The 56,778-nt window shown below is 64.8% G+C and carries 49 protein-coding genes and 2 tRNA genes (1 of these 51 only partly in view); 33 read left to right on the top strand and 18 right to left on the bottom strand.

What is annotated here, in order from left to right; genetic code table 11:
- Window positions 1–24, bottom strand: the start of a protein-coding gene (locus GJ700_RS22570; protein WP_229507180.1) for a LysR family transcriptional regulator. The gene continues 858 nt to the left of window position 1, outside the view; 24 of the gene's 882 nt are visible here — the first part of the coding sequence; it begins with the start codon at window positions 22–24; the stop codon falls past the left edge of the window.
- A gap of 49 nt (window positions 25–73) precedes the next feature.
- Between GJ700_RS22570 and GJ700_RS22565 the strand changes: the two genes are divergently transcribed.
- From GJ700_RS22565 to urtE, 7 genes are all read left to right on the top strand, one after another.
- Complete coding sequence (locus GJ700_RS22565; protein ID WP_154378145.1) at window positions 74–1,489, top strand: MFS transporter; 1,416 nt, start codon at window positions 74–76, stop codon at window positions 1,487–1,489.
- Window positions 1,490–1,618: 129 nt separating this feature from the next.
- Window positions 1,619–2,740: a porin gene (locus tag GJ700_RS22560; RefSeq protein ID WP_229507179.1), complete on the top strand. Its 1,122-nt coding sequence runs from the start codon at window positions 1,619–1,621 to the stop codon at window positions 2,738–2,740.
- 31 nt (window positions 2,741–2,771) lie between these two features.
- Window positions 2,772–4,019 carry an urea ABC transporter substrate-binding protein gene (urtA, locus tag GJ700_RS22555; protein ID WP_154378143.1) on the top strand — a complete coding sequence of 416 codons (1,248 nt, stop codon included), beginning with the start codon at window positions 2,772–2,774 and terminating at the stop codon, window positions 4,017–4,019.
- A gap of 16 nt (window positions 4,020–4,035) precedes the next feature.
- A complete protein-coding gene (gene urtB / locus GJ700_RS22550) occupies window positions 4,036–5,646 on the top strand; it encodes an urea ABC transporter permease subunit UrtB (RefSeq protein ID WP_154378141.1) in 1,611 nt (536 codons plus the stop codon).
- On the top strand, window positions 5,643–6,773 hold the full coding sequence (gene urtC, locus GJ700_RS22545) for an urea ABC transporter permease subunit UrtC (RefSeq protein WP_154378139.1): 1,131 nt from the start codon (window positions 5,643–5,645) through the stop codon (window positions 6,771–6,773). The genes urtB and urtC overlap by 4 nt, the downstream gene beginning before the upstream one ends.
- The gene (urtD, locus tag GJ700_RS22540) at window positions 6,770–7,552 is read left to right on the top strand and encodes an urea ABC transporter ATP-binding protein UrtD (RefSeq protein WP_154378137.1); all 783 of its coding nucleotides are present in this window, start codon (window positions 6,770–6,772) and stop codon (window positions 7,550–7,552) included. Before urtC ends, urtD begins: the two co-directional genes overlap by 4 nt.
- Window positions 7,553–7,561: 9 nt before the next feature.
- Window positions 7,562–8,260 carry an urea ABC transporter ATP-binding subunit UrtE gene (gene urtE, locus GJ700_RS22535; protein ID WP_154378135.1) on the top strand — a complete coding sequence of 233 codons (699 nt, stop codon included), beginning with the start codon at window positions 7,562–7,564 and terminating at the stop codon, window positions 8,258–8,260.
- Window positions 8,261–8,272: 12 nt separating this feature from the next.
- Here the strand turns inward: urtE and GJ700_RS22530 are convergent, their stop codons facing one another.
- Window positions 8,273–9,235, bottom strand: coding sequence for a response regulator transcription factor (locus tag GJ700_RS22530; protein ID WP_154378133.1), 963 nt, complete (start codon window positions 9,233–9,235; stop codon window positions 8,273–8,275).
- Window positions 9,232–12,666 (bottom strand): hybrid sensor histidine kinase/response regulator, encoded by a 3,435-nt coding sequence (locus GJ700_RS22525; RefSeq protein WP_229507178.1) that lies wholly within the window; start codon window positions 12,664–12,666, stop codon window positions 9,232–9,234. The genes GJ700_RS22530 and GJ700_RS22525 overlap by 4 nt, the downstream gene beginning before the upstream one ends.
- 161 nt (window positions 12,667–12,827) lie before the next feature.
- Here GJ700_RS22525 and GJ700_RS22520 point away from each other — a divergent pair, with 161 nt between their 5' ends.
- Genes GJ700_RS22520 through GJ700_RS22495 form a run of 6 tightly spaced genes read left to right on the top strand, consistent with a single transcriptional unit; the run spans window position 12,828 to window position 21,081 of the window.
- Entirely contained in the window at window positions 12,828–15,662 is a 2,835-nt protein-coding gene (locus GJ700_RS22520; protein WP_229507177.1) for a TonB-dependent receptor, read from the top strand.
- A 7-nt stretch (window positions 15,663–15,669) separates the two neighbouring features.
- Window positions 15,670–17,103, top strand: coding sequence for a YfcC family protein (locus tag GJ700_RS22515; protein ID WP_154378129.1), 1,434 nt, complete (start codon window positions 15,670–15,672; stop codon window positions 17,101–17,103).
- Window positions 17,104–17,116: 13 nt separating this feature from the next.
- Window positions 17,117–18,955, top strand: a complete 1,839-nt coding sequence (locus tag GJ700_RS22510) for a CocE/NonD family hydrolase (protein WP_154378127.1) — start codon at window positions 17,117–17,119, stop codon at window positions 18,953–18,955.
- 12 nt (window positions 18,956–18,967) lie between these two features.
- A complete protein-coding gene (locus GJ700_RS22505) occupies window positions 18,968–19,888 on the top strand; it encodes a LysR family transcriptional regulator (protein ID WP_154378125.1) in 921 nt (306 codons plus the stop codon).
- 36 nt (window positions 19,889–19,924) lie between these two features.
- Entirely contained in the window at window positions 19,925–20,737 is an 813-nt protein-coding gene (locus GJ700_RS22500) for a ChaN family lipoprotein (RefSeq protein WP_308700704.1), read from the top strand.
- A gap of 26 nt (window positions 20,738–20,763) precedes the next feature.
- Entirely contained in the window at window positions 20,764–21,081 is a 318-nt protein-coding gene (locus GJ700_RS22495) for a thioredoxin family protein (protein WP_154378422.1), read from the top strand.
- A 77-nt stretch (window positions 21,082–21,158) separates the two neighbouring features.
- Here the strand turns inward: GJ700_RS22495 and GJ700_RS22490 are convergent, their stop codons facing one another.
- The 3 genes from GJ700_RS22490 to GJ700_RS22480 all read right to left on the bottom strand — a co-directional run bounded on the left by GJ700_RS22490 (window position 21,159) and on the right by GJ700_RS22480 (window position 22,505).
- Window positions 21,159–22,121 (bottom strand): response regulator, encoded by a 963-nt coding sequence (locus GJ700_RS22490; RefSeq protein ID WP_154378121.1) that lies wholly within the window; start codon window positions 22,119–22,121, stop codon window positions 21,159–21,161.
- Window positions 22,122–22,292: 171 nt separating this feature from the next.
- Window positions 22,293–22,369 (bottom strand) — tRNA-Met (locus tag GJ700_RS22485).
- Window positions 22,370–22,428: 59 nt separating this feature from the next.
- Window positions 22,429–22,505, bottom strand: a tRNA-Met gene (locus GJ700_RS22480).
- A 132-nt stretch (window positions 22,506–22,637) separates the two neighbouring features.
- Here GJ700_RS22480 and GJ700_RS22475 point away from each other — a divergent pair.
- On the top strand, window positions 22,638–23,036 hold the full coding sequence (locus GJ700_RS22475; protein WP_154378119.1) for a VOC family protein: 399 nt from the start codon (window positions 22,638–22,640) through the stop codon (window positions 23,034–23,036).
- Between the two features lie 29 nt (window positions 23,037–23,065).
- On the opposite strand, the gene miaA is transcribed toward GJ700_RS22475, so the two are convergent.
- The 3 genes from miaA to GJ700_RS22460 are packed head-to-tail and all read right to left on the bottom strand — an operon-like array spanning window position 23,066 to window position 27,007.
- Complete coding sequence (miaA, locus tag GJ700_RS22470) at window positions 23,066–24,028, bottom strand: tRNA (adenosine(37)-N6)-dimethylallyltransferase MiaA (RefSeq protein ID WP_154378118.1); 963 nt, start codon at window positions 24,026–24,028, stop codon at window positions 23,066–23,068.
- A gap of 25 nt (window positions 24,029–24,053) precedes the next feature.
- Entirely contained in the window at window positions 24,054–26,060 is a 2,007-nt protein-coding gene (mutL, locus tag GJ700_RS22465) for a DNA mismatch repair endonuclease MutL (RefSeq protein ID WP_154378116.1), read from the bottom strand.
- 44 nt (window positions 26,061–26,104) lie between these two features.
- Complete coding sequence (locus tag GJ700_RS22460; RefSeq protein WP_154378113.1) at window positions 26,105–27,007, bottom strand: peptidylprolyl isomerase; 903 nt, start codon at window positions 27,005–27,007, stop codon at window positions 26,105–26,107.
- Window positions 27,008–27,094: 87 nt separating this feature from the next.
- Here GJ700_RS22460 and GJ700_RS22455 point away from each other — a divergent pair, with 87 nt between their 5' ends.
- Both GJ700_RS22455 and GJ700_RS22450 read left to right on the top strand, forming a co-directional pair.
- Entirely contained in the window at window positions 27,095–27,754 is a 660-nt protein-coding gene (locus GJ700_RS22455) for a VTT domain-containing protein (protein WP_154378111.1), read from the top strand.
- A 128-nt stretch (window positions 27,755–27,882) separates the two neighbouring features.
- Entirely contained in the window at window positions 27,883–28,965 is a 1,083-nt protein-coding gene (locus tag GJ700_RS22450; RefSeq protein WP_154378109.1) for a carbonic anhydrase, read from the top strand.
- A gap of 112 nt (window positions 28,966–29,077) precedes the next feature.
- Here GJ700_RS22450 and GJ700_RS22445 read toward each other — a convergent pair whose 3' ends face one another.
- The 3 genes from GJ700_RS22445 to tsaE are packed head-to-tail and all read right to left on the bottom strand — an operon-like array spanning window position 29,078 to window position 31,820.
- Window positions 29,078–29,875: a D-hexose-6-phosphate mutarotase gene (locus GJ700_RS22445; RefSeq protein WP_154378107.1), complete on the bottom strand. Its 798-nt coding sequence runs from the start codon at window positions 29,873–29,875 to the stop codon at window positions 29,078–29,080.
- An 8-nt stretch (window positions 29,876–29,883) separates the two neighbouring features.
- A complete protein-coding gene (locus GJ700_RS22440) occupies window positions 29,884–31,371 on the bottom strand; it encodes an N-acetylmuramoyl-L-alanine amidase (RefSeq protein WP_154378105.1) in 1,488 nt (495 codons plus the stop codon).
- Window positions 31,335–31,820: a tRNA (adenosine(37)-N6)-threonylcarbamoyltransferase complex ATPase subunit type 1 TsaE gene (gene tsaE / locus GJ700_RS22435; protein ID WP_154378103.1), complete on the bottom strand. Its 486-nt coding sequence runs from the start codon at window positions 31,818–31,820 to the stop codon at window positions 31,335–31,337. Before tsaE ends, GJ700_RS22440 begins: the two co-directional genes overlap by 37 nt.
- A 56-nt stretch (window positions 31,821–31,876) precedes the next feature.
- On the opposite strand from tsaE, the gene queG reads away from it, so the two are divergent.
- Complete coding sequence (gene queG, locus GJ700_RS22430; RefSeq protein ID WP_154378101.1) at window positions 31,877–32,974, top strand: tRNA epoxyqueuosine(34) reductase QueG; 1,098 nt, start codon at window positions 31,877–31,879, stop codon at window positions 32,972–32,974.
- 88 nt (window positions 32,975–33,062) lie between these two features.
- Here queG and GJ700_RS22425 read toward each other — a convergent pair whose 3' ends face one another.
- Window positions 33,063–33,650 (bottom strand): response regulator transcription factor, encoded by a 588-nt coding sequence (locus GJ700_RS22425; protein ID WP_154378099.1) that lies wholly within the window; start codon window positions 33,648–33,650, stop codon window positions 33,063–33,065.
- Window positions 33,651–33,661: 11 nt separating this feature from the next.
- Entirely contained in the window at window positions 33,662–35,653 is a 1,992-nt protein-coding gene (locus tag GJ700_RS22420; protein WP_154378097.1) for a PAS domain S-box protein, read from the bottom strand.
- A gap of 125 nt (window positions 35,654–35,778) precedes the next feature.
- Between GJ700_RS22420 and GJ700_RS22415 the strand changes: the two genes are divergently transcribed.
- The 4 genes from GJ700_RS22415 to GJ700_RS22400 all read left to right on the top strand — a co-directional run bounded on the left by GJ700_RS22415 (window position 35,779) and on the right by GJ700_RS22400 (window position 38,859).
- Window positions 35,779–36,765 (top strand): TRAP transporter substrate-binding protein, encoded by a 987-nt coding sequence (locus tag GJ700_RS22415; RefSeq protein WP_154378095.1) that lies wholly within the window; start codon window positions 35,779–35,781, stop codon window positions 36,763–36,765.
- A gap of 443 nt (window positions 36,766–37,208) precedes the next feature.
- Window positions 37,209–37,730: a methylated-DNA--[protein]-cysteine S-methyltransferase gene (locus tag GJ700_RS22410; protein ID WP_154378093.1), complete on the top strand. Its 522-nt coding sequence runs from the start codon at window positions 37,209–37,211 to the stop codon at window positions 37,728–37,730.
- Window positions 37,706–38,608, top strand: a complete 903-nt coding sequence (gene xerD / locus GJ700_RS22405; RefSeq protein ID WP_154378091.1) for a site-specific tyrosine recombinase XerD — start codon at window positions 37,706–37,708, stop codon at window positions 38,606–38,608. The genes GJ700_RS22410 and xerD overlap by 25 nt, the downstream gene beginning before the upstream one ends.
- Before the next feature lie 65 nt (window positions 38,609–38,673).
- Window positions 38,674–38,859 (top strand): hypothetical protein, encoded by a 186-nt coding sequence (locus tag GJ700_RS22400; RefSeq protein ID WP_154378089.1) that lies wholly within the window; start codon window positions 38,674–38,676, stop codon window positions 38,857–38,859.
- 16 nt (window positions 38,860–38,875) lie between these two features.
- On the opposite strand, the gene GJ700_RS22395 is transcribed toward GJ700_RS22400, so the two are convergent.
- Both GJ700_RS22395 and GJ700_RS22390 read right to left on the bottom strand, forming a co-directional pair.
- On the bottom strand, window positions 38,876–41,992 hold the full coding sequence (locus GJ700_RS22395) for an efflux RND transporter permease subunit (RefSeq protein ID WP_154378087.1): 3,117 nt from the start codon (window positions 41,990–41,992) through the stop codon (window positions 38,876–38,878).
- Between the two features lie 3 nt (window positions 41,993–41,995).
- Complete coding sequence (locus tag GJ700_RS22390; protein ID WP_154378085.1) at window positions 41,996–43,240, bottom strand: efflux RND transporter periplasmic adaptor subunit; 1,245 nt, start codon at window positions 43,238–43,240, stop codon at window positions 41,996–41,998.
- 232 nt (window positions 43,241–43,472) lie between these two features.
- On the opposite strand from GJ700_RS22390, the gene GJ700_RS22385 reads away from it, so the two are divergent.
- A complete protein-coding gene (locus GJ700_RS22385; protein WP_154378083.1) occupies window positions 43,473–45,554 on the top strand; it encodes a putative bifunctional diguanylate cyclase/phosphodiesterase in 2,082 nt (693 codons plus the stop codon).
- Between the two features lie 104 nt (window positions 45,555–45,658).
- Here the strand turns inward: GJ700_RS22385 and GJ700_RS22380 are convergent, their stop codons facing one another.
- Both GJ700_RS22380 and GJ700_RS22375 read right to left on the bottom strand, forming a co-directional pair.
- Window positions 45,659–46,645 carry an endonuclease/exonuclease/phosphatase family protein gene (locus GJ700_RS22380; protein WP_154378081.1) on the bottom strand — a complete coding sequence of 329 codons (987 nt, stop codon included), beginning with the start codon at window positions 46,643–46,645 and terminating at the stop codon, window positions 45,659–45,661.
- A gap of 28 nt (window positions 46,646–46,673) precedes the next feature.
- Complete coding sequence (locus tag GJ700_RS22375; RefSeq protein ID WP_154378079.1) at window positions 46,674–47,348, bottom strand: Crp/Fnr family transcriptional regulator; 675 nt, start codon at window positions 47,346–47,348, stop codon at window positions 46,674–46,676.
- A gap of 93 nt (window positions 47,349–47,441) precedes the next feature.
- On the opposite strand from GJ700_RS22375, the gene GJ700_RS22370 reads away from it, so the two are divergent.
- From GJ700_RS22370 to GJ700_RS22320, 11 genes are all read left to right on the top strand, one after another.
- Window positions 47,442–48,497, top strand: coding sequence for a 2Fe-2S iron-sulfur cluster-binding protein (locus tag GJ700_RS22370; RefSeq protein WP_154378077.1), 1,056 nt, complete (start codon window positions 47,442–47,444; stop codon window positions 48,495–48,497).
- Window positions 48,494–48,964 carry a hypothetical protein gene (locus GJ700_RS22365; protein WP_154378075.1) on the top strand — a complete coding sequence of 157 codons (471 nt, stop codon included), beginning with the start codon at window positions 48,494–48,496 and terminating at the stop codon, window positions 48,962–48,964. Before GJ700_RS22370 ends, GJ700_RS22365 begins: the two co-directional genes overlap by 4 nt.
- Before the next feature lie 2 nt (window positions 48,965–48,966).
- The gene (locus GJ700_RS22360) at window positions 48,967–49,854 is read left to right on the top strand and encodes a sterol desaturase family protein (protein ID WP_154378073.1); all 888 of its coding nucleotides are present in this window, start codon (window positions 48,967–48,969) and stop codon (window positions 49,852–49,854) included.
- Window positions 49,855–49,884: 30 nt separating this feature from the next.
- Window positions 49,885–50,376: a Cys-tRNA(Pro) deacylase gene (gene ybaK, locus GJ700_RS22355; protein ID WP_154378071.1), complete on the top strand. Its 492-nt coding sequence runs from the start codon at window positions 49,885–49,887 to the stop codon at window positions 50,374–50,376.
- 102 nt (window positions 50,377–50,478) lie between these two features.
- Window positions 50,479–51,114: a glycerol-3-phosphate 1-O-acyltransferase PlsY gene (gene plsY / locus GJ700_RS22350; protein ID WP_154378069.1), complete on the top strand. Its 636-nt coding sequence runs from the start codon at window positions 50,479–50,481 to the stop codon at window positions 51,112–51,114.
- Window positions 51,115–51,190: 76 nt separating this feature from the next.
- Window positions 51,191–51,838 (top strand): DsbA family oxidoreductase, encoded by a 648-nt coding sequence (locus GJ700_RS22345; protein ID WP_154378067.1) that lies wholly within the window; start codon window positions 51,191–51,193, stop codon window positions 51,836–51,838.
- A gap of 104 nt (window positions 51,839–51,942) precedes the next feature.
- Window positions 51,943–52,995, top strand: coding sequence for a sensor domain-containing diguanylate cyclase (locus GJ700_RS22340; RefSeq protein ID WP_154378065.1), 1,053 nt, complete (start codon window positions 51,943–51,945; stop codon window positions 52,993–52,995).
- Window positions 52,996–53,034: 39 nt separating this feature from the next.
- On the top strand, window positions 53,035–53,325 hold the full coding sequence (locus GJ700_RS22335; RefSeq protein ID WP_154378063.1) for a DUF427 domain-containing protein: 291 nt from the start codon (window positions 53,035–53,037) through the stop codon (window positions 53,323–53,325).
- A 152-nt stretch (window positions 53,326–53,477) separates the two neighbouring features.
- The gene (locus tag GJ700_RS22330; protein ID WP_195763981.1) at window positions 53,478–54,329 is read left to right on the top strand and encodes a GGDEF domain-containing protein; all 852 of its coding nucleotides are present in this window, start codon (window positions 53,478–53,480) and stop codon (window positions 54,327–54,329) included.
- Window positions 54,330–54,373: 44 nt separating this feature from the next.
- Window positions 54,374–55,609, top strand: a complete 1,236-nt coding sequence (locus GJ700_RS22325) for a metal-dependent hydrolase (protein WP_154378059.1) — start codon at window positions 54,374–54,376, stop codon at window positions 55,607–55,609.
- A 93-nt stretch (window positions 55,610–55,702) separates the two neighbouring features.
- Window positions 55,703–56,620, top strand: a complete 918-nt coding sequence (locus GJ700_RS22320) for an ion transporter (protein ID WP_154378057.1) — start codon at window positions 55,703–55,705, stop codon at window positions 56,618–56,620.
- Window positions 56,621–56,778 lie beyond the last annotated feature (158 nt).

The following is a 56,778-nucleotide window of genomic DNA, read 5'->3' as shown; positions in this document are numbered from 1 at the left end:
GTTCTCGCTTTGAGATGGTTTCATTCAGTATTATTCATTTTATCGGATGCGTAAAGGCGGCTACAGTGAATGCATGAAAACCGCACACACTCCCCCCTCCACTCCGGCGACATCGCCCCTGGTCTTGTTGGCATGCAGCTTTGCCTTCGTCATCGTCCAGCTCGACGTCACCATCGTCAATGTCGCGCTGCCGCGCATTGCCGTTGATCTCGATGCGCATGTGGCGCAACTGCAATGGGTCGTCGATGCCTATACGCTGGGCTTTGCCGTGTTCCTGCTGTCGGCCGGCGTGCTGGGCGACAAATCCGGTTCGCGCCGCGCTTTCCTGGCCGGCTTCGCGCTGTTCACGCTGGCGTCGCTGGCCTGTGCGCTGGCGCCCGGCGCCACCGCGCTGAACCTGGCCCGCGCCGCGCAGGGCGTAGGCGCCGCGCTGCTGGTGCCCAGTTCGCTGGCGATCCTGAATGCCGCCTACGGCCATGACAAGTCATTGCTGGCCAAGGCCGTGGGCTGGTGGACGGCGGCCGGCGGCGTCTCGATTGCCGCCGGCCCTGTGCTGGGCGCCGCGCTGCTGGAACTGGCGGGCTGGCGCAGTATTTTCTGGGTCAACGTGCCGCTGTGCGTGGCGGGCGCCTGGCTGACGTTGCGGTCGGTGCCGGCAGCGGCGGGACGCGACCCGCAGCGCGCGTTCGACTGGCCGGGGCAGCTCCTGGCCATCGTGGCGCTGACCACCTTTGTTGGCGCCGTGATCGAAGTGCATGTGCTGGGATGGACGCATCCGGTGGTCCTGGGGGCGCTGGTGCTGGCAGTGGCGACGGGCGTGCTGTTTGTTGTGGTGGAAACCGGCAGCGCGGCGCCCATGTTGCCGCTGTCGCTGTTTGCCAGCGGCGCCTTCCGCCGCGCCGTGCTGTTCGGCGTGCTGGTCAACTTTGCCTACTATGGCGTGGTGTTCGTGTTCAGCCTGTATCTGCAGCAATTGCGCGGCATGACCGCGATGCAGGCGGGCCTGGTGTTCCTGCCGCTGACGGGCACCTTCATTCTGTCGAACCTGGCCAGCGGCCGCGTGGTGGCGCGCTACGGCACCCGCGTGCCGATGATCGCCGGCGCGCTGATTGCCGCAGCCGGCTATGCGTTGCTGGCGCTGGCCGGCATCGGGGCCGATGCGGCGGTGGCGGCCATGGTGCCGGGGCTGATGCTGATCCCGGCCGGCATGGGACTGGCGGTGCCGCCCATGACGACGTCGATTCTGTCGGCCGTGGAGCCGCGCCTGGCGGGCACCGCGTCCGGTGTCCTGAACGCCGCGCGCCAGGTGGGCGGCGCGCTGGGCGTGGCCGTGTATGGCGCGCTGGCGGCGTCGCCGGTGGCGCTGGACGCCATCGCCGGCACGCGCCATGGCGTGCTGGTGTCGTGTGCGCTGCTGCTGGCCGCGGCCGCGCTGGCGGCCGGCCCGGCGGCGTTCACCGCAGCATTGCGCGCGTCACGTTCCCAATAAGTTCCCTGTCAATCCGCAATCTGCCAGCCATTCCGGGCCGGCGGCATACGTCAGTTGACGTATGTGCAGTGCAGCATACGGTGGTTAATCTCATGTCATCACATCACCACCACATGAGAGAGGCCCGGAATGAACGTCACACCGTTATCCCCAGCGTGCCTGATGCTGCTGGCGGCGCTGGCAGCATCGGCACCGTTGTCCGCACAGGCGGGCGCCACGATCCCGTTCGGCAATGGCCAGTCGGTCAGCGTCGGCTTCGGCATGCGCGCCAGCTATACCAGCATGGAAGACGCGGCGCCGAACGGCACGTCGCGCTCGAACGATTTCAACCTGGACAGCGCCCGCCTGTTCTTCGGCGCGTCGCTGAACAAGCAGATCGGCGGCATGCTCAATACCGAATGGGACGGCAACCAAGTGCGCGTGATGGATGCGGCCGGGCAGTTCGCCATTTCCCCGGAACTGAACATCTGGGCCGGCCGCCTGCTGTCGCCCAGCGACCGCGCCAACATGGCCGGTCCCTATTATTCGCTGGGCGGCGGTTACTGGGCAGGTGTGGCGTCGCGCTATGGCTATAACGGCGGCATCTTCCGTGGCCGCGACGATGGCGTGGTGGCGTGGGGTAACGCGGCCGACGGCAAGCTGGGATACTCGTTCGGCGCATTCGAAGGCCATACCTTCGGTATCGGTTCGCTGACGCAAAACCAGGCCAAGGCGGCCGGCGTCAAGGCCTCGGACAGCCTGATGTACGCGGGCCGCGTGCAATACGACTTCTGGGACGCGGAACCCGGCTATTACGGCACCGGCAATTATCTCGGTTCGAAAGACATCCTCGCGATCGGTTTTGCCGCGCGCCAGCAATCGAAAGGCGTGCTGACCACGGCCGGCGTCGGCGACTACACGTCGTGGAACGTCGACTTCCTGCTGGAAAAACGCGTGCCCGGCGGCGCGTTTTCCGTGGAAGCCGCGTACTACGACTATGACACGGATGGCGTCATCAAGTCCGAGCAGGGCAAGGCGTATTCGGCCGGCGCCGCTTACCTGTTCGCGGCCGGCGCCGGCAAGCTGCAACCGTTCGTGCGCTACCAGAAATTCTCGCCCGATACCAACCTCGATACCCGCCAGGCCGACGCCGGCCTGCATTACATCATCGATGGCTACAACGCCCAGCTGACCGCCCTGTACAGCCGCACCAAGACCACCAGCGCGCCGAGCCTGTCGAAATTCGCCGTTGCGCTGCAACTGCAGTACTGAACCCCCCACTACCGGATCAAGGAGAGACACCATGCAAGCACGCCGTAACTTCGTTACCCGCATTGCCGCCGCTGCCGCCCTGCTGGCCGCCGGCCTGCCGGCTTACGCCACCGACACCATCAAGGTCGGCATCCTGCATTCGCTGTCGGGCACGATGGCGATTTCCGAAACGTCGCTGAAAGACGTGGCGCTGATGACCATCGATGAAATCAATGCCAAGGGCGGCGTCCTGGGCAAGAAGCTGGAACCAGTGGTGGTCGACCCGGCGTCGAACTGGCCGCTGTTCGCGGAAAAAGCGCGCCAGCTGATCGCCAACGACAAGGTGGCGGCCGTGTTCGGCTGCTGGACGTCGGTGTCGCGCAAGTCCGTGCTGCCGGTGTTCAAGGAATTGAATGGCTTGCTGTTCTACCCGGTCCAGTATGAAGGCGAGGAACTGGAAAAGAACGTGTTTTACACGGGCGCCGCGCCCAACCAGCAAGCCATCCCGGCAGTCGAGTACCTGATGAGCAAGGAAGGCGGCGGCGCCAAGCGCTTCGTGCTGCTGGGCACCGATTACGTGTACCCGCGCACCACCAATAAAATCCTGCGCGCCTACCTGAAGAGCAAGGGCGTGAAAGACAGCGACATCGATGAAGCGTACACGCCGTTCGGCCATGCCGATTACCAGACCATCGTCGCCAACATCAAGAAGTTCGCGGCGGGCGGCAAGACGGCCGTGATTTCCACCATCAATGGCGACTCCAACGTGCCGTTCTACAAGGAGCTGGGCAACGCGGGCCTGAAAGCCACCGACGTGCCGGTGGTGGCGTTCTCGGTGGGCGAAGAGGAATTGCGCGGCGTCGACACCAAGCCACTGGTGGGCCACCTGGCCGCATGGAATTACTTCCAGTCCGTGAAGAACCCCGTCAACACGGAATTCATCAAGAAGTGGAAGGCGTACGCCACGGCGAAGAAATTGCCGAACGCGGGCGGCGCCGTCACCAACGACCCGATGGAAGCGACCTACGTCGGCATCCACATGTGGGCGCAAGCCGTGGAAAAAGCCAAGTCCACCGATACCGACAAGGTGATTGCCGCGATGGGCGGCCAGACCTTCCAGTCGCCGTCCGGCTTCACCCTGACCATGGACGCCACCAACCACCACTTGCACAAGCCGGTGATGATCGGCGAGATCAAGGGCGACGGCCAGTTCAGCGTGGTGTGGAAAACCAAGGCGCCGCTGCGCGCCCAGCCATGGAGCCCTTTCATCAAGGGTAACGAAGGCAAGCAAAGCATGTGATCCCGGGAGACCACTGATGAAAACCTGGCGCTACCTGCTGTGCAGTGCCGCGCTGGTCCTGCAAGGCAGCGTAGGGCTGGTGGCGCATGCCGCCGTCGCCCCCGCCGCCTTGCAGGCACTGGCGGGCGACGACCCCGATGCGCGCATGCAAGCCGTATCCGACATCGCGGCGCAAGCCGATGACGATGCGGCCCGCGTGCTGCATGCACTGAAAAACGAAACCCTGTACGCCACGCCGGACGGCAAGGTGTTCATCGTCGATGGCGGCAGCGCTGTCGACGCGGCCAGCGGCAAGGCCGTCACCGCGCCGGCGACGCTGGACGGCATCGTCGTCAACAACCGCTTGCGCGGCGCCGTCGACGCCGCGCTGTCCGGCCTGGCGCTGCTGTCGCCGCAGCGCGCGGAACGGCTGGCCGCGGCGCGTTCGTTGCAGGGCAGCGAACCGGATGCGGCGCAAACGGCGCTGCTGCGCAAGGCCGCCGCGGCGGAAACCGATGCGGAGATTGCCGCCCTGCTGCGCCAGTTGACGGCAACAGCGGACTTGCGCGCGGCCGATACCGCCACCCGCCGCGACGCCGCGCTGGCGCTGGCCGGCAGCACGGACCCCGCCGTGCGGCGCACGCTGCAGGCGATGCTGGCGCCGGCCGGTAGCGGGGGCGAACCCGATGCCGCGGTGCGCGCCGCCGCCAGGGCCGCGCTGGACGCCATCGACAGCCGCGCCGCGCGCACGGAATTCATCGGCAACCTGTTTTACGGCATTTCGCTGGGCAGCGTGCTGTTGCTGGCGGCGCTGGGCCTGGCCATCACGTTCGGCCTGATGGGCATCATCAACATGGCGCACGGCGAATTGCTGATGATTGGCGCCTACACCACGTATGGCTGCCAGGCGCTGTTCCGCCATTACTTGCCGGGCGCCGTGGACTGGTACCTGGCGGCCGCGCTGCCGGCATCGTTCATCGTGGCGGCGCTGGCCGGCATGGCGCTGGAGCGCACGGTGATCCGCTGGCTGTATGGCCGTCCGCTGGAAACGCTGCTGGCCACGTGGGGCATCAGCCTGATGCTGATGCAACTGGTGCGCACGCTGTTCGGCGCGCAAAACGTCGAAGTGGCCAATCCCGCGTGGATGTCGGGCGGCGTCACCGTGCTGGGCACCTTGGTGCTGCCGTATAACCGCATCGCCATCATCGCATTCGCCTTCCTGGTGGTGGGCGCAGTGTGGCTGGTGCTGACCCGTACCCGGCTCGGCCTGTTCGTGCGCGCCGTCATGCAAAACCGCCGCATGGCCGATTGCGTGGGCGTGCCCACCGGCCGCATCGACATGATGACGTTCGGCCTCGGTTCCGGCATTGCCGGGCTGGGCGGCGCCGCGCTGTCGCAGCTGGGCAACGTGGGGCCCGACCTGGGGCAGGCCTACATCATCGATTCCTTCATGGTGGTGGTGCTGGGTGGCGTCGGCCAGCTGGCCGGCACCGTGATTGCCGCGCTGGGGCTGGGCGAAGTCAACAAGCTGCTGGAACCGGTGGCCGGCGCCGTGCTGGCCAAGATCGCGATCCTGGTGTTCATCATCGTGTTTATCCAGCGCCGCCCGCAAGGCTTGTTTGCGCTGAAGGGAAGGAGTGTCGAATGAACGGCAACGTCATGTTTTCCCGGCCCGCGTGGATCGCGCTGGCAGTGGTGGCGGCAGCGGCGGCAGCGCTGCCGGTGCTGCACCTGGCGTTCCCGCCCGGGCACGCGCTGCACGTGTCGGCCTATGCGATGGGACTGTGCGGCAAATTCATGTGCTATGCGCTTGCCGCGCTGGCGCTGGACCTGGTGTGGGGCTATACCGGCATCCTGTCGCTCGGCCACGGCCTGTTCTTCGCGCTGGGCGCCTATGCGCACGGCATGTATCTGATGCGGGCGATCGGCCGCGATGGCGTCTACCAGAGCGACTTGCCGGACTTTATGGTGTTCCTCGACTGGAGCGCCTTCCCGTGGTACTGGGCCGGCACTGGCAGCTTCTGGTATTGCATGGCGCTGGCGATATTGGTGCCCGGCGTGCTCGCGTTCGTGTTCGGCTATTTCGCGTTCCGCTCGCGCATCAAGGGCGTGTATTTTTCCATCATCACGCAAGCGATGACGTATGCCTTCATGTTGCTGTTCTTCCGCAACGACACCGGCTTTGGCGGCAATAACGGCTTCACGGACTTCAAGCGCATCCTGGGCCACAGCGTGACGGCGCCGGAAACGCGCGCCGTGCTGTACCTGGCGACGCTGGCCTGCCTGGTGGGCGCGCTGCTGCTGTGCCGCTGGATCGCCGCCTCGAAGCTGGGCCGCGTGCTGCAGGCGGTGCGCGATGCGGAATCGCGGCTGATGTTCATCGGCTACGACCCGCTGCGTTTCAAATTGTTCGTGTGGACCTTGTCCGCCATGCTGTGCGGCGTGGCCGGCGCGCTGTACGTACCGCAGGTCGGCATCATCAATCCATCGGAAATGTCGCCGGCCAATTCGATTGAAATCGTGATCTGGGCCGCGGTGGGTGGACGCGGCACCCTGATCGGGCCGATCCTGGGCGCGTTCACCGTGAATGGCCTGAAAAGCTGGTTCACGGCGGCCTTCCCGGACCTGTGGCTGTTCGCCCTTGGCCTGCTGTTCATCCTGGTGACCCTGTTCATGCAAAAAGGAATACTGGGCCTGTGGAAGCGCAAGGAAAAAACCGCCGCTGCCGCCGTGCCGGCCGCGCCGGCGCCCACCACGGAAAAGGAGGCGGCATGAACAGCGTGGTCAAACGCGAGGGGCTCGATACCGCGCACGGCGTGATCCTGTACCTGGACGACGTCACCGTGTCGTTCGACGGGTTCCGCGCACTGAACAAGTTGAACCTGGAAATCGAAGTGGGCGAACTGCGCTGCATCATCGGCCCGAATGGCGCGGGCAAGACCACGATGATGGATGTCATCACGGGCAAGACGCGGCCCACGTCGGGCAGCGCGTATTTCGGCCAGACCATGGACCTGGCCCGCATGAGCGAGCACCAGATCGCCGGCGCCGGCATCGGCCGCAAGTTCCAGCGCCCCACGGTGTTCGAGCAGCACACCGTGTTTGAAAACCTGGAACTGGCGATCCGCATGGACAAGGGCGTGCGCCGCACCTTGTTTGCCCGCCTCGATTCCGCGCAGCGCGACCGCATGGCCGACGTGCTGCGCCTGGTGCGCCTGCACGGCCAGGAAAACCGCCCGGCCGGGCTGCTGTCGCACGGGCAAAAGCAATGGCTGGAAATCGGCATGCTGCTGATGCAGGAGCCGCAATTGCTGCTGCTGGACGAACCGGTGGCCGGCATGTCCGATGCGGAAACCGCGCGCACGGCGGAATTGCTCAATGAATTGCGCGGCCGGCACTCGATTGTCGTGGTCGAACACGACATGGGCTTTGTCGCGGAAATCGCGCAGCAGGGCAAAGTGACGGTATTGCACGAAGGGTCGGTGCTGGCACAGGGCCGCATGGACCAGGTGCAGGCCGACGACAAAGTGATCGAAGTGTACCTGGGGCGATAGGAGCTGCCGATGCTGCAAGTGGAACAAATCAACCAGTATTACGGCGCGGCGCACACGTTGCGCGGCGTGTCGCTGGCGGTGGAACAGGGTCAGTGCGTGGCGCTGCTGGGCCGCAATGGCGTGGGCAAGACCACGCTGCTGAAATGCCTGATGGGCGTGTTGCCGGTGGCGCGCGGCGCCGTGTCGTTCAATGGCCGCGACATCACGCACTGGCGGCCGCACCAGCGCGCCGCCGCCGGCATTGCCTACGTGCCGCAGGGGCGGGAAATCTTTGCGCGGCTGACGGTCGAGGAAAACCTGCTGATGGGGATGGCGGTGCTGCCGCGCCGTGAGGCTGCCGCGATCCGCGACGACGTGTTCGAACTGTTCCCTGTGCTGAAAGACATGCTGCAGCGGCGCGGCGGCGACTTGTCGGGCGGCCAGCAACAGCAGTTGGCGATTGCCCGCGCATTGCTGGCCAAACCGCGCCTGATCATTTTCGATGAACCGACCGAAGGCATCCAGCCGTCCATCATCAAGGACATCGGGCGCGTGATCCGCCTGCTGCGCGGGCACGGCGACATCGGCATCCTGCTGTGCGAGCAATACTTCGACTTTGCCCGCGAACTGGCGGACCGCTTTGTCGTGCTGTCGCGCGGCGAAGTGGTGGCGGCCGGCCCGCAATCCGAAATGGACGGCGAGCATGTGCGGCGGCACCTGGCGGTATAGCCGTCCGCGTTCTCACCAGGGCGGCGGCTCGGCCGCCATGCCGCTGCGCAGCCGCTGCATGGCCAGCGCTGCGGCCGCGGTGCGGGTTTCCACGCCGAGTTTCTCGAACACGTGTTCCAGGTGCTTGTTGACGGTGCGCGGGCTGGTGCCGAGGATATCGCCGATATCGCGGTTGGTCTTGCCCTTGGCCAGCCAGTGCAGCACTTCCGCTTCGCGCAGCGTCAACTTGAACAGCGCCACCAGGGCCTGCACCTGCGCCGCATCCGATTCTTCCCGCAGCACCACCATCCACTGTTCGCCATCGCTGCTTTCGGTGGCGGTCAGCACCAGCCGCGCCTGGCCGCGCTGCACGGTCAGCGGCGCATGGTCGCGTCCCGCGCGGCGCGCGTCGCCGGCGGCGCACAGCCATTGCGCCAGCAGCGGCGGGGTTTCCGGCACGCCAGGGCCGTCCAGGTCGAAATAGCGCTGCAGCCACTGGCGCGCCAGCGGCGTTTGCCAGACGATGCGGCCATCGGTCGGCGTGACGGCCAGCGCCGCATTGCCGAACGCGTCGAGCGCGCTGCGCGCCTGGCGCACCAGGGCGGACGTTTGCAGGTGCGCGGCGATGCGCGCCAGCACTTCGCTTTGCCGCACCGGTTTCGTGACGTAATCGGTGCCGCCCGCGGCAAATGCCGCCAGCACATGTTCGGTTTCCGTCAGGCCCGTCATGAACAGCACGGGGATATGGCGCGTGGCGATGCCCGCGCGCAGGCGGCGGCACACTTCGAAACCATCCATGCCGGGCATGACGGCGTCGAGGAGGATGATGTCCGGCGCCATGTCGTTGGCGCGCGTCACGGCGGCTGCGCCATGGTTGGCCACCAGCACCGTGTAGCCGGATTCGTCCAACGCGTCGTGCAGTACGGCCAGGTTTTCCGGCGCGTCGTCGACGATCAGCACGACGTGGCTTTGCTCGGTGTTCATGGCGGCGTTCATGGTGTGTCTCCTGTTTGCAGCAATTGCGCCATGGCGTCCAGCCTGAAGCCGGCGGCATGGCTGCGCATGGTGTCGATGAAGGGGGCGTATTCGGGACCCAGCGCGGCCAAGCTGTCGAGCTGGCGCTGGACGCCGCGCATGTAGCCGGCCGCCACTTGCTGGCGCAGCGCGTGCAGCGCTTCGGGCGGGGGCAAGGTTGGCGTGGCGGCGGGGTGGCAGGGTGCGGCTTCGGGCTGGGCGGCTGGCGGCGCATTGGCTTCCGTTGTCCACTGCAGTTGCAGCCGCCGCCCGATCCAGTCCAGCAATTCCGCCACGTTGACCGGCTTGACAAAGAAATCGTCGGCCGGGATGCCGGCCGGGTTGTCCAGGCCCTTGTCGTACGCGTTGGCCGAAACGATGGCGATGGACACGTGCGGGCCGTGCAGCGCGCGCAGCAGGCGGCTGGTTTCCCAGCCATCCATGCCCGGCATGGCCAGGTCCATCAAGACCAGGTCCGGTTGCGCTTCGCCGTAGCGCTGCAGGCAATCCGGCCCCGAGACCGCCTGCGCCACGGTAAATCCCAGCGGCGCCAGGATCTGCACCAGCAATTCGCGGTCGACCTGTTCATTGTCGACCACCAGCACCGTGCGGCGCGGCCCCGCATAGCCTGTGCGCACCGGGTCCGGCGGCGCGGCCTGCGCATCGGCGTCGGTATGAATGCGGGGCAGCATCAGCCGCACCTGGAACGTGGCGCCCGCGCCCGGCGTGCTGGCCAGCGTCAATTCGCCGCCCATCAGTTGCACCAGCATTTTGCTGATCGGCAGTCCCAGGCCGGTGCCGGAGGCGGCGCCGTTGTCGCTGGCGCTGCCCCGTGAAAACGGTTCAAAGATGCGCTCGGCCTCGTCGGGCAGGATGCCGGGACCGCTGTCTTCCACTTCGAACACGGCCAGGTCGCGCGCATAGCGCAGCCGGAACACGATGCCGCCGCGCTGCGTGAACTTGACGGCGTTGCCGAGGATATTGATGAGGATCTGGCTCAGCCGCTTGCGGTCGGCCCGCACCAGCGCCGGCATGTCGGCCGGCGCGTCGTAGTGGAACGTCAAGCCCTTGCCGGCCGCCTGCTGTTCGAACATGCGCACGATCTGGTGGATGAAGGCTGGGAACGGCAGCGGGCGGACGTCGAAACTCAGCTTGCCGCCTTCGATGCGGGCGATATCGAGCGTGCCTTCGATCAGCGACAGCAAGTGCTCGCCGCTGCCGCGGATCACGCGGATCGCCTGGCGCCGGTGCTCGGGGATGGCGGCGTCGCCATCGAGCAATTGCGCGTAGCCGAGGATGCTGTTCAGGGGCGTGCGGATTTCATGGCTGATGCCCGCGATGTAGCGGCTTTTCGCCTGGTTGGCTTGCTCGGCCTGTTTCTTTGCTTGCTGCAGTTGTGCATCGGTGCGGCTGTGCAGTTCGATTTCGCGCGTCAGCAAGCCGGTCTGGCGGTTCGATTCTTCCTGCGCCACGCGCCGGCTTTCGCTGGTCAGCACCAGCCACCATGCGACAATGCCGCTGACCAGCGCCAGCGCGCCGAACAGTTTGATGAACGCCAGCTGCAATTGCGGCAGCAGCGCTGGCGCGGACGCGCGCAGCACGGTTTCCTCATGCACGTACACCAATCCCAGCACGCCGGCCAGGAACAGCGCGGTGACGATCATCAGCAACAGGTAGTGTCCCAGCCCGCTGGTGATATAGCGCCAGGCGGAGCGCGGCAGCAGCGCTTTCATGGCGCCTTCCCACTGCGACGAAAAGCGCGCGTGCGGCTTGCAGACGTCGTTGCAGCGCGCATCGAGACAGCAGCACAGCGAACAGATCGGCCCCTGGTAGGCGGGGCAGTGCGCCATGTCTTCGCCTTCGTATTCCTTTTCGCAGATGCTGCACGTCTGCGCGCGGCGCGTGGTTTGCGCCGGGCGCGCCAGGTAATAGCGGCCGCCCGTGGCCCAGGCGATCAGCGGCGCGGTAATGAAGGCGGTGGCCAGCGCGATAAAGGCCGACAACGCTTGCGCCAGCGCGCCGAACACGCCGCTGTGCGCGGCCAGCGACAGGCAGGACGCCAGCGCCATCGCGCCGACGCCGACCGGGTTGATGTCGTACAGGTAGGCGCGGCGGAATTCAATGCCTTTCGGGCTCAGGCCCAGCGGCTTGTTGATGACCAGGTCCGCCACCACGGCCGCGATCCACGACAGCGCGACATTCGAATACAGGCCCAGCACCTGGTCGAGCGCCTGGAACACGTCCAGTTCCATCAGCAGCACGGCGATCAGCGCATTGAACACGGCCCACACCACGCGGCCCGGGTGGCTGTGCGTCAGGCGCGCAAAGAAGTTCGACCAGGCCAGCGAACCGGCATAGGCGTTGGTCATGTTGATCTTGATTTGCGAGACCACGACAAACACGGTGGTGGCCAGCACGGCCAGGCCGCCATGGCTGAACACCATGCCGAAGCCGGCCAGGTACATCTGGTTCGGGTTGGCCGCCTGCGCCAGCGCAACGCCGCTGTCGATGGCCAGCAGCGCCAGCAGCGCGCCGCCCAGCATCTTGGCGATGCCCAGCACGATCCAGCCGGGACCGGCCGCCAGCACGCCGGCATGCCATTGCCACCGGTTGCGCGCGGTCTGGCGCGGCATGAAGCGCAGGAAATCGACCTGCTCGCCGATTTGCGTGACCAGCGCCACGCCCACCGCGCTGGCCGCGCCGAACAGCAATACATCGAATTGGCCGTTGCCGGGCGACTGGCCGGCAAACGCCGCCAGTTGCGCGGGCAAGTCCGGCCGCTTGGCGAGAATGAAGATAAACGGCAGCACTTGCAGCACCAGCCACACCGGCTGCGTGATCATCTGGATGCGGCTGATCAGGGTGACGCCGTGCGTGACCAGCGGGATCACCACCAGCGCGCTGGCCAGGTAGCCCAGCCACAGCGGCACGCCGCCATACAGTTCCAGCGCGTAGGCCATGATGGCCGCTTCCAGCGCGAACAGGATGAAGGTGAACGACGCGTAGACGAACGATGAAATGGTCGAGCCGATGTAGCCGAAGCCGGCGCCGCGCGTCAGCAAGTCCATGTCGAGACCGTGGCGCGCCGCGTAATAACTGATCGGCAGCCCGGTCAGGAAAATAATCAGCCCGACCGCGAGGATGGCCCAGAACGCATTGACGAAGCCATAGTGGATGGCGATGGAGCCGCCGATGGCTTCCAGCACCAGGAACGAAATCGCGCCGAGCGCGGTGTTGGCCACACGGAACACGGGCCACTTGCGGAAGGCGCGCGGCGTATAGCGCAGCGCATAATCCTCCATGGTTTCGCTGGCCACCCACGTGTTGTAGTCGCGCCGGATTTTCACGATGCGCTGCGGCGGTTCGGCGGGCGGCGGGGGCGGCGCTGAGGCTGGCATAGGCTTGGAAGTCATGCCATTTTATAAGCAAAAAATATACCAAGTTCATGGCTGGTCATACCAAAAAATCATACCGTTATCGAAATTCGCCATAAGATTGATGGGTGCTGACCCTCGCGCCTATTCTGCTTCTCAGCAGCAAGCCGTAAAACAATACCAATGGGGGAGAGATGACAATGAACAGGAGATGGCTGCCGGCCGCGACCGCGCTGGCGCTGGTCAATGGCGCGCTGGCGCAGGAAGTGGCGCAGGAAGCGGTGCGAGGCGGGGAGGGCGCTGCGCAGCCGGAAGTGGTGCGGGTGACCGGCTCGCGCATCGTGCGGCGCGATGCCGACACGGCCGGGCCGATGCTGACGATGACGAAAGACGACATCAAGTTCGCCGCGCCGACGTCGGTCGGCGACATGCTGCAAGCGATGCCCAGCGTGGGCGTCAGCCTCAATTCCAACGGCACGCAAGGTACGGCGTTCGGCGTCAGTTCCGTCAACCTGCGCTACCTGGGCAGCGCGGAAGGCAGCGGCAACCGCACGCTGGTGCTGGTCGATGGCCACCGCTGGGTCAGCGCGGCGGGCGGCCGGGGCTTCCGCGATTTCGTCGACTTGAATTCCATCCCGCTGGGCATCATCGACCATATCGAAGTGCTGAAAGATGGCGCGTCCGCCATTTACGGCGCCGATGCGATTGCCGGCGTGGTCAATATCCATACGCGCCGCCGCCTGGACGGCGTGGAAGCGGACTTGCGCATCGGCGAAACGTCGCGCAGCGATAACCGCAATGTCAACGGTTACGTCAACTGGGGCAGGAAACTGGAACACGGTACGCTGTTCCTGTCGGCCAGCTACAACGACAGCAAACCGATCCTGGCGGCCGACCGCGACACCACGCGCACCGCGCTGGCGCCGCTGACGGCGCCGCCCACCAGCCCCCGTGGTCTGTTCGTGTTGCCCGGCCTGGCCAACAATAAATACTTCGGCACGCCGGCCGGCTTCGCGCAAAACGCGGCAGGGGCCATCACGCTCAACAGCGGCGCCACGGGCGCGGGCGCCGGCGCGCTGGCCGACGATGCGTTCCACGTGGCGCGCCTGCCGGACGATTACTACAACACGCAAACCCAGGGCATTTATTCCACCGGTCCCAGCCGCCGTGGCGGCTTGTTTGGCCGCGCCACCTGGGCGCTCAACGAAGACGTGACGGCCAAGGTGGAAGCCATGGCCAGCACGCGCACGTCGAGCCAGCTGTTTGCGCCATTCCCGCTCGGTATCCGTGGCGGCAATGGCTACAGCATCAGCGCCGACCAGGCCTATAACCCGTTCGGCACCGCCAACGGCGTGCCGCAGGCGAATGCGCTGGCGTTTTCCGGCGCCGCCTTCCGCATCCAGCGGGTACCGGTCGAAGTGGGCAACCGCGACAACCGCCAGGATGTCACGACGTCGCGCCTGCTGCTGGGATTGGAGGGGCGGAACTTGCTGGGCGAATGGAACTGGGACGCGACCTTGACGCATGGCCGCAGCCGCGCCACGTTCGATGCGCTCAACCAGCTCAACCTGGACAATGTCTACCGCGCGCTGGCGTCGCCCGCCGCCTGCGCGGCGGCGCCGGGCTGCGTGCCGTTGAATGTGTTCGGCACGATCACGCCGCAGATGGCCGACTATATCCGCTACGACGCGCACGACGCCAACGGTACGCGGCAAACGGATTTCAGTGTGAACGCCACGCGCACCTTGATGGATTTGCCCGGTGGCGAACTGGGACTGGCGGCCGGTTACGAATACCGCAAGGAATCGGCCTATGACCGGCCGGACGCCTTCGCCGCCAGCCTGTCCACGGTGTTACCGCTGGTGGGCGGCGCGCCGCAATCGCCGACCACCGCGCAAAGCCGCGACGTCACCACCGGCAGCTACAGCCTGCACGAAGCGTATGCGGAACTGAGCGCGCCGCTGCTGGCGGGCCTGCCCGGCATTTACCGGCTGGAGCTGGATGCGGCGCTGCGCTATTCGCGTTATTCGACGGTGGGCGGCAAGGCCACGTCCAAGCTGGGCGTGCTGTACAAGCCGGTGTCCACCGTGCTGTTGCGCAGCACGTATGCGCAGGGCTTCCGCGCGCCGTCGATCCTCGAGCTGTACCAGGGCCAGCGCCAGACCAACTTCCAGACCGTCGATCCATGCAACGGCGGCGGCGCCGGGTTGCCGGGTTGCGCGGGCATTCCCGCGTCGTACCAGCAAAGCCAGTACAACGGCGGCCTGACGCGCGGCGTCACGGCCGGCAACCTCGGCCTGCGTCCGGAAACCGCCACCACCGTCAGCTATGGCGTGGCATGGACGCCGGACGCGCTGAAGGGCTTCACCGCCACCGCCGACAAATTCGTCATCAAGGTCAGCGATGCGATCGCCGCGCAAACCGCCACGCAAATCCTGCAATCGTGCGCCAGGACCGGGGCGTTTTGCGACCTGGTGCTGCGCAATCCTTCCGGTGAAGTGCGGCAATTGACGCAAGCGGTGGTGAACCTGTCGCGCATCGAAGTGGCGGGCGTCGATGCCACGCTGCGCTATGTGTTCCCGTTCGGCGGCGGCAAGCTCGATAGTGCGCTCGACTTGTCGTACCTGGAAAAATACCGCAGCGCCGTGCCGCAGCCCGATGGTTCCGTGCTGATCGACGACCGCGCCGGCAAGGGCGACCAGCCCCGTTCCACGTTCCCGCGCCTGAAAGGGCAGGCGTCGCTGCGCTACCTGGCGCCTTCGTACACGGTGAGCTGGAAAGGCCGCTACACGGGCCACAGCAGCGATATCGCGGGCAATGCCGTCAATGGCGGCACCGTCTCATCGGTCCTGATCCATGACGTGCAACTGGGTTACACGCTGCCGGGCGGGAAGACCAGCGTGGCGTTCGGCATCGACAACCTGTTCGACAAGGCGCCGCCGCTGTCGGCCGCCAACAATCCGATCAACTTCGACATCTATACCTACGACGTGCGTGGACGCTATTTCTACGCCAAGGTATCGTCCCGGTTCTGAGGCGCGCATGAGTCATACTCCAACGGGCAAGCGCTGGGCGCTCGATCCCATCATGATGATGTTCGCGGCGCTGGCCGTGGCCATCGCGCTGACGTGGATCATTCCGTCCGGCGAATACCAGCGCCGGGGCGGCGCGGAAACCGCGCTGGTGGTGCCGGGCACCTACCAGGAATTGCACAAGGAAGTCAGCGTGGCGGCGCTGCTGCCGCCCGCGGCCCCGGTGCACGGCCGGGAAGGCGGCGACAAACCTGCCGCCAAGGCGGCTGTACCGCTGACCGCCGTGTCGCCCGCCGCGCTGGTGACGGCCATTCCGGCTGGCCTGGTGAAATCCGCCAACCTGATCTTCATGATCCTGCTGTTGGGCGGCATGTTCGGCGTGCTGCGCGCATCCGGCGCGCTGGACGCGGGCATCGAGCGCCTGCTGGCGCTGACGGGCGGGCGCATCGGCATCGTCACGCCGGTGGTGATGGTGGCGGTGTCCGCCGGCAGCACCTTCCTCGGCTTGATTTCCGAATACCTGCTGATTATCCCGATCGTGGTGGCGCTGGCCGAGCGCATGGGTTGCAGCCGTTTGTATGGCTTTGCCATGCTGACCTTGGCCGCGAAAGTCGGCTACCTGGCTTCCGTCACGAATCCTGTGGCGCTGCTGATCGCGCAACCGATCGTCGGCATGCCCGTGTTCAGCGGCGCCGCGCTGCGCCTGGGTATCTGGGTGCTGTTCCTGGCCATCGCCATTGTCGTCGTGCTGCGGCTGGGACGGGGCGGCGCGCACGCCACCGTGCCGTGCCACGATGCGCCGCTGGCCGGCCGCCACCTGGGCGTGCTGGCGGCCGTGGGCGCCACGGTGCTGCTGCTGATTGGCGGTTCGTCGCTGCTGGGCTGGCGCGATGCGCAATTCGCGTCGCTGTTCGTGGCGGCGGGCGCCATCATGGGCATTGCCGCCGGCATGACACCGCGCCAGGGCGCCCATGCGTTCGTCGACGGCATGAAATCCATGATGCTGGCCGCGCTGCTGATCGGCATGGCGCGCGGCGTGGAACTGGTGCTGCGCGACGGCCGCATCCTCGACACCATCATTGCGTGGGCCTCGCACCACGTGGACGGCATGCCGCCGGTGGTGGTGGCGCCGCTGGTGATGGTGTTTGAAATGTTCCTGACGCTGCTGATACCGTCGACGTCGGCCAAGGCCGCGCTCAGCATTCCCATCCTGGCGCCGATTGCGCAAACGGTCGGCGTCAGCGGGCAAACCACGGTGCTGGCGTTCCTGCTGGGAAATGGACTGGTCAACATGTTTGCGCCGACGTCCGGCATGCTGCTGGCGTACCTGGCCAGCGCGAACATTCCGTATGGCGCGTGGTTCCGCTTCGTCTTGCCCGTGTTCGTGTTGTTTACCGTGCTGTCGGCCGCCGCCACCGTGGTGGCCGTGCTGACCGGCTATTGAGATGGATGGTCCCATGACAGTGAAACACCATCTCGACGGCGCGCCGCTGGCGCAATACGACACCCTGATCACGATGCGCGACGGCGTGCGGCTGGCGGCCGATATTTATTTTCCGCCATCGATGGCGGAAGGCGCGCAGTATCCCGTGCTGCTGGAGCGCACGCCGTACGGCAAACAGGGTACCAATGCGGGCGACCGCAGCGTGGCTGATCCCGTGCCGCGCGCCAAGCCTGCCATCGCCGCCTGGTTCGCCGCGCGCGGCTTCGTCTACGTGATCCAGGATTGCCGGGGGCGCTACGCGTCCGAAGGGGGCTTTACCAAGTACGTCAATGAAAGCGCGGACGGCGTCGACACCATGGCGTGGATCATGCAGCAGCGCTGGTGCAATGGCCACATCGGTACGCTGGGGTTGTCGTATGGCGCCCACGTGCAGACCGCGCTGGCGCCTTTCTCGCCACCCGGCATGGGGGCGATGTTCATCGATTCCGGCGGCTTTTCCAGCGCCTTCCACAGCGGCATACGGCAGGGTGGGGCGTTTGAATTGAAGCAGCTGACGTGGGCCTACAAGCATGCGCTGCTGGCGCCGGCCACGCAGCGCGACCCGGCCCGCAAGGCGGCGTTGCAGGCGCACGATATCCGCGACTGGGTGGCGGTCAACCCGTGGCGGCCCGGCAGCTCGATCCTGGCGGCGGCGCCCGAGTACGAGCAATACATCGTCGAACAATGGCGCAGCGAATGCTTTACGGCGGACTGGCGCAGCCCGGCGCTGTATGCCCGTGGGCACCACGCGCAATTTGCCGACGTGCCGACGGCGTTGCTGTGCAGCTGGTTCGATCCGTATGCGCTGACGGCGGTGGAAAACTACACGGGCCTGTCGCGCATCAAGCAGGGGCCGGTGCGGCTGGTGCTGGGGCCGTGGACCCATGGCCAGCGCTCCGTGACGTACGCGGGCGGCGTGGATTTCGGTCCGGCCGCCACGCTCGATGGCAACCTCGCGCCGGATTACGACACGCTGCGCCACGCGTGGTTTGCCCGCCATTTGCAGGGCGATACGGCGGCGCCGGATTACCTGGACTGCCCCGTCAAACTGTTCGTCATGGGCGGCGGCAGCGGGCGGCGCACTGTGGACGGGCGCATCGACCACGGGGGACGCTGGCGCGACGAGGCGGACTGGCCGCCGCCCACGGCGCGCATGGCGCGCTGGTACCTGCATGCGGATGGTGCGTTGTCGGAAGCGGCGCCGCAGGCAGCGGAGGCCGCGCTGGCGTACGAGGCCGATCCCGCCCATCCGGTGCCGACACTGGGTGGCGCCATAGCCTCCGGGGCGCCGGTGATGGAGGCCGGCAGCTTCGACCAGCATCGGCTCGACGGACGCGACGACGTGCTGGTGTTCCAGTCGGCGCCGCTGGCGCAGGCGGTCGAGGTGACGGGGCAGGTGGAAGTGACGCTGTGGGTAGCGTCGTCGGCGCTGGACACGGATTTCACCGTCAAGCTGGTCGACGTCTACCCGCCCGGCGCGGATTACCCGCACGGTTGCGCGATAAATTTGGCGCATGGCATACTGCGCATGCGTTTCCGCGATTCGTGGGAACATCCCCGTCCGATGGAACCCGATGCCGTCTATCCGATCACGATCAAGGCTTACCCGACCAGCAACCTGTTCGCTGCCGGGCACCGGATCCGCATCGATATCGCCAGCAGCAACTTCCCGCATTTCGACGTCAATCCCAACACGGGGGCGCCGGCCGGCACGCCGTGCGACGCCGTGGTGGCGCGCAACCGCATTTACGTCGACCGTAGCCGGCCGTCGCACGTGCTGTTGCCCGTGGTTCCCCAGGACTGCCCACCCTGACGCGGGGGCCCGATGAGCGGCGGCGAGCGCGACGTGCGTGATGAAATCAGCTTCCGCGCATTGCGCGGTTTCCATGCGATCGTCGCCACCGGTTCCGTGACGGAAGCGGCGCGCCGCATGGGGCTGACGCAGCCGGCTGTCAGCCGCATGCTGGCGCAGCTGGAACAGCAGATCGGCTTTGACTTGTTTTACCGCGACCATGGCAAGCTGGTGCCGACGCAGGATGGTTTGCTGCTGTACGAGGAAGTGGACCTGTCGCTGGGCAGCGTGGAGCGCGTCTACAGCCTGGTGCGCGACATCGCCGATTACCGCGTGGGCCAGTTGCGGGTGGTGGCGCCGCCCAGTTTTTCCGAAGGCGTGCTGCCCGATATCGTGGCGGCGTTCATGCAACGTTTTCCCCGCGTGCGCATGTCGATCGATTCGCGCAGCATCGAGACAGCGAAAGCCATGATTGCCACGCGCGCCGCCGATTGCGGCTTCATCAAGCTGCCGCTGGACCGGCCGGATTTGCGCCATGAAAAAGTCGTCACCAGCGCCACTTGCTGCGTGCTGGCGGCGGACCATCCGCTGGCGGCGCATCCGGTGTTGACGCCGCGCCTGCTGCGTGGGCAACCGCTGATTCTGTTGGGGCTGGGGCGCCTGTCGCGGGTGCAGATCGAAGCGGCGTTTGCCGCCGAAGGCGTGCACCCGGACGTGCGGCTGGAAACCCATACGGTGGGATCGGCCTGCGCGCTGGCCGAGCGGGGGCTGGGGATCTCGCTGGTCAACGACATGCTGGCGCGCTTTTACCTGCGCCCCGGCGCCATTGTGCGCCCGTTCGAACCGCGGCTGGAGCATGAATACGCGTTCGTCACGTCGGCCTTGTCCACGCCCAGCAGGCTGGCCGGGGAATTCCTCGCGCAGACCCGTTTTTATTTCGATAAGGCATACTAATGCCGGGCCCGCAATTGGCGGGCAGACAGGATGCCCATGAATTCAATGAAATTGCTGCTGGCTGTATCGATGGCGCTGCTGGCCGGTTGTGCCGGCCAGCGCACCGCCCCGGAATCGTCCAACCCGCAAGTGCTGCTGCTGGGCGAAGTGCATGACAATGCCGACGGCCACAAGCTGCGCTATGAACAATTGCGCCAGCGGGTGGAAGCGGGCTGGCGCCCCGCCATCGCGATGGAACAGTTCGACCGCGAACACCAGGCGCTGCTGACCAAGGCGCAAAAGGATTGCCGCTATGCGCAGTGCGTGATCCTCGTGATGCAATCGCCGCGCTGGGACTGGCAGCAGTACAAGCCCATCATCGACCTGGCGCTGCATTACCAGTTGCCGCTGGTGGCCGCCAACCTGTCGCGCGCGGATGCATCGAAGGTGGTGCGCGACGGCGTGGCGTCGTCGTTCGATGCCGAGACCATTGCTGCCTATAAATTGAAGGATGCGCTGCCGGCCGATATTTTGCAGGGCCAGCGCAAGGAAATCGTGGCCGGCCATTGCGGCATGCTGCCCGATGAAATGGTACCCGGCATGGTGCATGCGCAGATCGCGCGCGATATCTGGATGGCCAAGCTGGTGCGGGCGCAGCAGCCGCGCGACGTGGTGCTGATCGCCGGCAACGGCCACGTGCGCAAGGACTTCGGCGTGCCGCGCTGGCTGGCCGCTGTCGAGCCGAAGCTCACGGTGCGCAGCATCGGCTACGTGGAACAGGCGCCGGCGCAGGGCGAATATGACAGCCACATCAAGATTGCCGGCAAGCAGCGCACCGATGCGTGCGCCGGCGTCAAGTCCAAATCGTAGATCATGGCCCTGAAGGGGGACAAATGATGGAAACCGTTTATAAGGAAGCGGCGCCCACGCGCGCCGACATCGATGCGCTGAGCGGGCCGGCGCTGCTGGAATTCGGCACCAACTGGTGCGGCTATTGCCGCGCCGCGCTGCCGCTGCTGGCGCAGGCCTACCAGGATTTCGGGCAGGTGCCGCACTTCAAGGTGGAAGACGGGCCGGGCCGCGTGCTGGGGCGCTCGTTCCGCGTGAAGTTGTGGCCGACGTTGATTTTCCTGCGCGACGGCAAGGAAGTCGCGCGCGTGGTGCGGCCGGAAGATGCCGGGGAAATCATCGAAGCCTTTGCGCAAATCACGTAGGGCGGATCGGGTTCATCGAGCCGCCGCGCGTGCGGCTCGTCAGCGCAAGAAGTATGTTGCCGCATGCATCACGGCACTCAGATCAGCGCTTCGGCCATCCCCGCCCGCAAGCGCTCCGTGGCCAGCGCGGCCGCCGCGCCCCGCGTATCGACGTGCAGCTTGTTGCAGATTTGCGCGACGTACGAGTCCACCATGTGCGTGGTGGCGCCCAGCAGTGAACCGATGTCTTCCGTCGTGCGCCCGCGCGACAGCCAGTGCAGCACTTCCGCTTCGCGCAAGGTCATGCGGAACAGCGCCATCAGCGCCTGCACTTGCGCGCATTCGGATTCTTCGCGCAACGCGATCATCCATTGCTCGTGATTGCTGAGGTCCGCCGCCGTGAATTCCAGCCGCGACACACCCCGCATCACGGACAGCGGCGGGTAATCGTGGCCCTTGCGGCGGGCTTGCGCGGTGGCGGCCAGCCAGGCGGCCAGCGCCAGCGGCATGGTGCGCAATTCGGAACCGCCGCCGGCGCCTTTCAGCGCAAAGTATTCCTGCATCCATTGGCGCGCCAGCGGCGTTTGCCAGACGATGCGGCCATTGTGCGGCGTCACGGCCAGCAGCGCATTGCCGAAGGCATCCATGGCGTTGCGCGCCTGGTTCATCTTGCGCGCGGCCGGCATGTGGGCGGCCACCCGTGCCAGCATGTCGTTTTGCCGGATCGGCTTGGTGATGTAATCGGTGCCGCCTGCATCGAAGGCGGCGGCGGTTTCGCCGCTTTCCACCGGCCCGGTCATGAAGATCACGGGGATGTTGCGGGTCGCTTGCAAGGTGCGCAGGCGGCGACAGGTTTCAAAGCCATCCATGCCGGGCATGGTGGCGTCGAGCAGGATCAGGTCGGGCAATTCGCGGCAAGCCTGGTCCAGTGCGGCAGGGCCGCTGGTGGCCGCCAGCACCGTGTAGCCGGATTCGTCCAGCGTATCGTGCAAAGCAGCAAGATTTTCAGGGGCGTCGTCAACGATCAGGACGACATGGCCGGGGCGGCGCGGGGTAGACATGGGGACTCCTTGGTTGATTCTGGTGCGGCCATGCGCTGGTTTGGTGCGCGCACGCCAACGGCGCCACTCGTGATGACGCACGAACCTGACTACTGCAAGAAGCGGGCCTGGCAAATCGGAGGGTGGAAAACCAAAAAGCCCTGGACCGTTGCCGGTACAGGGCTTGAATTCTGGTGGTGATAGCTGGACTTGAACCAGCGACCCTCGCATTATGAATGCGATGCTCTAACCAACTGAGCTATATCACCAGAGCCATGCATTATGACGCCTCTTGCGAAGCCTGTCAACAGCGGGGCTATGAGTTCGTTGGTGGTGATAGCTGGACTTGAACCAGCGACCCTCGCATTATGAATGCGATGCTCTAACCAACTGAGCTATATCACCAAGACGGCCAGCATTATCGCGGCTCATGCTGCGCACTGTCAAGGCAGTCCGCACTTTTTTATGGCTGCACGCTTTGGCCGGGTTTGCTATGCTGGCGCTCCTCGTGTCATTTACATAACAGGAGACTTACGCATGGCCACCAATATCTTCGTCAACCTGCCAGTCCGCGACTTGCAGCAATCCATCGCTTTTTTCACCAGGCTGGGTTACACGTTCAACCCGCAATTCACCGACGAGACTGCCACGTGCATGATCATCTCGGACACGATTTACGCGATGCTGCTGACGCACGACAAGTTCAAGAGTTTCATTCCCACCACGGAGATCGCCGATGCGAAGAAGCAGACGGAAGTGCTGATCTGCCTGTCGCAGGAAAGCCGTGACGCGGTCGATACGCTGGTCAACAAGGCGCTGGAAGCGGGCGGGACCGAGCCGCGCCCGGCGCAGGACTACGGTTTCATGTATGGCCGCGCCTACCAGGACCTCGACGGGCACATCTGGGAAATCATGTGGATGGATGCGGCCGGCTAGGTGCGGCCGCAGTCCAGCAGCAATAAGCGTTACGCGATCCGGCCGGTCCGGCGGATCGCTTCCAGCACGCGGTCCAGCGCATCGGGCCGCAGGCAATCGATGACTTGCCGTTCCGGCATCGACCGCAGCCACGTCAGTTGCCGCTTGCACAGCTGGCGCGTGGCGATGATGCCGGTCTCACGCATGGTGGCGTAATCGATCGTGCCATCCAGGTATTCCCACGCCTGGCGGTAGCCGACGCAGCGGATCGACGGCAAACCCAGGTGCAGGTCGCCCCGTTTGCGCAGCGATTCCACTTCCGTGATCAGGTTGCCGTCCGGGCTGTCGGCCAGCATCTTGTCGAAGCGCACCGCAATGCGCTCGTGCAGCACACTGCGGTCCGACGGTTCCAGCGCCAGCGGCAGCACGTCAAACGGCAGGGCGGTTTTTTCCTTTTGCGCCAGCAGCGCCGACATCGGCCGGCCGGACAGGGTGATGATTTCCAGCGCGCGCTGGATGCGCTGCGCATCGTTGGGTTTCAGGCGCGCCGCCGTGGGCGGGTCCAGCTGCGCCAGGCGCGCGTGCATGGCGGGCCAGCCGTCGCGCGCCGCTTCGTCGTCGAGCGCGGCGCGCACGGCGGGATCGGCGGCGGGCAAGTCATCCAGGCCATCGGCCAGGCCCTTGAAATACAGCATGGTGCCACCCACCAGCAGCGGCAGCTTGCCGCGCGCCACGATGTCGTCGACCAGGCGCAGCGTATCGGTGCGGAATTGCGCGACTGAATAGGCATCCAGCGGATCGAGGATATCGATCAGGTGGTGCGGCGCGGCGGCCAGTTCGTCGCGCGTGGGTTTCGCGGTGCCGATGTCCATGCCCCGGTAGACCAGCGCGGAATCCACGGAAATGATTTCAGACGGGATGCGCCGGGCGATGGCCAGCGCGGCGGCGGTCTTGCCGGACGCGGTCGGGCCCATGATGGACACGGCCAGGGGGCGTTGCTGTGATTCTGTCATATCAAATAATGCTTACCGGCGAAACTCACTGGCCGCGCAGGAACAATTTATCGAGGGCGCTGATTTCCACCTGCACCCAGGTCGGACGGCCATGGTTGCACTGGTCGGCCCGCTCGGTGCTTTCCATCTGGCGCAGCAGCGCATTCATTTCCTGCACGGACAGGATGCGGTTGGCGCGCACGGCCGTGTGGCAAGCCAGGGTGCCCAGTAATTCATTGCGGCGCTCGATCAGCACGCGCGAGCCGCCATATTCGCGCACGTCGCGCAGTATGTCGCGTGCCAAGGTTTGCACGTCGGCGTTTTTCAGCAGCGCCGGCACGGTGCGCACGGCCACGGTGGTGGGCGACAGCGCGGCGATATCGAAACCCAGCGCTTTCAAGGTGTCTTGCTGTTCGTGCACGGTGCCCACTTCCACGCCGTCGGCAAAGAAGGTCACGGGAATCAGCAATTGCTGCACTTGCATGTCCTGGCCATCGACGCGGGCATCGAGCGCGTTCTTCAACTGTTCATACAGGATGCGCTCGTGCGCCGCGTGCATGTCGACCAGCACCAGTCCCTTGCTGTTTTGCGCGAGGATATAAATACCGTGCAGTTGCGCCAGCGCGAAGCCGAGCGGGAATTCTTCCTGCGCCATGGCGGCGGACGATGCGATGAACGGCTTGGGTTCCGGGATCGCATATGACGCGCTGCGGCCGGCCTGGGCGGATGCGGCGAAGTTGCCTGGGGCATTGTCGCCAGCGGCGCCGCTGTTGCCGCCAGCGCCTTCCGCAGCGCCGTCATGGCGGAACAGCGCGCCGTAGCGCTCCATGTTTTGCGCCACGCCGGGCAGGTTGCCGTGGCGCCGCTCGTCCTGGCGCTGGCCGAACGGCGACGGTGAAAACGTCGCCGGGTGGTCCGGATTCAGGATGGCGCCAAACGATGCCTGCTGGTGCGGGCGCATGGCGGGCGCGGACGCTTCGATGGCGCCGGCCGCCGGCAGCGGCGACGGCGTATTGCCGTGCGACGTGGCCGACGTGGCGGCCAGCGCGCGCTGTACGGCGTGGAAGACGCACTGGTGCACGGCGCGGCTGTCGCGGAAGCGCACTTCGATTTTCGACGGGTGCACGTTGACGTCCACCAGCGCCGGGTCCATGTCGAGCGACAGCACGTACGACGGGAAGCGGTCGCCGTGCAGCACGTCTTCATAGGCGGCGCGCACGGCGTGCATCAGCACCTTGTCGCGCACGAAGCGGCCATTGACATAAAAGAACTGGCCGTCGGCGCGGGCTTTCGAGGCGGTGGGCAAGCCGACAAAGCCGCGGATGCGCAGCGGGCCGACGGTTTCATCAAGCGGCAGGCGCGCGCCGGCAAAGCCGTCGCCGAGGATCTGTGCGCTGCGGCGGGCAATTTCACTGACGTTCCAGTGTTCGACGGTGCGGCCATTGTGCGTGAGCGTGAAGGCGACATCCGGGCGGGCCAGCGCGATGCGGCGCACCACTTCGGCGCAATGGCCATATTCGGTTTGCTCGGACTTCAGGAACTTGCGGCGTGCGGGCGTGTTGTAATACAGGTCGCGTACGTCGATCGTGGTGCCGGTGGGGCCGGACGATGGCGTGACCGTGCCCAGGTGCGAGCCCACCAGTTCCCACGCGTGCGGCGCATCGGCGGTCCGCGTGGTCAGGGTCACGTAGGCAACGGAGGCGATGGAGGCCAGCGCTTCGCCCCGGAAGCCCAGCGTGCCGACGTGCTCCAGGTCGTCCAGCGACGCGATTTTCGACGTCGCATGGCGCGCCAGCGCCAGCGGCATCTGGTCGGGTGGAATGCCGCGGCCGTTATCCGTGATGGCGATGCGCTTGACGCCGCCTTCCTCCAGCCGCACGGTGATTTGCGTGGAACCGGCGTCCAGTGAATTTTCCAGCAATTCCTTGACGACGGCCGATGGCCGTTCGACCACTTCGCCGGCGGCGATCTGGGAAATCAGCTGGTCGGGCAGCGCCTGGATCGGGCGCGGGGTGGCGTGCTCAGGGATTGGGGAAGAGGCAGGGGCGTTCATTCTGCCATTATAAGCCAGCCACCCGGCTCCCAATCAGCCCACACTCAGCGCGCCTGTTCGCGCACCGGGATGGTCACATTGCACAGCTCGATATAGCCGGCCGGGACCTTGGTCCACGGACCGGGCCGGTTGCGCTGCGATTCCGCCACGGCCTTGAAGCTGGCCGAATCCGTGCGCATGACTTCCAGGTGTGAGCGTTCCGCTTCCGGCACGTCGGCCGCCAGGCGGATGGATTTGATTGGCACGTTTTGTTCCGGCTTTTCATAAAAGCCCAGCGGACCCGTGCCCCGTGGCAGGCTGGACAGCAGCGGCATGCCCGACACGACGCGGCCCACCACGGTGATGTTGCGGTCCAGGTGGCGCGGCGCGTGGCCGGTCACCGCATACAGCGACGTGCCGCTGCCGCTGTCGGCATCCATGTCGCGGCCCACGCCGACCATGCCATAGCAGTGCGTCAGCCACGTGGTTTTGGTTTTCGGGTCGCGGCCCACGGGGAAACCGTTGGAATGGCCCACTTGCGGCGCGTAGCCGTCGTGGTCCGGCAGGCGGACGAAGTGCTTGTCGTTGGCCATCGGCGCCGTGAATTCGGCCGCCAGTTTGGCCTGGGCGGAACCGAGCGGGCGGGGATTTTTCTCGTCCGCATCGCCCCATTGCGCCACATAGTTGTCATGCGAGCGCAGGACTACCAAGCCGTCAAAATAGTGTTCCTTTACCAGCGTGCGGATGTTGGCCGCATGCTTCGGTGCGAATTCCGGCGCCAGTTCGATGACCACGCGCCCGGCGGGCAAATCCATGTACAGTGTATTGCCGGGATCCAGCGGCCGCCACTCGGAAGGCTGCGATGCCTTGATGACATCGCTGGCGGACAGTTTATTGGTGGTGGCGGCTTGGGCGGCGGCGCTGGTCAGCGCGAGCGCGGCAAGCAAGGCGGGGGTGTACGCGTGCATGCAGGGGTCTCCGGGTTTTAATGTGTCTGGATTGTAAATCACGGCTCAGTGTGGTGTATGATTCCGGCGCTACCTTTCAGGAATTTTATGGATTTCGTGCAATTACTGGACATGCTCGTGCATGTCGACAAAACGCTGGACTTGTTGATCTCGCAATATGGCACGCTGATTTACCTGGTGCTGTTCTTCATTATCTTCGCGGAAACAGGCCTGGTTGTTCTGTTCTTCTTCCCTGGCGATACCCTGCTGTTCATTGCGGGTGCGCTGTGCGCCACGGGCCAGATGAATTTGCCGATCCTGATGGCGCTGCTGGTGACGGCGGCCGTGACCGGCAACACGACGAATTACTGGATAGGCGAAGCCATCGGGCAACGCGTGTTCACCCACAACTACCGCTGGATCGACAAGGATGCGCTGAACCGCACCCACATGTTCTTCGAGAAACACGGCGGCAAAACCATCATCCTGGCCCGTTTCATCCCCGTGGTGCGCACTTTCGCGCCGTTCGTGGCGGGGGTGTCGGACATGAGTTTCTCGCGTTTCCAGATGTTCAACATCACGGGCGCCGTGCTGTGGGTGATGTCGCTGACGGTGGCCGGCTACATGTTCGGCAATGTGCCGATCGTGCGCGACCACCTGACCACCATCGTCATGATCGGTGTCGCCGTGGCGCTGGGGCCGCTGGCGCTGGGCGCGCTGTGGAAGCTGGGCCGCCGCATGCTGAACCGCCGCGCGGCCGGCCGCTGAGCCGGACCACCGGGAGGGCGGCGCCCCGCCGCCTCCCGCGCTTCGCCGGCAGTATTTCGTCCTGCACATCTCAAGTTTTCCTTCTATGCAACCGTATACCGGGATAAGCATTTCATCTCCGGAATCCCATGCGTAACCTGATCGTCCTGATTGCCTGTTGGTGTACCGCGCACGTGCTGTCGGTGGCACACGCCGCCGATAGCGCGTATGCGTCGCCCAGCGTAAGCAGGTTCAAGTCCAATATTGAAAGTATCCGCCCGATGAGCCCGATGCAGGTCGGCGGCGGCGGCTCGTCCCGTTCCGGCAGCAAGGCGGAAGACAAAGCCGGCGACAAGAAGTCGGGCGGCAAGCCGCGCCCGTTGACGGAGCGGGAAAAGGAAGAGCAGGCCGAAGCCGAATTGCAGGCCCGTATCGCGGAAAAACTTGCTACCATGAAGGCGCAGCAGGCGGCCCGCGCCGCCGCGGCAGCCAAGGCCAGGAAGGAAGCCGATGCGCGCGCCAAAGCGCTGGCCCTGATGCCGCCGCCGCGCGCCAACGGCACGCACTGGGGCTATGAGGGCGAGATCGGGCCGGCCAACTGGCACAAGATCAATTCGGACTGGATCAAATGCAGCACCGGCAACCGCCAGTCACCGATCGATATCCGCGACGGCATGAAAGTCGAGCTGGAACAGATCGTGTTCGATTACCACCCTTCCGCGTTCAACGTGCAAGACAATGGCCACACGGTGCAAGTAACGATGGGGGGCGGCAATTTCATCACGGTGGGCAACCGCGCTTATGAACTGGTGCAATTCCACTTCCACCGGCCGTCGGAAGAGCGCATCAACGGCAAGGGCTATGAAATGGTGGTGCACCTGGTGCACAAGGATGGCGAGGGCCGCTATGCCGTGCTGGCGCTGCTACTGGAGCGGGGTAAGCCGCAGCCGGCCATCCAGACCGTGTGGAATAACCTGCCGCTGGAAAAAGGCGACGTGTCGGCTCCCGCGATCGTGCTGGACCCGAACGATTTATTGCCGCAACGGCGCGATTACTTTACCTACATGGGTTCCCTGACGACGCCGCCCTGCACGGAAAACGTGCTGTGGCTGGTGATGAAGGAACCAGTGCAGGCGTCGCCGGCGCAGATGGCGCTGTTCTCGCGCCTGTATCCCTTGAATTCGCGCCCGATCCAGCCCACGTCGGGCCGCATGATCAAAGAGTCGATGTAACGGCGTGGGCTGGACCGGGCTGCGTCCCGACATAGCCAATAAGCAGCCCACGTCGGGCCGCATGATCAAGGAGTCGATGTAACGGCGTGGGCCGGATCGGCCCACGCGATACTTATTCGGGCAATACCGTGACGCTGTGCGTCCCGCGCCACTCCGCACCGGCCGCCAGCGGCTGCTTGTCGACGCGGGCCGGTTCGATGCACAGGAAGGCGCTGTGTTCATGGTCCGCCAGATCGGCAATCGCCGCCGCGCCTTTCTCGCCCGGATTCCACACCACCCACTCCGTGAACCCCTGCTGTTCCAGGCGCAGACGGGCATTCGCCGTCTGCAGTTCCAGCGATGGCGTGGCGGGATGGATATCGTCCAGCGCGTCGGCAAAATGGATGGCGCCGGCCGCCAGGCCATGCAGCGTCGTCTTGCTGAATGCCCCGACCGCGTAATACGTGTGCAGTGCGCACGCGAAGTCCCAGCTGGTGTCGCTGGTGTTGTCGACGCGGAAGTCCATGCGCAAGGTATCGCCATCCAGCGTGAAGCGCAGGCTCAGCGCAAAGCGGTGCGGCCAGCCTTGCGCCAGCTTTGCGGGCACGTCATCCTGCGTCAGCAAAAACTCGGCCGACGCCTGGTTGCCTTCATCGCCCGTGCTGCCCAGCCGCCACGTGGACAGGCGCGCCACGCCGTGGCGCTGGCCGTCGCCGCGGGTGGAAAACTGCGGGAAGATCACGGGCACCCCGCCGCGGATGGCGGCGCTGCCGTCCAGCGGCGAGCGTTCCGACATGAACAGCCGCTCGCGGCCATCCGGGGTTTTCCACGACAGCAAATGCGCGCCATACAGCGCCACCAGGGCGGAAGCGCCGTCCGGCGCGGTAAGGCGGATGGCGGGCAGGCTGCCGGCGGTTTCCGTGCTGATCATTAGGTTCCTTAAGCAATGCGGCTCTTGGCGAGCGGCGGGTTTTTCGCGAAGTAGTGGCGGATGCCGGTCACCACGGCATCGGCCAGTTTGTCCTGGTAATCGAGGTCGCGCAGTTTGGCTTCTTCTTCCGGGTTGGAAATGAACGCGGTTTCAATCAGGATCGATGGAATGTCGGGCGCCTTCAGCACGGCAAAGCCGGCTTGTTCGACCGAGCCCTTGTGCAGGCGGTTGATACCGCCGATTTCCCCCAGCACGGCCTTGCCCAGCTTCAGGCTGTCCGTGATTTGCGCGGTGGTCGACAAGTCCAGCAGCACGCTGGCCACTTGCGGATCATGCCGCTGCACGTTGACGCCGCCAATGTTGTCCGCTTCGTTTTCCTTGTTGGCCAGCCAGCGCGCCGCGCTGGAACTGGCGCCTTTTTCCGACAGCACGAACACGGACGAGCCGCGCGCGGACGATTGCACGAATGCGTCCGCGTGGATCGAGACGAACAGGTCGGCCTGCACCTTGCGCGCTTTTTCCACGCGGGTGCCCAGCGGCACGAAGTAATCGCCGTCGCGCGTCAGCATCACGCGCATGTTCGGGTGCTGTTCGAGACGTGTTTTCAGGCGCTTGGCGATGGCCAGCACCACGTCCTTTTCCCGCAATCCGGTGGCGCCCAGCGCGCCCGGGTCTTCGCCGCCATGGCCCGGGTCCAGCGCCACGGTGATCATGCGCGTGACCTTCATCGGCTTGTCCTTCTCCCTGTCCGGAGTCGGCGCCGGGCGCTGCGCCAGCGCGTCGGGTTTGGCCGGGGTGTCCGCAGGCGCCGGCGTTTGTACCGGCGGCAGGCCGGGCGCCGGTTCCGGTTTCAGCAGCACCGGCGATTGCGCCGCCTGTGCCGCCTGGCCGGCCTGCACGGCGGTGCCGGGCGCCGCCACGGGCGCCGGCGGCTGCGATGGACGGACCGGCGTGCTGCCCGGCTGGTCGCTCCAGTCGCCTTTTTCTATCATGGCGGCAATCGGGTCCGCTTCCCGCACGGGATACAGGTCGAAGATCAGCCGGTGCTTGTACTGCCCGGCCGGCGCCAGCGTGAAGACTTGCGGTTTGACTTCCGCTTTCAGGTCGAACACCAGCCGCACCACGCTCGGCGTGAACTGGCCCACGCGCACCTGCCGGATATACGGGTCGTTCGACTGGATTTTCGCCACCAGGCTTTTCAGCGTCGGCGTCAGCTGCAAGCCTTCGATGTCCACCACCAGCCGGTCCGGATCCTTGATGATCAGGTGGGTGGCCTTCAAGTCGGAATCGTTTTCCAGCGTGACGCGGGTATAGTCTTCGGCCGGCCATACGCGCACGGCCAGGATTTGCGCGGCCAGCGCGGGCAACGGCGCAAACACGGACAACAGCAAGGTGCCGCCCGCTTTCAGCACGGTGCGGCGGCTTACTGGTCGGCGGCGGGGCGTTGCAGATTCCCCGGTCAGAGATTCGGGGCGAATTTGAGGCGTTCCAGGCATGACAAACCTAAGGCAGAGGACGCTTGCAATTCTACATCACGTCCATCCCCCGCCACAGCCAGGAATACACTGAGATCCGGTGGCGGCAGCACGGAACCCGCTTTTTCAGGCCATTCCACGATGCAAACATTGTCGCCGTTGAAATCTTCGCGGAAACCCGCATCGAGGAATTCTTCCGGGCTGCTCATCCGGTACAGGTCAAAATGAATGACATTGATGTCGCGCCCATCCATTTTCACGCTGTATGGCTCGGACAGCGTGTAGGTGGGACTTTTCACGTTGCCCGTGTGGCCCGCCGCGTGCAGCAGCGCGCGGGTGAGGGCGGTTTTGCCGGCGCCCAGGTCGCCGTGCAGGTAAATGGCCATGCCCGGCGTAATGGCGCGCGACAACGCGGCGCCCAGCGCGGCCGTGCCGGCTTCGTCATGGAGGTGGGATTTGAAGTGCTGCATTGGTTCAGTCTGTAAAATGGTGGTTGATAGCTCTCTATGCCGCAATTTTAAAACCAATGTCCGCTGCAATTTCCGATTCTTACAATTTAGACGAACTGGCAAGTTCCATCAAGGAATGGGGTATCGCGCTGGGGTTTGCCGAGTTGCGCATTGCCGACATCGATTTGTCGCATGCGGAAGCGGGATTGCAGGCGTGGCTGGACGCGGGCATGCATGGCGAAATGGATTACATGGCCAGCCATGGCATGAAACGGGCCCGTCCAGCCGAACTGGTGCCCGGCACGGTGCGCGTGATCACGGCGCGCATGGATTATTTACCGGCCACGCAGGATGACGACTGGCGTGCGCGGGAAATCGCCCGCACCCGCGATCCCCATGCCGCCGTGATTTCCGTTTATGCGCGGGGCCGCGATTACCACAAGGTATTGCGCGCGCGCCTGCAGCAACTGGCCGACCGCATCCAGCACGCCATCGGCCCGTTCGGTTTCCGCGTGTTCACCGATTCCGCGCCCGTGATGGAATTGCCGCTGGCGGAAAAGTCCGGCCTGGGCTGGCGCGGCAAGCACACGTTGCTGTTGAACCGCAGCGCCGGTTCCATGTTCTTCATGGGGGAAATCCTGGTCGATATTCCGCTGCCCGTCGATGCGCCGACCGATGCGCGCTGCGGCCAGTGCAGCGCGTGCATTCCCGCCTGCCCGACGCAGGCCATCCTGGGACCGGGCCGGCTCGATGCGCGCCGCTGCATCTCGTACCTGACCATCGAGCTGAAAAACGCGATTCCCGAAGACTTGCGGCCACTGATCGGCAACCGCGTCTACGGCTGCGACGATTGCCAGACCGCGTGCCCGTGGAACAAGTTCGCGCAGCGCGCCGTGCTGCCGGACTTCGATGAGCGGCACGGGCTGGGCAGCGCCGGCATGGTGGAGCTGTTTGCCTGGAGCGAAGCGGAATTCAACCAGCGCATGGAAGGCTCGCCGATCCGGCGCATCGGTCACGAACGGTGGCTGCGCAACCTGGCCGTGGGCCTCGGCAATGCGGCCGCGATGGGGGCGAAGGGCGATGCGGGGATCGTGGCGGCGTTGCAGGCGCGGATTGACCATCCATCCGCCATGGTGCGCGAGCACGTTGCATGGGCGCTTGGCCGGCACTGTTGAGTGCGTACGGCGGCTTTTACAAAGCCGCCGTTGAGCTGCCGGGACCTACGGAGTTGGCGCCCGTGTCATTGGTTCAGTAGTTGGCCCGTTACTTCAGCAGTCCCGCCAGCTCCACCGCGGTTTTCACCTGCATCTTGTCAAAGATGTGCGCCCGGTGCACCTCCACCGTGCGCATGGAAATGCCCAGCTCGTCGGCCACCACCTTGTTCATCTTGCCTGCCAGGATCAAGTCCAGCACTTCCCGTTCTCGCTGCGACAAGGTGGCGAGGCGGGCGTGGATGGCGGCTTTTTCGCTGGCCTGGCGGGCATTGGCCAGGCCTTCTTCCACGCGGTCCATTAACTGATTGTCGTTGAACGGCTTTTCAAAAAAATCAAACGCGCCGCGTTTCAGGGTATCGACCGCCATCGGGACGTCGCCGTGGCCCGTCAGGAAAATCACGGGCAGGCGCTGCGTCACGTTGCGCGCGGCCAGATGGTCGAAGACGGCGATGCCGTTCATTTCCGGCATGCGCACATCGAGCAGCAGGCAATCGCCCTGCGAGTCGAATTCGCCTTTTTCCACCCAGGCCAGGAATTCTGCAACGGTGCCGTAGGCTTTTGCGGGAATTGCGCGCGACGACGCCAGCCACGACAGCGAATCCCGCACGACGGCTTCATCATCGACGATGTGCAGCATGGTAAGTCCTTTCAGGTTGCCGCCGCGGCGGCAGTGGCGGCCGGCAGCGTAAAGGTAAAGATCGTGCCGCCGCCGGGATTGGCGCGGTGCGTCAGGGTACCGCCGTGGAATTCTATCGCGGTGCGGCAGACATTCAAGCCCATGCCCATGCCTTCGGCCTTGGTCGAGAAGAATGGCGAGAACAGGCGCTCGGCGACGTCGTCCGGAATGCCGTGGCCCTGGTCTTCCACCCGCACCGCCACCATGCCCGATTGCGCGTCGTGGCTGGCGGCGATCTGCAGCACGCGCCGTTCGGGCGGCACGTGCGCCATGGCTTCGATGGCGTTGCGGGTCAGGTTCAGCAACACTTGCTCGACCATCACGCGGTCCGCCAGCACCGGCGGCAAATCGTCCGGGATCAGCACGTGCAAGGTCACGTGCTTGTTGCGGGTTTGCAGTTCGATCAGCGCGCCGATGCTGTCCAGCAGTGATTGCACCCGCACTTCCTGGCGCTCCGGTTCGCGCTTCTTGACGAATTCGTGCACGCTGCGGATGATCTGGCCGGCCCGCTGCGCCTGCGCCCCCGCCTGTTCCAGCGCGGGTTTCAATACGTTGCAGTCGAGCGCTTCCCCCTTGCCGGCAGCGCGCGCCATCATGTTCAGCGCGCCCGTCGTATAGCTGGAAATCGCGGCCAGCGGCTGGTTCAGCTCATGCGCCAGCATCGACGCCAGTTCGCCCATGGTGGCAAGACGCGCGCTGGTTTGCAGCTTTTCCTCCTGCTGGCGGTTCAATTCTTCCACGCGCTTGCGGTCCGAGATATCGAGGATGGAGCCCATCCAGCCGGTCTGCTTGCCATCGCCATCGACCAGCGGCGATTCAAAGATCAGTACCGGCACGCGGGTGCCGTCCGGCCGCACGAACACGGTTTCCACCTGGGGTTCCACGTTGCCGGCCAGGATGCCGGCAAAGCGGTGCTGGTATTCGCCGATGGCTTCCGGCGCCCAGTACGGCATCGGCGGCTTGCGGCCCACCAGCTGGTCCGCCGGATAGCCGACGATCTGGCAAAACGCGGGATTGACATAGGTGACGCGGCCTTCCAGGTCGCGCGCGCGCAATCCCGTCAGCAGCGAATTTTCCATCGCGGTGCGGAACAGCATTTGCTGGCGCAGCGCCCCTTCCGCCTGCAACCGGCGCGAGATGTGGATCCACAGCGCCATCAGGCTCCACAGCAATCCCAGTGACAGCGCAATGACGGAACCCACCAGCAGATTCGGCAGCAGCTTGGGTTCGCTTTTCACGCTGTCCGTCATCAAGGTCACCACGGAGCCGGGCAAGTCCAGCGCGCGCTTGTGTGTATACACGCCGTGGCCGGGACCTGCCGCCGTGCGGCGCGCCAGGACCTTGTCGTCGCGGTCCAGCAGCGAAATCTGGTTATCCTGCGCAAACCACCACGGCACCATTTCATCGAGAATGGCAGCCGCGCTGAACGAGGCCACCACGGTGCCCAGGTGGCGCTCGCCATCAAAAATGGGATAGTGGTATTCCAGCACCGTGGCGCCGGCCGCATCGAGCAGCGGCTGGCTGTAGACGCCGCGGCGCGCGCGGCGCGCGTGATCCGCCACCAGCAGGCCGGCCGCATCGAGCGGGCCGGCTTGTCCATCGGTGCCGGCGACGACACGGCCGGTCGGATCGACCCAGCGCACGTTGCGCAATTCGCGGCCGGTTTGCAGCAGGCGGTTCATCCGTTCCGGCAATTGCGCGCGGGCGATGCTGCCGGAGGCAATGTCGGCGGCCAGCGCCTGCATGGCGTCTTCATGGCGGCCCAGTTGGAAGCGGATGGTTTGCTCGACCCACAGCGTATCGGCAATCAATTGCTCCTGCCGTTCGCTGCTTTCCATCTGGCGCGCCTGCCACGGAAGCCAGATCAGAATCGCCAGGAACAGCAGCACCAGCATGACAGGCAACAGCCAGCGCACCGGGCTGGTGGCAAGGGGGCGAAGTGCGGTGGCGGTCGCGGTTTTCATGAGCGCAGCGTAATGCCTCGGTATTAATCAGCCATTGTGGTTTTCCACAGTAGCGGCGGCTTGCACGCCGTGGTCAGAATGCGTAACGTAGCCATAATAATGTATCTTCCTTCCGGAGACGCCTGATGAAATTGAAATTCCTGGCCGCTGTGTTAGCCATTGGCGTCAGCGCCCAGGCCTCCGCCCAGTCGCCCATCGTCATCAAGTTCAGCCACGTGGTGGCGCCGGATACGCCGAAGGGCCAGGCGGCGGAACGTTTCAAGCAACTGGCGGAAAAGTTCACCAACGGCCGCGTCAAGGTCGAAGTCTATCCCAACAGCCTGCTATATAAAGACAACGATGAAATGGAAGCGTTGCTGCTGGGCGCCGTGCAAATGCTGGCGCCGTCGCTGGCGAAATTCGGCCGCCTCGGCGTGCGCGAATTCGAAGCGTTCGACTTGCCTTACATCTTCCCGTCCAAGACCGCGCTGTACAACGTGACGGAAGGGGACATCGGCAAGGGCTTGCTGAAGAAGCTGGAAAGCCGGGGCATCACGGGCCTGGCGTATTGGGACAATGGCTTCAAGATCATGTCCGCCAACAAGCCGATCCACCATCCCACCGATGTCAAAGGGCTCAAGATGCGGATCCAGCTGTCGAGCGTGCTGGAAGTGCAAATGCGCGCGCTGGGCGCCTACCCGCAAGTGCTGGCGTTTTCCGAGGTGACGCAGGCGCTGAAGACCGGCGTGGTCGATGGCACGGAAAATCCGCCGTCCAATATGTATACGCAAAAGATGCACGAGGTGCAAAAGCACGTGACGGTGACCAACCACGGTTACCTGGGTTACGCGGTGATCGTCCACAAGAAGTTCTGGGACGGGCTGCCGGCCGATATCCGCTCCGCGCTGGAAAAAGCCATGAAGGAAGCCACCACGTTTGAAAAAGCCATCGCGCAGCGCGACAACGACGCGGCGCTGGAAGCCATCAGGAAGTCCGGCAAAACAGAGGTCTACCTTCCCGGCGTGAAAGAACAGGCCGAATGGCGCCGCATGCTGATGCCGGTGCAAAAGGAGATGGAAGGGCGCATCGGGAAAGAACTGATTTCCGCCATCAACAAGGAAACGGCCAAATAAGACGCAAAACGCACTCCGATGGTGCGTTTACCATATTTTGGTGCGTTGTGCGCATGTTGTTTTAGCACTGAATTAAAAATTTTCTCGCTTCAAAAAAAACAGCAAAAATTTTGTCTCTTCAGTTATGATGGCGTCGCTCCGGCAGTGACGCATAACGATATGTGCCCCGGTAGCAAAGAACAAAGGTTTTAGTGGGGAGAGTACATAACAACGGTAGCCAATACCGCGGATATACTTGAGGAGACACACGGCATACAGTATGTCGTTGGAAGACCACCGGAGGCAGCCACAAGCTTGCTACGGAGGCGCCAAACGACCGGTGCTGTGACAAAGATTGAAAGCGCACCTTCACGGTGCGCTTTTTTTTTGTATGCTGTGATAAAACGCTACGATGGCCAAAAAAACCATGTGGCCTTAGTACAACAACTCTAAAAAATGTTGTGATGAAAATACAACAGAATACCGATATTTTTAGTGCCATTGTGCCAACACCGTTTGGCGCGATGGGAATCCGCACCGCCGGCGGACTGGTGACGCAGATGGCCTACCTGCCGCCGGACATGCCGGAAAAGGCGCCGCAGGACGCCGTGGCCGAGCTGGCCGCGCAACAAGTGCAGCAATATTGCGCCGACGCCGACTTTGCCTTCGCCTTGCCGCTGGCCGTGGTCGGCAGCCCGTTCCAGCGCCGCGTGTGGGAAGCGATCCGCAGCATTCCCCGCGGCCAGGTGCGCACTTATGGCGAACTGGCGAAATTCCTGGAATCGGCGCCGCGCGCCATCGGCCAGGCGTGCGGCGACAACTGGTTTCCGCTGGCCGTGCCGTGCCACCGCGTCACCAGCGCAAGCGGCTTGGGCGGCTTTTCCCACAGTGACGACGCCAATGGCTACCTGTTGAACGTCAAGCGCTGGCTGCTGGCCCACGAAGGCCACATGGAATACCAATGGCGGCAGACAACCTTGCTCTGATCGACGCCTTTTGCGACGCGCTGTGGCTGGAAGACGGGCTGGCGAAAAACTCGCTGGACGCGTACCGGCGCGACTTGCGCAAGTTCGCGCAATGGCTGGAAAACCAGCATCCCGGCGTGCCCGGCCTGCACGCGGTGGCGGGCCACCACGTCAGCGCTTACTTCAGCGCTCGCCACAAGGAAACCAAACCCAGTTCCGCCAACCGCCGTTTGTCGGTGCTGAAGCGCTTTTACCAGCATGCGCTGCGCCAGCGCCTGATCGCGGAAGACCCGTGCCTGAAAATTCCGGGCGCCAAGCAGGCCCTGCGGCTGGTGAAAACGCTCAGCGAAGCGCAGGTGGAAGCGTTGCTGGCGGCGCCCGATGTGCGCACGCCGCTGGGATTGCGCGACCGTACCATGCTGGAAATGATGTATGCCAGCGGATTGCGGGTGTCGGAACTGGTGGACTTGAAAACCGTGGAAGTGAGCCTGAACGATGGCGTGGTGCGCATCACGGGCAAGGGCGGCAAGACGCGCCTGGTGCCGTTCGGCGCCCAGGCGCGCCAGTGGCTGTCGCGCTATCTGGCCGAGGCGCGCGGCGCTATTTTGAATGGAAAGCAGGACGACGCGCTGTTCGTGACGGGCCGGGGCGGCGCCATGACGCGGCAAATGTTCTGGGTCGTCATCAAGAAGCAGGCGCTGCGCGCCGGCATCGACAACCCGCTGTCGCCGCACACGCTGCGCCACGCGTTCGCCACCCATTTGCTGAACCATGGCGCGGATTTGCGCGTAGTGCAACTGCTGCTGGGCCACGCCGATATCTCCACCACGCAAATCTATACGCATGTGGCGCGCGAACGCCTGAAACAATTGCACGCGGCGCACCATCCCCGCGGCTGAAAAACCGTGCCGGCTTGAAACAGGTTCATAATGGGGGCATTAACGTGCTCCCGGGGAGATGCGGTATGGCCAAGACCAATTTCCAGTACGAGAAGCGCCAGCGCGAGCTGGAGAAAAAGAAAAAAGCGGAAGAAAAGGCGCGCCGGAAGCAAGAGGCGAAAAGCCGCCCGGGCGGGGAGCAGGAATCGGACATGGCGGACGATGACACGCCGGAAGGGGAGGGGGCGGACCAGTCTGGCCCGCCCCCTTGATGCAGCCCTACGGATTTTAAGCCGTCTTCCTTTCCGTGAGCGCCGCTTGCTCGGCCTTGGCATGCTTGCCGCCAAACCACCGTGCGCAGCGCTTGCCCAGGCTGTCGAGGTACGTGTAGGCCACCGGCACCACCACCAGCGTCAGCAGGGTCGACGTGATCACGCCGCCAATCACGGCGCGGCCCATCGGCGCCTGGATTTCGCCGCCGTCGCCCATGCCGATCGCCATCGGCAGCATGCCGAAGATCATCGCCAGGGTCGTCATCAGGATCGGACGCAGGCGCACCTGGCCCGCTTCCAGGATCGCGGTGCGCTGGTCCAGCCCATGCTGCTGGCCGTGGTTGGTGAAGTCCACCAGCAAAATCGCGTTCTTGGTCACCAGGCCCATCAGCATGATGAAGCCGATCACGGAAAACACGTTCAACGTCGATCCCGTCACCAGCAGCGCGGCCAGCACGCCGATCAGCGACAGCGGCAGCGACATCATGATGGCGATCGGTTGCAGGAAGCTGCCGAACTGCGACGCCAGCACCAGGTAGATGAAGATCACCGCCACGCCCAGCGCCGTCATGGCGCCGCCCATGGTTTCTTCCATCTGCTGCGCATTGCCCGCCACGTCGAAACGCACGCCGGCCGGCAATTCAATCGAATCCATGGCTTTCTTGACATCCTTGTCGACGTCGCCGGCAGGGCGCCCTTCGACGCCGGCGTAGATCGCCACGCGGCGCTGCAAGGCCTGGCGTTTCAGCACTTGCGGGCTCGATGATGGAATGAATTCCACCACCTGGCGCAGCGGCACCATTTGCGGCCCGCCATCGGGCGCGACTTTCGACGACGCGATCGACAGGTCCGACAAGTCCGCCACGCGCTGGCGGCCCGACTTCGGCAACTGCACGTTGATGTCGTAGTTCTGGCCATCGGCCGCCAGCCAGTGGCTGACGGTTTCACCGGCCACGAACGGACGCAGTGCGGAACCGATTTGCTGCGTGGTCAGGCCCAGGTCGCTGGCCAGTTCATTGTTGATCTTGATGCGGGTCGACGGATTGGCGCCTTCCTGGCTGTATTCCAGGTCGGCCACGCCCTTGATGTTGCGCATCTTGTCCATCAGGCGGTGCGCCACGGCGTCCAGCTTTGCTTCATCGGTGCCCAGGATGGCGATGAAGATCGGCTTTTGGCCCACGGACAGCTGGATACCGGCAATCGGCGCCAGCCGTTCGCGGATGGCTTTTTCCATCTCCTTTTGCGAGCGGCGATGGGTCGTCTTCACGTCCGTCAGCTTGATGATCACGTCCGACGTGTTGCGGCCGTCGCGGGTGCCGATATTGGCCACGACGGTGTCGATTTCCTTGAACGGTTTCAGTGCCGCTTCCACCTGTTTGACCTTGCTGTCGGTGTATTCCAGGCTGGAACCGACCGGGGTCTTGAAGTGCATGAAGATTTTGCCATCGTCGGTTTCCGGGAACATTTCGCCGCCGATCATTGGCACCAGCATCAGGCTGCCCACGAAGATGGCGGCCGTCACTGCCAAGGTGGTCTTGCGCCAGTTCAGCGCCACTTCCAGGACCTTGCCGTACCACACGTGCACCCGGTCCACGCCGCGTTCGACGAAGTCCATGAAGCGGCCCAGCCACGGCAGGTACTTGAAGCGGTCGTGTTCCGGATCGGGCCAGACGGACGACAGCATCGGGTCGAGCGTGAACGACACGAACAGCGAAATCAGCACCGCCACCGTCACCGTGATGCCGAACTGCAGGAAGAAGCGGCCGATGATGCCATCCATGAAGGCCACCGGCACGAACACGGCGACAATCGCAAACGTGGTGGCCATCACCGCCAGGCCGATTTCATTGGTGCCGTCTTCGGCCGCCTGATGATGGTCCTTGCCCATGCCGAAATGGCGAACGATGTTTTCACGCACCACGATCGCATCGTCGATCAGCAGGCCGATGCACAGCGACAGCGCCATCAGGGTCAGGAAGTTCAGCGTGAAGCCGAATGCCTTCATGGCGATGAAGCTGGCCAGCACCGCGATCGGCAGGGTCAGGCCGGTGATGATGGTCGAGCGCCACGATTTCAGGAAGAAGAACACGATCACCATGGTCAGCACGGCGCCTTCGACGATGGTGTGCTTGACGTTGTCGAGCTGGCCCTGCACGCGCTCCGATTGCGAATCCATGATGCGCAGCTGGATGTCGGACGGCAGCGATTTTTTCAGTTCGTCGACGACGCTGGCGATGCCGGTGCCCACTTCCACCACGTTGGCGTCCTGCACCTTGGTGACTTCCAGCGTGACGCCCGGCTGGCCGTTGATGCGCGAATACGATTGCGCTTCTTCCTCGCCATCGATGACGCTGGCCACTTGGTCCAGGTAGACCGGGCCGGATGCGCGGCGCGCCACGATGATCTTGTTGAATTCGCGCGCTTCCTTGATCTTGCCTTCGACGCGGATCAATTGCTCGGTGACGCCCTGGCTGACGTTACCGGCCGGCAGGTTGGCATTGGTGTTCTGGATCGCGCGGATCACTTCATCGACGCCGACGGCTTGCGCACGCATGTCGCCCGGACGCAGGCTGATCCACACCTGGCGCTTGGTGGTGCCGGTCACGCGCACCTGGCCCACGCCCGGCACGCCCTGGAAGCGCTTGGAAATGATCTGGTCCGTCATGGTCGACAGTTCGCGCAAGCCGCGCTGCGACGAGGTCAGCGCCATCGTCACGATGGGCTGTTCATTGTCGCCTTCCGCGCGGATGATGAACGGGTCCTTGGCTTCTTTCGGGAAGCGGGGACGCACCTGCGCCACCTTGTCGCGCAATTCCTGCATCGCGCGGTCCATGTTGGTGGCCAGCTGGAATTCCAGGAAAAGCCCGGCCCGGCCTTCCCACGAGTTGGCGCGGATGGTTTTCACGCCGGATACGGTGTTGACGATGTCTTCCACCGGGCGGGTAATGTCGTTTTCCACCTGTTCCGGCGACGCGCCCGGATACTGGATTTCAATCACGGCAACCGGGATTTGCACGTTCGGCATGCTTTCCACGCCCAGCCGTTTGTACGAGGACAAGCCCAGCACCATCAGCGCCACCATCACCATGGTGGCAAACACCGGGTACCGGATACTGATTTTAGTGATCCACATGGCTTAACCCCGCTGCGCCAGGGCGGCGGTCTGTTGCGCTTCGGACGATGGCTGCGCCGGCGCGGGAGCGACGGCAGGGGCTTTCACCTTCACGCCCGGTTTCACGCCTTCCAGCTTGGCGACGATCACTTGCGCGCCGGGCGCCAGCCCTTCCGTGACTTCCGCATACCCCAGGTCTTCGTTGCGCAAGCCCAGTTTCACCGGTTGCGCCACCACGTTGCCCTGGTCGATCCGGTACACCACCTGCTTGCCCTGTTCGTCGCGCACGGCCGCCAGCGGCACCAGCGGCATCACTGGCGAACGGGCCGTGACGATGCCGCCCTTGGCAAACATGCCGCCCAGCAGCGCGCCATCGTGGTTCGCCACGGAGATATACACCAGCATGGCGCGCGAACCGGCTTCCGCGGCCGGGTTGATGCGGGCCACCTTGCCGCTGAATTCGCGCTGCTGGAAACCATCGACCTTGAACGCCACTTCCTGGCCCACTTTCACACGGGGAATGTCGGAAGCGGGCACCTGCGCTTCGAGCGTCAGTTCGGACAGGTTGACGATGGTGAAGACGGGCATGTCAGGCGCGACTTTTTCGCCCGCCTGCACATGACGTTTGGAGACAATGCCGCTGATCGGCGCGCGGATCACGCTGTCATTCAGCGCGATGCGGGCCAGGTCCAGCTGGGCTTGCGCCGCCTTGACGGAAGCGCGCGCCAGTTCCACCGCGTTGGCCGTGGTGTCGAACTGGGTTTGGGAAATGAAATTCTGTTTCAGCAAGGCCTGGCTGTTCGCATGGTTGCGGTTGGCCATGGCCAGGCGCGCCTGCGCTTCGTCCACGGCGGCCTGTTGCTGGCTGGCGCGGGCTTGCCAGTCGGCCTGGTCGAGGCGGGCAATGACTTGTCCTGCGGTAACGGTCATGCCTTCGCGTACCATGGTCTCACGCACTTCGCCCGACACCTTGGCTTTGATGGTGGCTTGGGCAATCGGCATCAGCGAGCCCGACAGCGGCAAGCTGACGGACAGCGCGCGCGCATCGATGGCGGCCACGTCGCTGGACGCCAGCTCGAACGTGTCCGGACCTTTTTTTTCCGCGCTTTTCGCCGCAGCCGGTGCCGTGGCCGGCGCTTTTTTCGACTGCATGACGGTCCAGCCGCCGCCGGCCAGGGCCAGCACGACCAGCGCTATGGCCGGCTTTTTCCAGCGCCGGCTGGCCGGGGTCGGGGATTTGGGGGACAAGGGCAGAGTTTCCAGTTTCATTATATGTTCTCGGTTGGGCACAACATGCCGGCGGAAGGGATGGTGACACTGTAGAAAATTCCAAGTCCCCGCACCACGGCAGTGCGATAAAGCGTGGGATCGGGCGGCTGGAATGCAGAAAAACGGGGATGGATTGCGCTGGATCAGTCAAGAAGTTGATTTTTTTTAAAGAGCGGTGGTCTTCGTGCGACACTGACAAGTATCAATAGCGGCACAGCCGTAGAGCGGGATCATGGAGCAAACCGCCACCACCAGCGAGGACGCCGTGGATCAAGAAGTGCACCCCCACCACCACCCGGCGCAAGACGCGCTGGACTTGATTTCCCACCTGATCGGCGCGATGGAATTGACGCCGCTGGTCGCCGTTCACTGCATGGACCACGCACGTAATGTGCAGTTCTGGAACGACAGTTGCCGCTTGCTGTATGGCATCGATGGCGATGGCGCGCTGGGCAAGCCATTAAATGGCTTGTATACCTTCGAAGACCAGGCCGCGCGCGATGCGATACTGGAGCAGGTGTGGCAAACCGGCCAGCCCAGCCCGGCCGCCGACTGGCGCGTACGCACCGCCGACGGGCGCGACCTGTGGGTCTATTCGATGCTGTTTCCCGTGGTGCGGGGGGGCGTCGTGCGGCAAGTGTTTTGCATGGACGTGGACGTCACGGCCCGCAAGCAACTGGAGCGGCAATTGAACCTGGCGGCACAGGTTTTTGAATACAGCCGCGACGCCATCGTGCTGATGGACCGGCAGCGCCGCATCATTGCCGCCAACCATGCTTATGCGCAGGTGACGGGCCGCACCGAGCAGCAGATGCTTGGCCATGACTTCATTAGCGTGCAGAGCGGTTTCGAGGACACTGAACTGTGCCACCGGATGTGGCGCGAAGTGGATGACGACGGCTACTGGCAGGGGGAAATCGCATCGCGCCGAGCGGGCGGCGATCCGTTTCCCGGCTGGCTGGCGCTGACCGCCATCCGCGATGCGCAGGGCAATATCACCAATTACATGGGGATCCTGTCCGATATTTCCGACCGCAAGAAGGCGGAAGAGCGCACGCGCCACCTGGCCGAACACGATTACCTGACGGATTTGCCGAACCGCGTGCTGCTGCAGGACCGGCTGTCGCAGGCGCTGGCGGCGGCGCGTCGCCACCAGGCCATGCTGGCCATCCTGTACATCGACCTGGACCACTTCAAGCAAGTCAACGATACGCTGGGCCACCCGGTGGGCGACGCGTTGCTGAAGGAAGTGGCGGCGCGCCTGGTGCGTTGCGTGCGGGGCGCCGATACGGTCAGCCGCTACGGCGGCGATGAATTCCTCGTGCTGCTGGCCGATATCGGCGGCAGCGGCCAGGCTGCGCACGTGGCGGGTTCCATCCTGCAGGCACTGGCGCAGCCATGCGTGGTGGAAGGACATACCTTGCCGCTGTCCGCGTCGATCGGGATCAGCATTTTTCCCGGCGATGGCGGCAGTATCGACGAATTGATTGCGCGCGCCGACGTGGCCATGTATCACGCCAAGCAAAACCGCCGCAACAGTTTTCAGTTTTTCAATCCGCACATGCATGCACAGGCCAGCGAGCGGGCAGGCCTCGAACAGCGCCTGCGCGCCGCGCTGGCGGCAGGCGAGTTCACGCTGCACTACCAGCCGGAAATCGACGTGCGCACGGGCCAGCCCGTGGCGATGGAAGCGCTGTTGCGCTGGTGCGATCCGCAGCGGGGCGTGCAGGCGCCGCAACATTTTCTCCCGGTGGCGGAAGCGGCCGGCCTGATGCCGGCCATCAGCCAGTGGGTGTTGCGGGAAGCCTGCGGCGCCGCGCAACGCTGGCGCGCGGCAGGCCAGGACCTGGTGGTGGCCGTCAACGTGTCACCCGCCCAATTTGCGCAATTGCCGCACGCGGTGGCAGAAGCGCTGGCCGCCACGGGACTGCCGCCGGACGGGCTGGAACTGGAGTTGACGGAAGACTTGCTGATGAAGTGCCATGATGCGCCGGCGCTGCTGCAAGCGCTGCATGCGCAGGGCGTGCGGCTGGCCATCGATGACTTCGGCACCGGCTATTCACAGCTGGGCCTGCTGAAAACCTACCCGGTCGGCAAACTGAAAATCGACCGCTCTTTCACGGGCGCGCACGATGGCGCCGCGATTGCCGCCACTGTTGCGATGGCGCGCAGCCTGCACATGCAAGTGACGGCCGAAGGGGTGGAGACGGCTGCGCAACTGGATTTGCTGCGCAGCCATGGATGCGATTATTACCAGGGCTTGCTGGCGGAGCGCCAGGTAGAAGGCGGCGAACTGGTGCAACTGTTACGTTGATAACGTTGAATGCGTAGGGCGGCTTGGTCTCATCAAGCCGCCGTGCGCGCGCAGTGGTGGCGCCGGCAGCAGTGGCTGCGCCGGCATGGCGGCAATCCTGCGGATTACCGCCCTACGGAATCCGGCATGTCGCGCAAGCGCAGGCGGACCCTGACCTGCCCGTGGTCGGACACTTCCGGCCGCATATCGGCCAGGTGGTCGTTGAGGTAGGCGACATCCAGCACATCGGCTATCGCCCGCGCCGATTGCTGGTGGAAATGTTCCGACACCAGGATATGGTCGATCGTGTTGTAGCGCCCTTCGTGCAAAGTGGTGAAGCCCACGTGCCGCAGCAAATCCTGGCGCATCTGGATTTGCGCGCAATCGAACATGCGGCCCCTGAATTCATCGCCCGGTTCGCACGCGGAGCCGGCGCCCATGACGATGGTGGTGGTGACCGCATCGGCCGTGTCGTTGAAGTCGCCCATGGCCACGCACGGCCGGTTGTTTTCACGCATCAGGTTCGACAGCAGCACGCGCAGCGCCACCGCTTCCGTGCCGCGCCAGACCAGCGAACGTAAATTGGCCAGCGCATATTGCAGCGGGTCGCCGTTGCCGTCGCCATTGCGGTAATCGGGCCGGCGCGACTTCAAATGCACCACGACGATATCGGCCACCACGCCATTGGGCAGCAGCACCGGGGCATGCAGCGGGGCGCGGGCAAAGCGGTCGGCATCGGGGTTGCCCGAGTCCGACGACACGCCTTGCGGGAAATCCGCATAGACCACCGGTTCCGCCGCCAGCGGCAGGCGCGACACCAGCGCCACATTGGGTGTCAGGCGCGTGGCATGGGGATCGGGATCGAAGCCGGCGTGCACCGCGTCGCGGTAGAGCCGCGTGCGGGACAGCACATCGCGCAGTGCCGCCTGGGAAAAGATTTCCTGGAACCCGATCACATCGGCATCGAGCAAGTCGATTTGCCGCGCGGTCCAGTTGGCCTTGGCTTCGTATTCATCGGCCGTCAGCGGGGCCAGGTTGTCATACAGCTGCGCGCCTGCTGGGGCCAGGTTGCAAACATTGAAAGTGGCAAAGCGGATTTCCTGCTGCGTCATCCAAGACTCCTCCTGTAGGCTTAGCGTATCACGGTGGCGGCAGCCGGGCTATAGCATGCAGTGCATCCGGGCGCGCCAGGACGATGGCCCGGTAGCGCGTTTCCACCATACCATCGGCGCGGAAGTGTTTCAGCGCCATGGCCACGGCCTCGCGCGTGACATTGAGGGCGCTGGCAATATCGCTCTGGCTGGCGTGCACCGTGGGTGGCCCGCCGGGTTCAGGGCTGCCGGCCTTGGCCAGCAGGTAGCGCGCCATGCGCTGCGGCAGGGCCAGCCGCTGGCTGTCGTCCAGCAAATCCAGCGCCTGCGCCAATGCGTCGGCCAGGTCCGCCAGCAGCGCCTCGCGCAAGTCAGGATGGCGCTGAAGCAAGCCGTTGAAGCTTTCCGGCGCAATATGCAGTACGCGCGCATCGCCCGCCGCCATGGCGTCATGGGTGCGCAGGCGGCCCGTCAGCAGGGGAATCTGGCCAAATATCCCGCCGGCGCCGACGGTGGCCATCGTCACTTGCCGTCCTTCCGCATCGAGACGGCTGAATGTCACGGCGCCCTCCAGGATCACTTGCAGCGCGCGATTGTTGTCGCCCTGCCGGTGGATGACCTGGCCGTCCCGGTAACGCCGCTCCGTGCCGGCCTGCAGCACAGCCTGGCGTGTGGCAGGGATCAGGTTGTCCAGCAAGGTGGCGTGGTGTCGGGGAAAGGGCATCGGCGGCAAGGGCACTGTGAAGTCCTTTACAGTATAGATATTGCTCCACTGATATAAAAGTTCCGTGTGTATTCATCATCGGACGGGAGTGATATGGATGGGACAGAAGGGACCGGCGGCGGCTGGCGCATGACGGTCAACGGGACGGCGGACTCGGCGCCGGTGGGGCGCGGCGAGTCGCTGGTGAAGGCGGGCTTGCGCGCCGGCTGGCGGATGCCGCATTTATGCCTGGCCGGCGAGTGCGGCTCATGCCGCTGCCGGCTGGTGACGGGCAGGGTGCGGCTCAGGCAGGATATTTCCCGCCACGTCGGCACGGCGGCGCTGCGCCAGGGCTACCTGCTGGCATGCCAGAGCGAAGCGCTGGGCGACGTGCAGCTGGACGTGCCGGGACTGACTCCGGGCGTGGGGGCGCAGGCCGTGCGCAGTGGCCGCATCGCGCAGATGCACGCATTCAGTCACGATATTGTGCAACTGGTCATCGAGCTCGATGACCCTATCGCCTATACGGCAGGACAGTATGCGCAACTGACCGTGCCGGGCCATGCGGCGCTGGCCGATGCGCCCCGCTGTTATTCATTCAGCGCCGCGCCGCAGGGTGGACCACAGTGCCGCGTGCCATTCCACGTGCGCCGTGTGGCGGGAGGGCTGTTCACGGAATGGCTGTTCGCGGCCGACCGCAGCGGCGAACGGATACAGCTGGCCGGCCCCTATGGCGATTTCGGTTTCCGCGATGATGGCCGGCCCATCGTGTGCGTGGCGGGCGGCACGGGACTGGCGCCCGTGCTGGCCATGCTGGAAGCGCTCGGCACGCGCCGCAGCGCGCCCGACGTGACGTTGTTTATTGCAGCCCGCAGCCAGCGTGACCTGTATTGCCAGGAACAACTGCAAGCCTTGCAACGTACCTGGCCGGGGACCATGGTGGTGGCGCCCGTGCTGTCGCAGGAACCGGCGGATTCGGGCTGGCGCGGCTTGACGGGCTATTGCGACAGACACCTCGGCAGCTTTTGCAGTGTGCCGGACAGCAGTGTTTACCTGTGCGGCCCGCCCGCCATGATCGACGCCACCGTCGCCGCCGTACGGCAGCTGGGCGGCGGCAGCCACCTGTATTACGACCGCTTTCTCGACCGCAGCCATTTGAACTTGCCATGAAAAACCACATTGCAACGATCGCTTTTCTCTCCTCGCTGGCGCAGCCCGCGTGCGCGCAAGAGCCAGTCCGGCTGGCCATCGGGGCAACCACCCGGCACATGACGGAAATCGCCGCCGGCCCCAATCGATCCCGTTTGCACCTCGTCATCGAAGGCGCGGGGCGCCTGACGCTGCAGGGAGCGACGGTGCGGTTCCACGCGCAGTGCGCCATCGCCGATACCGTGGTGGACAAGAAAATCGTCGAGGGTGTCGGCGATTGCGAGCTGAAGTCGACGGCCGGCGGCGCGGTCTCCGCGCATTTCCAGACCATCCCCGGCAGCGGCGAGCGGGGGCATTTGTCGTTCTCCGGCGGCAGCAAGGACTTCGCGCGCGTCGACGGCAAGGTGGCGGTGGACGTCACCGTCAATCCGGCCCGGGTCGGCAAGCCGGTGTTCTTCGTCGAAAGCCGTGACGGCGCGGGAGACTGATCATGGCCATTGGATTGACTGTTTTTGTCTTGTTGCTGCTGCTGGATGTGGTGGCGGGGGAATTCCGCAAGCCGCGCGCGCTCAGCATGAATGAACTGGGCGTCAATGTGCTCAGCATCGTCATCGCCTTCTCGATCCGTGGCGTGCCGCTGGCCGCGATCGGCATGCTGTTGCCGCTACTGTGGCCGCAGGGCCGCGGCATCCTGGCGCACGCGCCGGTGTGGCTGGTATTTATCGCCGTCCTGATCCTCGACGATTACGGCAATTACTGGCTGCACCGCATGGCGCACCAGAAGGCATGGCTGTGGCGGCTGCACAAGCCGCACCATATCCCGACGCGGATGAGCGTGCTGATGGGCGTACGGGAAAATACGTTGTATTACCTGCTGTTGCCGGTCAATATCATGGCCCCGCTGCTGGCCTATGTGGGCGCGGCGCCCGCAGGGGCCATCATGGTGGGCGCCAAGCTGGTGGTCGTCTATCTGCAGCATGTGTCGTTCCGCTGGGATTTGTGGCTGCGCCGGTTTGCCGTGGGGCGGCTGGTGTTGAATGGCGCCGAACGGTTCATCGCCTTGCAGGACTTTCACCATGCGCACCACGGCATCGGGCGCTATGGCAATGCCGCGTCCAATTACGGCAACGTGCTGAACTTGTGGGACCAGTTGCACGGCACCAGCAGCGGTCATCCACACCGCCCGCAGGACGCCTATGGTCTGCCGGCCGGCGTGGCCATCGAACCCTGGGCCGTGCAACTGTTCTGGCCGCTGGTGCGGGTGGCCGCCACGCCGCGCGCGCCGGAAGCGGCGCTGGCGCCCAGTTCCGAGCAGGAATTACGGGAGGCGCGCGCCGTCATCGTCACTGCCGACGGCACGGCCATTGCCGTACAATGAGCGCCCATCGTTCAACCCGCATCATGTGCCATGGCCAAGAAAGAACATATTTCCGAGACGCCGGCCACCCAGCTGCTTCGCAAGCACAAGGTGGCGTTTTCCGAACATCCGTATGACTATGAAGAGCATGGCGGCACGTCCGTGTCGTCGCGCGAACTCGGGGTCGACGAGCACCACGTGGTGAAAACCCTGGTGATGCAGGATGAAGCGGCCAAGCCGCTGATCGTCCTGATGCACGGCGATTGCAAGGTGTCGACCAAAAACCTGGCGCGCGGCATCGGCTGCAAGTCGGTGGAACCGTGCAAGCCGGACGTGGCGCAACGCCACTCCGGCTACCTGGTGGGCGGCACGTCCCCGTTCGGCACCAAGAAGGCCATGCCGGTCTACGTGGAGGAATCCATCCTCGCGCTGGAAACCATCTATATCAACGGCGGCCGGCGCGGCTACCTGGTCGGCATCGCCCCCGCCGTGCTGACGGACTTGCTGGGCGCAAAGCCGGTGCACTGCGCGCTGGCCGACTGAATCCGGACTGAATCGGCTTGAGTCCGGATTGAGTCCTCCAGGCTTGCTGGTGTATAGTCCTGCGGCCCGTCCTGCGGCGGGCATTCCCCCATAAGAAGGAAAATGATGAATTCTGTACTGATGACGGTCGTGCTGACCGTGGCTGCCTACCTGATCGGCTCAATCTCGTTTGCCGTCGTGTCGAGCAAGCTGTTCGGCCTGGCCGATCCGCGCACCTATGGTTCGAAAAACCCCGGCGCCACCAATGTGTTGCGAAGTGGCAACAAAAAAGCCGCGATTGTCACCTTGATCGGCGACGCCGCCAAAGGCTGGCTGCCCGTGTTCCTGGCCGTGTTGTTGCAAGATAAATACGGTCTCGGCGACCTGGATATCGCGCTGATCGCCATTGCTGTCTTCATCGGCCACCTGTGGCCCGTGTTCTTCAATTTCGTCGGGGGCAAAGGCGTGGCCACGGCGGCCGGCGTGCTGCTGGGTTTGAATGTGTGGCTGGGTGTGGCGACGCTGGTGACGTGGCTGGTGGTGGCGTATGCGTTCCGCTATTCGTCGCTGGCAGCGCTGGTGGCCGCGCTGTTTGCGCCGTTCTATTATGGTTTGCTGTTCGGTACCGACCCGCAACTGGGCGCGGTGATCCTGATGAGCATCTTGCTGGTGCTGCGCCATAGCCAGAACATCGCCAACCTGGTGGCGGGCAAGGAAAGCCGCATTGGCAGCAAGAGCAAAGGCGCGCAGAAAAAATAAGCATTTGCGCTATGGTGCTTGAAGCTGGTGCTGCAAGCCCCATCTGTCCGGGATACCAACCGAACAGGACCGCACCATGGCCACTCCCCTCAAGATTGATTTCGTTTCCGATGTGTCGTGCCCATGGTGCGCGATCGGCCTCAATGCGCTGGAACAGGCGCTGGCCCGGATCGGCGACGACGCAGCCCTCTCCCTGCAATTCCAGCCCTTCGAACTGAACCCGAACATGGGTCCGGAAGGGCAGGACATCACCGAACACTTGCAGCAAAAATACGGCGCCACCGCCGAGCAACAGGAACAGACGCGCGCCATGATCCGCCAGCGTGGCCAGGACGTGGGCTTTGATTTCGCCATGGGCAAGCGCAGCCGCATCTATAACACCTTCGATGCGCACCGCTTGCTGCACTGGGCGGGCGAGCAGGGCCGCCAGCGCGAATTGAAGCATGCGCTGTTCGAAGCGTATTTCACGCTGGGCGAAGATCCCAGCGCGCACGCGGTGCTGCAGGCGGCGGCCGTCAGGGCGGGACTGGAGGGCGAACAGGCGGCCCAGGTGCTGGCGTCGGACCGCTACGCGGACCTGGTGCGGCAAGATGAGGAACACTACCGCCGCCTCGGCATCAATTCCGTCCCGGCCGTCATCGTCAACGACCGCCATTTGATTTCCGGCGGCCAGCCGGCCGACGTGTTCGAGCGCGCGCTGCGGCAAATCATGGCCGAGGCATAGCCTTTGCTGGTTTCCTCTTTGCCGATCAGTGGCTTGCAAGATTGATTTTGCGCTAAACTTGCCGATGCAGCACCGCCAATCAACCGCCGCCGAAGGGAAGCCCCATGCTCGCCGCACAGAATATCCACCCGCTCACGCCCATCCAGCCAGCGGACGATGCGCGCCGGGCGGCGGCCTTGCTGCGCAGCGGGGCGCTGGACGTGGCCGATGGCGACCAGTTCCGCTTCCTGGCGGGGCTGGCTGCCCGCGTGTGCGGCTTGCCCTATGCGTGGATTGCGCTGGCGGGGGCCGACACCGTGCACCTGCATGCGGTCACGGGCCTGGAGCCCGGCGTGCTGCCGCCCGAACTGCCGCGTGAACACAGCTGCAGCGCGCTGGCGGTGCAGGTGGGCGCGTGGGAAATCGACGACTTGCGCGCAGACGGCCGCACGGCCTTCATGCCATATACATCCGGCGAACCGCGCTTGCGCATGGCCAGTTCCGCTCCGCTGGTCACCCAGGATGGCTGCACCATCGGCGCTTTGACGGTGGCCGACGGCAAACCGGGCCGCCTCGACAGTGAGCATCGCACCCTGCTGAAAGGCTTGGCGGAGCAAGTCATGGCGCTGATTAACGCCCATGGCCGCGAACGGGCGCTGGCCGCGGCCCGCGCCGAACTGGCCGACCTGACCACCACCGATGCACAAACGGGTTTGCATAACCGGCGTTCGCTGTTGTCGAAACTGCATTTTGAAGTGGCCCGCACGCGCCGTTTCCGCACGCCGCTGACGGCGCTGATGATCGGCATCGACCAGTTCCGCGACGTCAACCAGCGCCACGGCGAAGCCGCCGGCGACATGGTGCTGGCCAATATCGCGCGCGTGGTGAAGGACAGCGTGCGTGTGATCGACGTGGCGGGCCGCCATGGCGGCGACGAACTGTGCGTGTTGTTGCCCAGCACGCCGCACGAAGGCGCATTGAAGCTGGCGGAAAACCTGCGCGCGAAAATCGCCGGGCTGATCCACCGCGAAGCAGGGCGCCTGACGCCCGTCACGGTCAGCATCGGCGTGGGTGCGTTCAACCACATGGACGTCAGCGACGGCGACGCCATGCTGGAACAGGCGGCGCAGGCGCTGCGCCGGGCCAAGGCCAATGGCCGCAACCGCGTCGAAAGTTGATATTCATCGGATCGTAACGGAGTGCATCAGGAGGCGGTCATGCCGAAAGCAATCTGGAATGGTGAAGTCATTGCCGAGGCGGGCGATGATGAAGTGGAGATCGTGGAAAACAACGTGTATTTCCCGATCGATAAAGTGCACGAGGAATACCTGCAAGACAGTACGCACACGACGGTATGCCCGTGGAAGGGCACGGCCAGTTATTACCACCTGGTGGTGGATGGCAAAGTCAACGAAAATGCCGCGTGGTTTTACCGGCATCCGTCGGAAAAAGCAAAGCAGATCAAGGACCACGTGGCGTTCTGGCGCGGCGTCGACGTGCAACGTTAGTGCCTGAAACGTTTATAATCGGTAACTCTTCCTGGTTTACCGCGTTACCGATTCCCATGCAACTAACCCGCCTTCACGATGATATTGCCCGGACCCGGTTATTCACGGGGGTCAGTTTCGATGCCATCGAACGGTTGATGGAGCATTGCAGTGTGATCGAAGTGCCTGAAGGTGTGGTGCTGATCGAGCCGGGCAAATCCAACGATAACCTGTACGTGCTGCTGGAAGGCCAGGTCGACGTGCACCTGACGACGCCCGACCAGCCGTACAACCTGCGCCTGGGCCAGGGCGAGTGCGTGGGTGAAATGTCGCTGATCGAAGCGTGCGAACCGTCGGCCTATGTCATCGTCAGCGCCGCCAGCCGCATGCTGGTGTTGTCGCGCGATACCATGTGGTCGCTGATCAATGCCTCCCATGCGCTGGCGCGCAACATGCTCATCACGTTGTCCAGCCGCGTGCGCCAGGGCAATGACGCGGTGCGCTACAGCATCCACCGCCAGAGTGAATTTGAAAGCCTGGCCTTTGTCGATGGCTTGACGGGCTTGCACAACCGCCGCTGGCTGGACCAGGCCTTCCGCCGCCAGGTCGAGCGGGGCCAGCGCGACGGCAAGCCGCTGGCCGTCCTGATGGTCGACATCGACCACTTCAAGCGCTTCAACGATACCCATGGCCACCTGGCAGGCGACCGCGCGCTGCGCGCCGTGGCGATGACCTTGAACGACAATATCCGTCCCGGCGACTTGCTGGCCCGCTTTGGCGGCGAGGAATTCGCGGTGCTGTTGCCGGACACGGGCCAGGAGCCGGCGCTGGCCATCGCGGAACGGCTGCGCCGCGCCGTCTCGAACGCGGTGTCGCGCCACATGGCGGGCCTGCCCGCGATCTCGATTTCCATCGGCGAGAGCCAGTTGCGTGCCGACGATACGCTGGAATCGTTGCTGGACCGGGCCGACGATGCGCTGTATTCGGCCAAGACGGCGGGCCGCAACTGCGTGCGCTGGGCGTAGCCTGCCGCCCTACGAATTTGACGCCGCTGGGTTAGCATGCGTGCATGGATAACATTACCCACTCTGTCGTCGGCCTCGGTGTCGGCGAATTGGTGCAGCGCAGCCTGCCGCCGGAACCGGATGACGCCGGCCAGCGCACGCGCCACCGCCTGTTGCTGACCGCGTGCGCGCTGGCCAGCAACTTCCCCGACCTCGACCTGTTCCTGACCAACCTGCTGCCGGCGCCGCTGGGCTACCTGCTCAATCACCGGGGCCATACGCACACCTTGCTGTACGCCTTGCCGCAAGCGCTGCTGCTGGTGGCGCTGCTGTGGACAGGCTGGCCCAATGCCCGCGCGCTGCTCCGGCGCAGCGCCACGGCGCGGCGGGGCTTGCTGCTGGCCGTGGCGGCCGGTTTTGCGCTGCACCTGGGCATGGATTACCTCAATTCCTATGGCGTGCACCCGTTTTATCCGTTTGACGGCCGCTGGTTGTACGGCGACATGGTGTTCATTATCGAACCCGTGTTCTGGGTTGCGTTCGGCGTGCCGCTGATCATGGCGGTCCCGGGCAGGGCGCCGCGCTGGGTGCTGATGGCGGGGCTGGCGGCGGCCATGCTGTATTTCCTGCGCAAGGAGTACCTGGCGCCGCTGTCATTCGGGCTGCTGCTGGCGCTGGGCGTCGGGCTGGCGCTGCTGCGCAGTGCAAGGGCGCACAGCCGGTGGGCGATGGCGTTGGCGTTGCTCGCCAGCGTGGCGTTTGTCGGCGTGCAGGGCACCGCATCCGCCGTCGGCCGGGCGCAGGTGGCGGCCGCGCTGCGGACACAGGATGCGGCAACGCGCGTGCTGGATGTGGCGATGACGGCATTCCCCGCGCAGCCGCTATGCTGGATCTTCGTTTCCGTGGAAAGCAATGCGGCGCGGGGCAGCTACACGTTGCGGCGCGGACTGGTCAGCGTGCTGCCTTCGGTGCTGCCGGCGGCGTCGTGCCCGTCCGGCCTGGCCGATCCATCGCCATCGGCCGCGCTGACGGCCGCTGGCGACGTGCTGCAATACCGGCAAGTGCAAGGCAGCCTGGCCGCGCTGCGCCAGCTCCGGGAAAGCAATTGCTGGTTCGACGACTGGATGCGTTTTGCCCGCGCGCCGGTACTGGAACATGGCGCCGCCACGGACTTGCGCTTCGCCACCACGCCGCGGGGCAATTTCAGCACCATGCCGGTGGCGCAGGGGGGCGGCAAGGCGTGTCCCGGCGGTGTACCGAAGTGGGATTACCCGCGCCAGGATTTGCTGGGCGGCGCCTGACCGGCCGCTGGGGGCGGTACCGCCTCCAGCTTCGCGCCACGCTGGAACACAGCCGGGCTAAGATGGCGTAGTCCGCCGCATCCGGAGCATGCCATGGCCAAGCCGTCCCCGCCGTCAGCGCCGCATCGTGCACCGCCCAATGTGCCGGCGCCGCCGGCCGCCTCCAGCGATCCGCACCAGCATTTCGGCAAGCCGGAGGGCGGCTGGCGCGCGCGCCTGTATGCCGTGATTTTTGAATCCGATACGCGGGCCGGCCGGCTGTTCGACCTGGTGCTGATCGCCGTCATCGTGCTCAGCGTGGCGGCGGTCGTGCTGTCCAGCCTGGCCCCGGTCGCGCGCAAGCATGGACACCTGCTGCTGGCAGCCGAGTGGGTGTTCACTGTTGTATTTACCATCGAATATATCGGCCGCCTGCTGTGCGTGAAGCGGCCGGACCGCTACGCGCGCAGCTTCTTTGGCGTGATCGACCTGCTGGCCGTGCTGCCCAGCTATATATCGCTGTTCATTCCCCAGGCCCACGTGCTGCTCGACATCCGCATCCTGCGCCTGTTGCGCATGTTCCGGATATTCAAGCTGACGTTGTATATCGACGAGTACGGCATGCTGGGCCGCGCATTGCTGGCCAGCCGCCGCAAGATCCTGGTGTTCTTGTCGGTGGTGATGCTGATCGTGTTCGTGCTGGGGACCGTCATGTATGTGGTGGAAGGGCCGGAGCACGGCTATACCAGCATCCCCACCGCCGTGTACTGGGCCATCAGCACCGTCACCACAGTGGGTTTTGGCGACCTGGTGCCGAAAACCGACCTGGGGCGTACGGTGGCGTCGCTGATGATGTTGCTGGGCTGGGGCATCCTGGCGGTTCCCACGGGCATCATCAGCTCGGAAATGGCGTACCAGCGGGGCGGTGGCGACCGGCCGCGCCGCGCATGCCCGTCCTGTGGCAGCGGCGGGCATGAGGTCACGGCGCGGTATTGCAAGGATTGTGGCGCGGCGTTAACTGAACAAGCCTAGGGCTGCGCATGCATGGCGGCTTGATGAAACCAAGCCGCCCTTCTATGAAGTTTGTCCAGGTACGTCAGCAAATTCTTTCCAAACTGTGCTCCGCCTATTCGCCGACTGGCCCGGGGTCAAGGGTGTATCTTCCTTGACGCCGGGGCAGCCGGCATTAC

Source organism: Pseudoduganella rivuli, from assembly GCF_009674485.1.
Lineage (GTDB): Bacteria > Pseudomonadota > Gammaproteobacteria > Burkholderiales > Burkholderiaceae_D > Rugamonas > Rugamonas rivuli_B.
The sequence above is the reverse complement of the archived record's forward strand: the minus strand, read 5'-3'. Positions and strand labels throughout refer to the sequence as shown.

What these genes read in the sequence shown, in the direction of transcription:
- GJ700_RS22425 (WP_154378099.1), bottom strand. Translation starts at nt 33,650, where the DNA reads ATGCTGCACATCGTCGATGATGAAGCCGTCGTGCGGGATTCGCTGTCG.
- GJ700_RS22345 (WP_154378067.1), top strand. Translation starts at nt 51,191, where the DNA reads ATGGCCACTCCCCTCAAGATTGATTTCGTTTCCGATGTGTCGTGCCCA.
- GJ700_RS22450 (WP_154378109.1), top strand. Translation starts at nt 27,883, where the DNA reads ATGCGTAACCTGATCGTCCTGATTGCCTGTTGGTGTACCGCGCACGTG.
- GJ700_RS22530 (WP_154378133.1), bottom strand. Translation starts at nt 9,235, where the DNA reads ATGAACGCCGCCATGAACACCGAGCAAAGCCACGTCGTGCTGATCGTC.
- GJ700_RS22475 (WP_154378119.1), top strand. Translation starts at nt 22,638, where the DNA reads ATGGCCACCAATATCTTCGTCAACCTGCCAGTCCGCGACTTGCAGCAA.
- urtA (WP_154378143.1), top strand. Translation starts at nt 2,772, where the DNA reads ATGCAAGCACGCCGTAACTTCGTTACCCGCATTGCCGCCGCTGCCGCC.
- GJ700_RS22455 (WP_154378111.1), top strand. Translation starts at nt 27,095, where the DNA reads ATGGATTTCGTGCAATTACTGGACATGCTCGTGCATGTCGACAAAACG.
- urtD (WP_154378137.1), top strand. Translation starts at nt 6,770, where the DNA reads ATGAACAGCGTGGTCAAACGCGAGGGGCTCGATACCGCGCACGGCGTG.
- queG (WP_154378101.1), top strand. Translation starts at nt 31,877, where the DNA reads ATGTCCGCTGCAATTTCCGATTCTTACAATTTAGACGAACTGGCAAGT.
- plsY (WP_154378069.1), top strand. Translation starts at nt 50,479, where the DNA reads ATGATGAATTCTGTACTGATGACGGTCGTGCTGACCGTGGCTGCCTAC.
- GJ700_RS22500 (WP_308700704.1), top strand. Translation starts at nt 19,925, where the DNA reads ATGAATTCAATGAAATTGCTGCTGGCTGTATCGATGGCGCTGCTGGCC.
- urtE (WP_154378135.1), top strand. Translation starts at nt 7,562, where the DNA reads ATGCTGCAAGTGGAACAAATCAACCAGTATTACGGCGCGGCGCACACG.
- tsaE (WP_154378103.1), bottom strand. Translation starts at nt 31,820, where the DNA reads ATGCAGCACTTCAAATCCCACCTCCATGACGAAGCCGGCACGGCCGCG.
- urtC (WP_154378139.1), top strand. Translation starts at nt 5,643, where the DNA reads ATGAACGGCAACGTCATGTTTTCCCGGCCCGCGTGGATCGCGCTGGCA.
- GJ700_RS22375 (WP_154378079.1), bottom strand. Translation starts at nt 47,348, where the DNA reads ATGCCCTTTCCCCGACACCACGCCACCTTGCTGGACAACCTGATCCCT.
- GJ700_RS22365 (WP_154378075.1), top strand. Translation starts at nt 48,494, where the DNA reads ATGAAAAACCACATTGCAACGATCGCTTTTCTCTCCTCGCTGGCGCAG.
- GJ700_RS22420 (WP_154378097.1), bottom strand. Translation starts at nt 35,653, where the DNA reads ATGAAAACCGCGACCGCCACCGCACTTCGCCCCCTTGCCACCAGCCCG.
- GJ700_RS22385 (WP_154378083.1), top strand. Translation starts at nt 43,473, where the DNA reads ATGGAGCAAACCGCCACCACCAGCGAGGACGCCGTGGATCAAGAAGTG.
- ybaK (WP_154378071.1), top strand. Translation starts at nt 49,885, where the DNA reads ATGGCCAAGAAAGAACATATTTCCGAGACGCCGGCCACCCAGCTGCTT.
- GJ700_RS22380 (WP_154378081.1), bottom strand. Translation starts at nt 46,645, where the DNA reads ATGACGCAGCAGGAAATCCGCTTTGCCACTTTCAATGTTTGCAACCTG.
- xerD (WP_154378091.1), top strand. Translation starts at nt 37,706, where the DNA reads ATGGCGGCAGACAACCTTGCTCTGATCGACGCCTTTTGCGACGCGCTG.
- GJ700_RS22320 (WP_154378057.1), top strand. Translation starts at nt 55,703, where the DNA reads ATGGCCAAGCCGTCCCCGCCGTCAGCGCCGCATCGTGCACCGCCCAAT.
- GJ700_RS22565 (WP_154378145.1), top strand. Translation starts at nt 74, where the DNA reads ATGAAAACCGCACACACTCCCCCCTCCACTCCGGCGACATCGCCCCTG.
- mutL (WP_154378116.1), bottom strand. Translation starts at nt 26,060, where the DNA reads ATGAACGCCCCTGCCTCTTCCCCAATCCCTGAGCACGCCACCCCGCGC.
- GJ700_RS22325 (WP_154378059.1), top strand. Translation starts at nt 54,374, where the DNA reads ATGGATAACATTACCCACTCTGTCGTCGGCCTCGGTGTCGGCGAATTG.
- GJ700_RS22360 (WP_154378073.1), top strand. Translation starts at nt 48,967, where the DNA reads ATGGCCATTGGATTGACTGTTTTTGTCTTGTTGCTGCTGCTGGATGTG.
- GJ700_RS22340 (WP_154378065.1), top strand. Translation starts at nt 51,943, where the DNA reads ATGCTCGCCGCACAGAATATCCACCCGCTCACGCCCATCCAGCCAGCG.
- GJ700_RS22440 (WP_154378105.1), bottom strand. Translation starts at nt 31,371, where the DNA reads ATGCCTGGAACGCCTCAAATTCGCCCCGAATCTCTGACCGGGGAATCT.
- miaA (WP_154378118.1), bottom strand. Translation starts at nt 24,028, where the DNA reads ATGACAGAATCACAGCAACGCCCCCTGGCCGTGTCCATCATGGGCCCG.
- GJ700_RS22525 (WP_229507178.1), bottom strand. Translation starts at nt 12,666, where the DNA reads ATGACTTCCAAGCCTATGCCAGCCTCAGCGCCGCCCCCGCCGCCCGCC.
- GJ700_RS22505 (WP_154378125.1), top strand. Translation starts at nt 18,968, where the DNA reads ATGAGCGGCGGCGAGCGCGACGTGCGTGATGAAATCAGCTTCCGCGCA.
- GJ700_RS22335 (WP_154378063.1), top strand. Translation starts at nt 53,035, where the DNA reads ATGCCGAAAGCAATCTGGAATGGTGAAGTCATTGCCGAGGCGGGCGAT.
- GJ700_RS22495 (WP_154378422.1), top strand. Translation starts at nt 20,764, where the DNA reads ATGGAAACCGTTTATAAGGAAGCGGCGCCCACGCGCGCCGACATCGAT.
- GJ700_RS22400 (WP_154378089.1), top strand. Translation starts at nt 38,674, where the DNA reads ATGGCCAAGACCAATTTCCAGTACGAGAAGCGCCAGCGCGAGCTGGAG.
- GJ700_RS22520 (WP_229507177.1), top strand. Translation starts at nt 12,828, where the DNA reads ATGAACAGGAGATGGCTGCCGGCCGCGACCGCGCTGGCGCTGGTCAAT.
- GJ700_RS22460 (WP_154378113.1), bottom strand. Translation starts at nt 27,007, where the DNA reads ATGCACGCGTACACCCCCGCCTTGCTTGCCGCGCTCGCGCTGACCAGC.
- GJ700_RS22515 (WP_154378129.1), top strand. Translation starts at nt 15,670, where the DNA reads ATGAGTCATACTCCAACGGGCAAGCGCTGGGCGCTCGATCCCATCATG.
- GJ700_RS22490 (WP_154378121.1), bottom strand. Translation starts at nt 22,121, where the DNA reads ATGTCTACCCCGCGCCGCCCCGGCCATGTCGTCCTGATCGTTGACGAC.
- GJ700_RS22510 (WP_154378127.1), top strand. Translation starts at nt 17,117, where the DNA reads ATGACAGTGAAACACCATCTCGACGGCGCGCCGCTGGCGCAATACGAC.
- GJ700_RS22390 (WP_154378085.1), bottom strand. Translation starts at nt 43,240, where the DNA reads ATGAAACTGGAAACTCTGCCCTTGTCCCCCAAATCCCCGACCCCGGCC.
- GJ700_RS22410 (WP_154378093.1), top strand. Translation starts at nt 37,209, where the DNA reads ATGAAAATACAACAGAATACCGATATTTTTAGTGCCATTGTGCCAACA.
- GJ700_RS22415 (WP_154378095.1), top strand. Translation starts at nt 35,779, where the DNA reads ATGAAATTGAAATTCCTGGCCGCTGTGTTAGCCATTGGCGTCAGCGCC.
- urtB (WP_154378141.1), top strand. Translation starts at nt 4,036, where the DNA reads ATGAAAACCTGGCGCTACCTGCTGTGCAGTGCCGCGCTGGTCCTGCAA.
- GJ700_RS22395 (WP_154378087.1), bottom strand. Translation starts at nt 41,992, where the DNA reads ATGTGGATCACTAAAATCAGTATCCGGTACCCGGTGTTTGCCACCATG.
- GJ700_RS22445 (WP_154378107.1), bottom strand. Translation starts at nt 29,875, where the DNA reads ATGATCAGCACGGAAACCGCCGGCAGCCTGCCCGCCATCCGCCTTACC.
- GJ700_RS22370 (WP_154378077.1), top strand. Translation starts at nt 47,442, where the DNA reads ATGGATGGGACAGAAGGGACCGGCGGCGGCTGGCGCATGACGGTCAAC.
- GJ700_RS22560 (WP_229507179.1), top strand. Translation starts at nt 1,619, where the DNA reads ATGAACGTCACACCGTTATCCCCAGCGTGCCTGATGCTGCTGGCGGCG.